Source organism: Colwellia sp. KS18-150, assembly GCF_057551365.1.
On the sequence record NZ_BAAJMC010000027.1, the window covers coordinates 1 to 46,910 of the forward strand.

The following is a 46,910-nucleotide window of genomic DNA, read 5'->3' on the forward strand; positions in this document are numbered from 1 at the left end:
TTGCTAAGAGGCAAAAAATTGTTTGCTAAAATGTTGAGCGGAGCGAAAACAGCAAACTGTTATTTGTCCTTTTAAGCAACTTGTTAGAAGGCTATTACACAATACTTTTTTCTGATAATTTTTTCAAAGCAAAACCTCCTCTTTCAGAAACACTTAAAGATGGATCTTTCGAGAATTTTTTAGCCAGAATTTCAGCTTCAGCTCCCAGTGAGTCTAATTCTCTAATAAGTAATTCAGCGGAAATTCTTCTTACTAATGACGAACGGTCATCTGATGCTTGCCGCAAAATATTTATAAATGGAACTTTCGAAGTTAGCTTTCTTTTACCAATGACAGGCATTACTCTGCCTTTACAAAATCGGACGTCCGTCCATTTCCATTTATAACCTTCAACCCACGTCATTTCACCTTCAAACAAACATCGAAATGCTTTAGCCCGAACAGATGGCTGAACTGCTTTTAAAGCAATGTCTTCTAGTACATTATCAAACGTGCCTTCACGTCCAATTTGGGACAAAATTGTTGGTAATGGACCTGAAGTTCCATTTAATATCTTTCTTTTTAGAGCATCCGCTATCGGTTTAGATGAAATAATTTCTAACAACACCTGCTTATCTTGCTGTTCAATTCGCCCCCACGAATTCCAATTAGATAGAATTAGGCAGAGCCCATCAGCTACATGTTCAGGGTTAGAAAGATTAGCGATGTTTGGTAGGTGTTCTCTTACCGCCATTCGTACTTGGGGTACCCAATCATTTAAACGGCGAAGGACTAAAGCGAAGAAAAATGTGTTTGGCGCAGCATTGGATAGCGTACGAATTGCCTTTTCTCGTTTATGGCCATCCCAGCTACATAAATCAACCCAAGTTAAAAAATATTGGGGTTGGTGCCAGAATTTCCACTTAGGTTGAGCATTTACTTCTAATGATTTATAAAATTCATTACGAATTAACCTTTCCCAGTAATCCAATTTAGTTAAGGGTAAAGAAGATGTAGCGCTTATAAGTGCAGACATATCAGAAACGACTTTGCTTCCGGAGTTCACTGAACGAGCAAAATCACGAACTCCCGATATAACAGCTTCTTCCATAATTTAATTGAGCTCCATTCTAGAATGCCTTCTAACAACTTATTAGAAGGAAATTTTCTCGCTTTAAACAAGGAAAAAATCTCGCTTTCTACATTTTAAAATCTAAAGATACGTTATTTATCTATTATCCACAACACCTTACAAATAGTTCATATGTACTATTATGACGAGAGCGAGAAAAAATCCTCTTTTCTGTCGCAAAAGAGGAAAACCACTGCAACTGTATTAAATTACAGTATATGTTTAGACTTTTTTATAAAGAACCTTCATTGGGCTATAACTTAATGAAATAATAACAAAGCTCCCCCTTACCCTGACCTGCTCTGACCTTTCCTCATTAAATTGTGCATCAACCACCATTCGCTGAAATAAACTCAACAACTACCTCTGCTAATTGCTCGCCCTGATCTTCTTGTAAGAAATGACCACCATTTTTGATAATGGTGTGATTTTGATCTTTTGTGCCGGGAATAAGTTTCTGCATTAATTTATCTCCGCCTTTAGTGATTGGGTCTGAATCACTAAAGGCAGTAAGGAATGGCTTTTGCCACTGCGACAGCACTTGCCATGCCGCACGGTTTTTCTCAGCGGCAGGATCATCAGGCGTAATAGGCACTAATAATGGAAATTGACGAGCACCTTCTTTGTACTTTTCTTCAGGGTAAGGTGCGTTGTAGGCTGAAATAATAGCTTGAGGCAATGTTGTGGTGGTAGCCTTATCAATAATATTGCCCGCTGAAAACTCAGGCACTTGCTGAGAATATTGTTGCCATTGTTTAAAGGCATCGCCGGGATCATGATCACCTGTAGGCAGCATGGTATTGGCTGCAACAATACGTGCATAATTATTTTGGTCTTCTGCTGCCAAGCGTAAACCTATCAAACCGCCCCAGTCTTGACATACCAAGGTAATATTTTTTAATTCGAGTTGACTAATAACCGATTTTATCCAATCCACATGGCGTTGATAAGTATAATCAGTGCGCTTACTTGGTTTATCTGAGCGGCCAAAACCAACAAGGTCGGGTGCAATCACTCTATGTCCAGCCTGTACTAAAATTGGGATCATTTTCCGGTATAAATAGCTCCAACTAGGCTCACCATGCATTAATAAAATGGGGGCTGCGTCTTTAGGGCCTTCATCAAGATAGTGAACACGTAATTCACCACCTTCACTGTCATCAACAACGACATAGTTTGGTGAAAAATCATAGCCGGGTAAGTTAGTAAAGCAACTGTCATCTGTACGTAAAAATTCCATATTATCCTCTGTTAGCATTAATACCACTTTCATTAAATTATTGCCCACTTGTGCGGGTTAAAATTCAATAGTGTTTATTTATTTGGTCCAGGAAAAAAGATATTGGTAGTCTGCTGATATATCTTATATTCAGGGCGCTTCTGTACAGAATAATACTCTGCAGGCACTGCCCCGGTGTAATACACCAAAGTGGTGTACATGATTCTTGAAGCGAACAATAAGCTTGCCCCAAGTAAAAGCCAGATAACCATTGATTCTTGCTGATACAAAGCTAACCATGATGGTATTGAGGCAATCACTAATCCGTTCCATACCATCCATTCAGCAAAGTAGTTCGGATGGCGGCTATATTTCCATAAGCCAATATTGCAAACTTTATTTTTTTCACCCAGTGCTTTCATTTGTTTCAAAAAAGATAACTTTTGCATGTCTGCAACGCTTTCCATTGCAAACGCGCCAAGCCAGATCAATATACCGATTACTTCAAACACAGAAAAGTTGTCATCAGGGTTTGTCGCAATAATCAGTGCCGGTGCAGCCAGAAAGGCAGCATTGGCGAAACCTTGTAAAATAGCCTCAACTTGCATTGCTAAAGCCGTGTTAGTTTTTCCTGCTTTTTGCCAACGACGTTTTTGATATTCATAGCGAGGTAATTCAGTATTTAAATGGCCAAGTTGCAGCAATTTTATTGCTCCAAAACCCATTCGACTACCGGCAAAAATATAAGCCATGCTAACAACAGCGACACGAATGGCATTACCGTCGCTGTATAACCAAGTGATTATGCCAATTAATGCTAATCCCCACGGCCAACCAATATCAACATACGACATTCTGCCGGTACGCCAAGTTGGCAAACAAACAACAAAGGTAAACATTAACAGCTGTAAAAGCCCATTGATTAAGCCAATAGACGCCAAAGTATTACTCAACAGCAATACTAACCAACCGGCGATAAACACTAATAACGGAGTAAAATATTTCATCAATGCGCTCTTATTTAATTATTATTAGGCACTTACATTAGCGGCTGTTGTTCTTTGCTGATTTTTTGCAGCAGTGTTAATGCAAAAATCAACAGACCCTAAGTGATTACCTTGGATGAATAGCAACCGGTGTACCATTTAACGCGGCATTGCCCGTTAAGGTGTCTACTCGGTTGGCATCAGTTAAGTCATTAATGCTGACACCGGGCTGCGTGGCGGCAATCGACATTTTTGTGCCCTTTTGGTTATGACCCCACCCTTGCGGCATGCTCACTACGCCTTGTTGAATGTCATCGGTGATCACCACTTCAATCTCCACTTCCCCATCTTTTGAGCTCACTTTAACTTGCTGACCACCTTTGACATTGAGCTGCTGAGCATCGTCTGGGTGCACTTCTAACGTACATGGGTTTTTACCCTTAATTAACCGATCTGAGTTTTGAGTCCATGTGTTGTGACTTTTCACTAATCGACGACCAATTAAGTCAAAAGGATAATGAGAATCTACCGCTGGTTGAGTCATTACAGCATTTAATCTTGGTAAATCATCTACGTATAACTGTGGTAGTAAGTTTATTTTGCCGTCTGCTGTTTTTATTCGCTCAGCCAAACAAGGCATTAATGGGCCAATATCAATACCATGAGGATTATCTTTAAGCTTTTGCAAACTCATACCTGAATCACCATAAGCGCCGGCTTTCAATTCCATGTCTAACACCATTTCCGGCGTATATTTTTCTATGGGTGCATCTTTCATGTAAGCGGAGATGGCTTGTAATATCTGCCAGTCACTGCGCTGTTCAGGGTCTTTTTCAAATAAAGGTGGTGAATATTTTACGGTATTGCGTACGGCAAATGAGTTGAAGAAAATATCAAAATGTGAATTTTCTACTCCAGTTGTACCGGGTAAAATAATATTTGCGTGCTTAGTGGTTTCATTGAGATAAATATCTACCGACACCATATAATCTAGGGTATCAAAAGCATCAGCTAACTTATGACCACTGGGGGTTGATAACACAGGATTACCCGCCACCGTTATTAAGCTTTTAATTTGCCCTTCACCCGGTGTTAATATTTCTTCTGCTAAGGTGGCGACAGGAAATTCACCGTTAAAAAAGGGGAGCTTTCTAACCCGTGACGTTAATGGCGCCGCGTGGGATTGTTTTGCACTGTGCTTCTTTTTCACTAAATCAAACGCGGGCTGTGGGAACATAGCACCACCTTCGCGATCAAAGTTGCCAGTGATAATATTTAATACATTGGTAAGCCATTGACATAAACCGCCAAAAGTTTGGGTAGAAGCTCCCATACGGCTATAACAAACAGCAGAGTCAGCCGCCATCATATCGCTTGCCAAATTACGGATGTCGCCAGCTTCAATGCCAATAAAAGGCGCTACCGTTTCAGGTGAGTAGTCTTTAGCATATTGCTCTACACCACTTAGCCCTTCAACCATATCCGCTAAATGACGTAAGTTAACTTTGTTATTTGCAAACACACAATGAATTAACGCGAACAATAGCAAAGCATCTTTTTCAGGGCGAATAAACAAATGCTGATCGGCTATTTTTGCAGTGCGGGTACGGCGTGGATCAACCACCACCACTTTTCCCCCTCGCTTTTGAATGGCTTTCATACGTCCAAGAACATTAGGCGCTGTCATCATACTGCCATTTGACACCACTGGATTACCGCCAATAATCAGCATAAAATCGGTTCGATCAATATCAGGCACAGGAATTAACATACCTGAGCCCAACATGAAGTTTGAAGCAACATGATGGGGCATTTGATCAGTAGATGCAGAGCTAAAACGATTAATGGTACCAAGTGACTTCATAAAAGGTTTTAAAAACATAGCATTGCCTAAGCTGTGTGCATTAGGGTTACCCAAATACACAGCTAAAGCATTTTTACCATCGCGCTGCTGAATGGCGGTAAGGTTTTTAGCAATCTCGGTAAATGCCTCTTGCCAAGAAATATCAACCCAACCATTTTCGGTACGCTTGATGGGAGTTTTTAATCTATCTTTATCTTCATAAAAGTCTTGCAAAGCAGTAGCTTTAGGGCAGTTATAACCTTTACTAAAAGGGTCTTGTTTATCTCCCTTAATAGAAAGTATTTGCTTGTCTTGATACTTAATTTCTAAGCCACACATGGCCTCGCAAATATTACAGTTTCGAAAATGTGTTTTTACTTCACCCATGCTACTCACCCGCCTTGCTCAAGAAAATTACTGTTGAAACACCATCAAGTATTTGCTTTATTCAAATAACTCTTCCAGCCACTTTTTCGTTAAACCGATGCTCACCATGGCTTTTAATTTGAATAACGCCATCGTATCGCCGTCTTCTAACACTTCTTCACCACAACGTGGGTCTGAGCGCTGTAGAGCACCCGTCATTTTATGGTCAATCGGAATAGGGTCGCAGCCATGATCAGACTCACAAACAAAGTCCCATTTTTCTCTTGCTGGTGCATGGCAAGCAAAGCAATTACCGTCGAATCGATTCACTACATCCACAAAGCCGCGCTTGGCAATTTTTGAACCCTGTTCGTCTACGGTTAACTCGAAAAACTCCCAATCTCCTGTGGCAGGAAAGGTACCTTTTTCACGCTTAACCATGACTTCTGTTGGCACTAGCTGAACCACTGAGCCTTCAGGGTAAATACCTCCTTCTGGGTTATTGGCAACAGCTAAGGTTTCATCAATATCGCCAAGGACGTTATCCACATAAAAATGACGCACGGGTGTCATGTCTCTGATACATGAAAACGTACTTTCATCAACAATAACTGCGGTACTTTCTGCTTCAGGGGCAGCCGCAATAGTTTGACCTTCTTCTTCACTGACGTTTTGTGCGCTAACAGGCAAAGCCGCTAAACAACACAAGCTTGCTGCCACCAGTGCAGCATTAATTGATTTTAAATAGGTATTCATAAGCTCTCTCAACGAAATGATAATTTCAGGTTAAATTTTAACGATTAACTTGCCTTTATTTTGGCCAGTAAAAAATAGATTCAAACCTGTCATGGCTGATTCAAGCCCTTCTAATACATGTGCTCTGTGCTTGATTTGCCCTTTCATCACATAAGGAGTCAGTTTTTCTAGCAGTTTAGGCACATCACCAAAGTGATCGGGCATAGTAAAACCTTGTACGGTTAAACGCTTTTTAATAATAGGGATCCAATTTGGCGCTAAATCAGGCTCTGCTTTTGGGTAATCAGCAATTAAACCACATACCGCAATACGCCCATGGGCATTCATTCGGGCAAATACATGATGCTGAATTGGACCACCGGTATTTTCAAAATAAACATCGACACCGTTTGGGGTTAGCTCGGCTAATTTCGCTGCTAAATCATCCGTTTTATAATTAATGGCGCCATCAAACCCTAATTCATTAACAATCCAGTCTGCTTTTTCATCGCTTCCGACAACACCAATAACCGTTAAGCCATCCGCTTTGGCTAGTTGACCCACAATAGAGCCAACAGAGCCTGCTGCACCTGATACTACAAGCGTTTCACCTTTTTGAGGTTTCCCTATGCTGTATAGCCCTTGCGTTGCGGTTAATCCGGGCAAGGCAAATACCGATAACACGGCTTCATCAGGTAAAGGAGCTGTTACTTTATTTAAGCCTTCACCATTACTCAAAAAGTATTCTTGCCAACCCATCATGCCCATTACGCGATCACCAACAGCAAAGTCTGGGTGATTACTTTCAACAATTTCACCAATACCAGAGCTACGCATCACAGCACCAAGCTCTACAGGAGGAATATAACTTTCGGTGTCAGGACTCATCCAACCAAACATGGCAGGGTCAAGTGACATATGATTTTGTTTTACTAAGAATTCACCCTCGCCTACGTTAGGCATGGCTTTTTGAAGCACTTCAAATAATTTAGGAGATACAGGACCTCCTTCTGGACGGGCGACTAAATTTATTGCGGTATAGGTACTCATAATTGTTACTCTATTTATGTGAATTTGATTATGCCGAGGCATAAGTGATAGTTACCGATTAATTTTCCAGTAACTGACTGATATTTTTTATTTTTCCGATATCTTGTTGTTGATAAAAAGTTTGAAATTGCTGAGCTAGTTTTTCGCTTTCATAACAAACTCGTTGCCAATACTGTGATCTTTGTTCTGCTTTTAAGATGGTAAAATCACTGCGATCAGGGATTTTTCCATAGGGTAGTGAGTCAATAAACTGTTGCGATGGACAAATAAGCACTGTTTTATCGTAATGCTCGGTACGTACTTTTCTCGCTAGTTTTTTATCAAACCAACCGGCTTTGAGCGTTGAGCTAAAATGTGGATAAAGAGTTAAGCCGCGAGTTTTGATTTCAAAATCAAAATGATAGTCAATGATACCGCCATCTCGATACATACCTTTTGGACAACCGACAATATCTTGTATGCCTTGCATAACCATAGGGATTGCCCCAGAAGCGAGCAATGCTTCTCTGACGTTATCGGCTGAAAACGTGATGTTATTCGTTGGAATATTATCAGGATCACTTAACAAAAATTGACTGTCTTTAGTTTGAAAAACATAACGTTCATACTGTTTTTTTAACAGTGAACGGTCAATATAATTGAGCAGCATACTCTTCACTAAACCGCATGCCTGTATCAGCTTGTTTTCACTACTGACTGAGCCATTACTTTTAGCAACGATAAAATGTGCTTTATATATTGGGTTGTTGATTATGTCGGCAATGTCATTATCAGTGACTAAAGTGTCTAGCAACAACCTTGCTTTTTCAGTCACTTCAGCTGGTTTGACTTGCTCTGAATACACAGTTGCGCAGTATTCTTTTGCTAAACGATTAATGGCTGCAACAGGGTCTTTTTGCGCGAAACATGCGGCGCGAAAAGCGCCAACACTTGAGCCAACCACGTGCAGTGGTTGGTCTCTGTCCTTAAAAAACTCACCGAAGAGGTATTTATCTAGACCATATAAGGTAAACCATTTAGGCCCACCACTGGCGCCTAAAAATGAGCTAAATAAGCTGGGAGTGAATCCTTGCTCTTCAATCGTTTTAAGCGCTGTGTTACCTGCATATATTTCTAACATAACGTTCAACTAGGCTTAGTATTAGCGCAGTTCTTTACGTAGCACTTTACCGACATTAGTTTTCGGTAATTCATCCAAAAACTCGACAACTTTAGGGCGTTTGTAGTTAGTCAGTAGGTCATGACAATGGTCAAACACATCTTGCTCAACTAAGTCAGGGTTTTTACGAACAATAAATACTTTGACCATTTCGCCCGTCGCGTCACTTGGCGCTGCCACAGCTGCAGCTTCAAGTATGCCATCGTGCATCACTAACACTTCTTCAATTTCATTAGGGAATACATTAAAGCCAGAGACGATAATCATGTCTTTTTTACGATCTACAATTCTAAATAAGCCTTTATCATCCATGGTGGCAATATCACCCGTTGCCAACCAACCATCTTTGAGAACTTTCGCCGTTGCTTCTAGTTGGTTGTAATAACCTTTCATCACTTGCGGGCCTTTTACCCACATTTCTCCGGGCTCACCTATTGCGACTTCTGCACCAACATCATCAAGTAAACGAATGTCGGTTGAAGAAGCTGGAACCCCGATAGTGCCATCATAACTAGCTTGGTTATAAGGATTCATGGTAACTAAAGGAGCACATTCAGTAAGGCCATAACCTTCAAGTAAACGGACACCGGTAATTTTTTCCCAAAGCTCTGCCACCGGTCGCTGTACAGACATGCCGCCACCAAAACCTAATTTTAAAGCGCTAAAATCAAGTTTGTCGAAACCTGGAGTATGCAGTAAGGCGTTAAATAAGGTGTTTACACCTGTGATTGCCGTAAAAGGATATTTTGAGATTTCTTTAACAAAACCCACCATATCTCTTGGGTTGGTGATTAATAAATTAGTACCACCGTAAGCGAGAAAACATAAGCAATTAGAGGTAAGCGCATAAACATGATAAAGCGGTAATGCCGTTACCATGATTTCTTTGCCGGGCTCAAATACATGTCGGGTCATTTCATTAGACTGCATCAAATTGGCAATCATATTTCTATGAGTAAGCATCGCGCCTTTAGAAGGCCCCGTTGTTCCGCCGGTATATTGCAAAAAGGCTAAATCTTGTCCGGTGATATCTACCGACTCAAAGGTTTGCTTACTGCCTTTAGCTAGGGCTTGATTAAATTTTACTGCGTTAGGTAAATTGTACGCTGGCACTTGTTTTTTCACGTATCTTAGAACGCTATTAATTAAGGTACCTTTCACTGTACCTAAGCGATCACCAACACCTGTGGTAACGACATGCTTCACTTCAGTTTGCCCGATGACAGACTCTAATACATGAGCAAAGTTTTCAAGAATTAGAATAGCTTTAGCTTTTGAATCTTTTAACTGGTGTTGTAATTCACGTGCAGTATAAAGTGGATTAACATTAACGACGGTAATGCCCGCCAATAGTGCGCCAAAAAGTGCGATAGGATATTGCAAAGTATTAGGGATCATAATGGCGAATTTATCACCTTTAACTAATCCTAAGTCTTGCTGCAAGTAGGCTGCAAAGTCAGTTGCTTGTTGTGCTAGCTCCTGATAAGTAATGCTTTTCCCCATATTAATGAAGGCAGTATTTTCTTTATACATTGACGTATATTTAATAAATAACTCTGCCAATGAATTATATTTATCTGCATCTATTTCAAAATTAACCCCGGGTGGATAACTTTTTTCTAGCCAAATTTTTTCCATCATACTGTCCTCATTTTAACGGCAAAACAGCTAGCCGTTCAGCTAGCTGTTTTTCTTATTATTATTTCTTTCTACTATTTATTTTTACTCTTTTTTATAACACTTCAAACAAGCCTGCAGCGCCTTGGCCACCGCCAATACACATACTAATAACTACATATTTAACGCCACGACGCTTACCTTCCATTAAAGCATGCATTACCATTCGAGCACCACTCATTCCATAAGGGTGACCAATTGAAATGGCGCCGCCATTAACATTGAGCTTATCTTCAGGAATACCGAGTTTGTCCGCGCAATAGAGTACTTGTACGGCAAAGGCTTCATTAATTTCCCATAAGCCAATATCGTCCATGGTCAAACCATGGCGTTCAAGCAATTTAGGAATAGCATAAATGGGACCAATACCCATTTCATCAGGCTCACAACCTGCTACAACTAAGCCTCGATATACTCCTAATGGCGCTAAACCTCTTTCTTTAGCAAGCTCACGATCCATCACCACAACCGCGGCGGCACCGTCAGATAATTGCGAAGCATTACCACCGGTTATACTGCCACCTTCTTTAACGGCGTTTAAGCCAGATAAGCCTTCTATATTTGTCGATGGACGATTACCTTCATCTTTGCTTAAAGTAACAGACTCTTTGCTCACTTCACCTGTGGCTTTGTCCATCACAAGCTTAGTACAAGATACCGGTACAATCTCATCATCAAACTTTCCTGCCTCTTGTGCTGCTGCTGTTCGTTGTTGAGACTTTAATGCGTAAGCATCTTGTGCTTCACGTGAAACCTCATAACGATTGGCGACTATTTCAGCGGTATCTAGCATAGGCATATAAATCGCTGGACGATACGCTTTAACACTTTGATCAACAGCGCGGTGCATATTCATTTTGTCGTTTTGTACCAAACTAATTGAATCGCAACCACCAGCAACAACGACCTTAGCGCCGTCACAGATGATATGTTTGGCGGCACTGGCAATTGACATTAAACCAGAAGAACATTGACGATCAATTGTCATACCTGGCACTGAAACCGGCAGCTCTGCGGCCATGGCTACTTGACGACCAAAGTTCATGCCCTGATTACCCTGTGTTAACGCAGCGCCAAAAATACAATCTTCAATTTCGTTAACATCAATGCCTGCTCTTTCTACTGCGGCTTTTACGGCCACAGCAGCTAAAGTGGGTGCAGATAAGTCATTAAAGGCGCCTCTGTAGGCTTTGCCAATCGGTGTTCGTGCGGCTGATACTATTACGGCTTCTGTCATGATAAATTCCTATACCTTAAAATGGGGATGTTATTACTGTTGTCCTTTCATGAACGCCATCGCCTTCATGATAAATTTTTCACCTTGCTTGTCGCCTGAAGGCAAGGTTCTTTGGTTTTCTAATGCGGTTAGCTCTTGCCAATTTTCACGCACAGCTTCTGGGCTCTGTTCGGCTTGAGGAATAAAACAACCATCAGTTTCAAAAAGGCTAGCACTTGAATAGCCGCCAGCACCGGCACATAGAATAAAACGATTAGGGGCATCGTCATCACATAGAGTTAACATTCCGGCAGTAACTGCTTCGGGTGCGAACGCTTTAACAATTTCTTCTGGCATTAAATCTTCGGTCATTCTAGTACCGGCAGTAGGCGCTAGCGCGTTAATAAAGATATTATTTTTAGCCCCTTCAAGCACTAGAGTATTCATCAAACCTAATACCGCCATTTTTGCAGCACCATAGTTTGATTGACCAAAGTTGCCATACATACCACTTGATGAAGTGGTCATCACGATGCGACCATAGTTTTGCTCTCGCATTATGTCCCAAACGGCTTTGGTACAATTCACTGTGCCCATAACATGCACATCCATCACCAATTTAAAGTCGTCGATAGACATTTTAGCGAATGATTTATCACGTAAAATGCCGGCATTATTGATGAGAATGTCAACACGGCCCCATTTATCCATGGTTTGTTGAACCATGTGTTGAACTTCGTCGAAATTGGCGACATTTGCGCCATGACTGATGGCTTCTCCGCCCATTTCTTCAATTAAACGCACGACTTCTTTTGATGCTTCGCTAGAAGCACCACTACCATCACGGGCACCGCCTAAATCATTGACGACAACTTTTGCGCCACGTCTTGCCAATTCCAACGCATGAGAGCGCCCTAAACCATTACCAGCACCTGTAACTATGGCGACTTTACCTGCAAAACTTATGGTCATTTTTCTATCCTTCAATGCTATGATTATTTACTTGTTTAACTGTGTGCTTCTGCATTCATTAAATTAACGATTAACGCAGTTACTACTTCACCATTTGCACCGATACCCACTCGGCAACTAATGCCGGTGTATCACTGCCTTCAATTTCTATGGTCACTTCGGTGCATAAGCGATATTGCCCCGGTTTCTTTTCTTCAATAGACAGTGTTTTAGCATGCGCTCTGATACGGCTATTGACGGTAACAGGTTGTAAGAATCTAATTTTGTCGAAACCGGCATTAAGTCCCATATAAAAGCCATCAATGATGACGCTAAATTCTTCAGCGAAGTGAGACAGCATTGACAGCGATAAAAAACCATGAGCAATAGTGCTACCAAAAGGTGTCTCTTTTGCTCTTTCTTCATCGACATGGATAAATTGATGATCGAGTGTACAGTCAGCAAATTGATTAATTTGTTCTTGAGCAATTTGATGCCATTGAGTCGGCTCAGCTTGAAAACCAACATAATCAGCAATACTCTTTTTATTAATTTTAGTAGGCATACTTCCCTCGTTTGCTTGGACTTAATTACGCGATAATCTATGCTAATCCGACCTCAAAAATTAAACAAATGAATAGTTTTGATACCTTACTATTTACAAAACGAATAGTACAAGGAAGTAATTCAGCTGACATAACCAACAAAAAAGCACCAACCATAAAATGGCTGATGCTTGAATTTTAGCTTGCTAAAATGCTAACTTATACTTTCACATACCCTCAACAGAAATAAGGGATGTAGCTAGGTTTGTAACTAAAACCAGTCCGCTTGCATGGTGTAACTGGTATCATCTGCTGAGGTTAATAAAGCTGACCAATGGTCAATTTTTGGCAATTCAAAGCGATAAAAATATTGCAGCGCTTGTAACTTACCTTGATAAAAGTTTACATCTTCTTGATGTGGTGCTTTAGCTAAGGCACGTGTTGCGACAATACCTTGTTTTAACCACAACCAAGACATAATGACATGGCCAAATAGCTCTAGATATTTCACTGAATTCGCTAACGCTAAATCAATATTCTTAGTCGACATTGCTGTTAAAACATTATCAGTAGTCAATTTTAATATCTCAATGGCATTACTTAACTGCTCAACGTATTCAGCGAGATCTTTATGCTGTTTAGCCTCAGCAATGGTTTTAATAATTTCTTTTAGCGTCGCACTGTAGCCTTGCATGTTATTCATCGGTACTTTACGGGTCAGCAAATCTAACGATTGAATACCTGTTGTCCCTTCGTGAATAGGATTTAAACGATTATCACGATAAAACATCTCAACAGGGTGTTCGTTAATATAACCATGCCCCCCTAACACTTGAATAGCGAAATCATTGGCTTTGGGGCCATACTCTGACGGCCAGCTTTTGATAATAGGGGTTAAAAAGTCCAACAAGGTATGTGCGTGTTGACGCTCCTCTGCCGTCGGTAAAGTTTTTTCATCGTCACTTAATTGAGAGCCATATAAGACTAACGATAGTGCACCTTCGGCATAAGCTTTTTGTGCCAACAACATACGGCGAACATCGGCATGCTCAATAATATTCACCATAGGTGAGAGTGGATCTTTACACGAAGGCAAGCGTCCCTGAGGACGATTTTTCGCATAATCTAATGAGTATTGATAACCCGCTACGGCGATAACCGCCCCTCCAGTCCCCACCATAATCCGCGCTTCGTTCATCATATGGAACATGTATTTTAGCCCTTGATTTTCTTCACCAACCAAGTAACCAATAGAGCCATTTTTTTCACCAAAACTTAACGCTGTTGATGTTTGTGCTCGACCGCCCATTTTATGAAACAGACCAGCAAGTGCAACTTCGTTGTCTTCACCAATAACGCCATCGTCATCCACTAAAAATTTAGGCACGACAAACAATGAAATGCCTTTAGTGCCTTTTGGTGCGCCTTGTACTCGCGCCAAAACCAAGTGAACAATATTTTCACTTAAATCGTGATCCCCTCCAGAGATAAATATTTTATTTCCAGTAAGTCGATAATTACCTTCAGCATCTTTAATCGCTTTTGTGGATAAATCCCCTAATCCTGAGCCGCTGCCGGGCTCTGTCATTGCCATGGTGCCCATAAAGCGACCTTCGCGCATAGGTTTTACCCATTTTTCAATTAACTCATCACTGCCATGAGCTTGCAATAAGTTAGCATTGGCATTGGTGAGCATGTTGTAACCAAGGCCAACACCGCCTGCGACGGTAAGATAGGAGTTTGCAGCGCTTGCCACTATGGGTGGTAACTGCATACCTGATAAGTCGTAATCTGCAACAGCCGAGCTAATACCTGACTCTATCACGGCATTAATAGCCGGTTTTAGCTCAGGTATAAGATGAACTTGTTTGCCATCAAAGGTTGGTTGATGGGTATCTAATTTCTGACGTATTGGTAGAAAGTGCTTTTCTGCAATAGCTTTAGCGGTATTAATCACTTCATTAAAGGTGTGGCGATCGTGATCTTGATATCGCTCTCTTTGAATAAGAGCTTCACTATCAAAAAGTTCATACAACATAAACTCAAGATCGCGTTCATTCATTAATGGTGCCGACATACTACTTCCTATTTTCTAATTTTTCTGGGTATTAAATTTGGTGTTTTACAATAAACTCACGGTTACGCAGCTGAAACTCCGCCATCGATAGCGATACATTGTCCGGTGAGATAGGTGTTTTGAGGTGATAACATCATTAACATCATCGCCACGATTTCTTTTGGCTCAGCAAGGCGTTTCATCGGTACGGCTTTACTCATTTTGGCTTGCATCGTGTCATCAGCTACATCAGTGACCATTTGTGTTAGCGTAAAGAAAGGACAGATAGCATTGATACGGATATTATGACGACCATATTCAACCGCGCCGGTTTTAGTTAGGCCAATCACTGCATGCTTTGCCATTGAGTAGGCCCCTACTTGCGAAGCGCCACCAAGGCCAGCCATAGAGCTAACATTTAATATTGTGCCACCTGCCTGCTTTAACATTTGCTCGATTTGATGACTCATACCAAATTGCACCCCTTTAACATTAACGGCAAATTGATTGTCCATTAAAGATTCATCAATTTGATGTAAGGGAATGAAACCATGAGCAACTCCGGCATTATTGACGCCAATGTCAACACGATCGAAGTGTTTTACTGCAATATCAACCATGGACTTACAATCTTCATTCTTGGCGACATCGCATTTCAGTGCATATACTTCGCCACCTTTTGCGGCAATATCGTCAGCCACTTGGTGAACCGCTGATTCATTAATATCACTGATCACTAATTTAGCCCCACGCTGGGCTAACTCTTGTGCTAATAGTTTGCCAAAGCCTTGCGCTGCACCAGTAATAACGGCAACTTTGCCAGTAAAATCTAACATTGAATCCATGGGATGTTCCTCTACATTATTGTTATTTTATGCTCACAGGTAAGCTAAGCTTAACTACTCTTCATCAATCATTTTCAATGCCATTTTCGCTAATGGCTCGACATAGGCACCGACTTTCTTGGCATTGTTATTTGATGCATTACCTTCATGAGCTCGTTTAGCCACGCCTTGTGCTATAGCAGCAAGTCGATAGAAACTAAAAGCTAAGTAAAATGTCCAATTAGCTATTCCGTTTATTCCCATGTGTTGGCAATAACTGGCGACATATTCGGCTTCGGTGGGTATGCCTAAACTAGCGCGGTCAATATCTTTTAAACCATCAACACTTTCCATGTCTGAAGGCATACGTAATTGCATACATTGATAAGCTAAATCGGCAAAGGGGTGACCTAAAGTGGACAGCTCCCAATCAAGTAGGGCTATGATTTCAGGTTTGTTTTTAGCAAACATCATGTTATCTAATCTAAAATCACCATGCACTAAACACACACGGCCATCATCATCAGGTAAATGCTCTGCCAGCCAATGGGATAATTCATCCATCGCTGAAATTTTTTGTAACTCAGTTGCTTGATATTGGCTGGTCCAGCGAGCAAGTTGCCTTTCGAAATAGCTGCCTGCTTTACCATAATCACTTAATCCCACAGCGTTGACATCAACACTATGTAGTGCAACAAGGGTTTTGTTCATGGCATCATACATTTGACTGCGATATTCATTGCTTTCAACATCGCCAAGCGAGGCACTCCAGTACACGGCGCCATCACAAAACTCCATCAAATAGAACATTGAGCCGATGATATTTATATCTTCACAAAGGTGATAAACCTTGGCGACTGGCACATCACTATTTTCTAGTGCTTTAAGTACTTTATATTCGCGATCAACTGCATGGGCTGACTTTAATAATTTTCCCGGCGGCTGTTTTCGTAATACATAAGTGCCCGATTGTGCGGTTACCTTAAACGTTGGATTAGATTGACCACCGGGAAATTTAACTAGCGTCATCGGCCCTTGAAAACTAACGACATTAGCTTCAAGGTAGCGGGTTAATGCCTCGATATTAATCGGTAATGTTGATGACATTGCTCATTCTCATTTAATTACTGTTAAGTTTAATGTACCGCTTAATGCAGCAAATACATAACCCTTGTTAACTCGCGATACGTTTAGCGTAATCACGACCTAATTGCATCATATGTACTTGATCGGGACCATCAGCTAACCTCAGTGTCCTTTGCCCTGCATAGGCATGAGCCAAAAATGTATCTTGGCTTACTCCTAGGGCACCGTGGCATTGTATTGCGCGATCAATCACATCAAGTGACATACTTGGCGCAACAATTTTAATCATGGCAATCAAATCTTTTGCTGCTTTGTTACCTTCAGCATCCATTTTTTGGGCTGCTTTTAGTGTCATTAATCGTGCTTGTTCAATCTGGCACACAGATTTAGCGATATCTTCACGAATAGATTGTTGTTTGATCATAGGACGACCAAAAACAATGCGTTCATTTACACGTTTACACATTAAATCTAACGCGCGTTGTGCAACTCCTATTGAACGCATACAGTGATGAATACGCCCAGGTCCTAAACGACCTTGAGCAATTTCAAAACCTTTGCCTTCTCCAACAATAATATTCTCAACAGGCACGCGGACATTTTCAAAAGTGACTTCTGCATGGCCTTCTGGTGCATCTTCATAGCCAAATACTTTCATTGGTCTTACTTTAGTGACTCCAGGAGTATTCATTGGTACTAACACTTGTGACTGCTGAATATAACGGTTTTCATTGTCAGGGTCGGTTTTACCCATCACGATCATGATTTCACATTGTTTACGACAGGCACCACTGATGTAGAATTTTCGACCATTAATGACATATTCATCACCATCACGCTCAATACGTAATTCAATATTAGTGGCGTCACTTGAGGCTACTTCTGGCTCGGTCATGGCAAATGCAGAACGAATTTTTCCTTCTAATAAAGGCTCTAACCATTTTTTCTTTTGTGCTTCATTACCATATTTGGCTAAAACTTCCATATTACCTGTATCAGGCGCAGCGCAATTGAAAACTTCTGGCGCCCACATCACTTTACCCATAATTTCGGCTAAAGGTGCATACTCAAGATTCGTCAAACCAGCACTATATTTTCCGTAAGCAACCGGTAAAAATAAATTCCATAAACCTTGCGCTTTTGCTTTCGCTTTTAGCTCTTCCATCAACGGCGGTGTTGACCAAGGCTCTAATGCTACCTGCTCATGCATCGCATCTTCATTAGGGTAAACATGCTCTTCCATAAATGAAGTTACACGATTTATCAGCTCTTTAACCTTGTCACTGTATTCAAAATTCATGGGGTATCCTTTAATAACGTTATGCGTTTCAATTGCCTACTGGGTAAAGTGTTAACAAAGCGATTTAGCTTAACTTCATTAATGCTTCTTTATTAAATGGTGAAATCTCATCTTCTTTGTTATCGCGAATCTTATTTACCCATTGCGAGTCAACTAATAGCGCGCGACCAATAGCGACTAAATCAAATTCATCATTATTTAAACGCGCTAATAAACCATCAATGCTTGTTGGATTTGAGGTGCCAGATAAGTCTTTTTGTCCTTCGCCAGTAAAGTCACTGTCTAAGCCAACACTACCCACTGTAATCACAGGTTTATTGGTGATTTTCTTAGTCCAACCGGCAAGGTTAAGATCTGAGCCTTCAAATTCAGGGCTCCAAAAGCGGCGAGTACTGGCATGGAAAATATCAACGCCAGCGTCAGTTAATAAGCTTAAAAATGTTGTTAATTCTTCTGGGGTTTTGCAAAGCTGAGCGGTGTAGTCTTGCTGCTTCCATTGAGAAAATCTAAAAATAATCGGGAAATCTTCACCTACCGCTGCACGGATTGCTTTGACAATTTCAACGGCAAAGCGACTGCGGTTTTCTAGAGAGCCGCCGTAGCCATCAGTACGTTGGTTAGTGCCTTCCCAGAAAAACTGATCAACTAGGTAACCGTGAGCGCCATGTACTTCAATAGCATCAAAGCCGATGTTTTTTGAATCGAGTGCTGCTTGAGCAAAAGAGGCGACCACTTCATCAATATCAGCCTGCGTCATGGCAACGCCATTTTCAGCGCCCGGCTTATACAAACCTGATGGACTATGTGCAGGAACCGATTCATCGGGCCCTATGCCTTCTTTTCTTACTGAGCCAACATGCCAAAGTTGTGGTGCAATTTTACCGCCTGCAGCATGCACTTCATCAACCACATTTTTCCAACCCGCTAAGGCTTCTTCACCAAAAATAGCCGGTACACGTTCGTAGCCATTAGCCGCTTTATGATTGATAAACGTACCTTCGGTAATAATTAAACCAACGTTACCTTCTGCTCGTTTACGGTAATACTGTGCCACGTCTTGAGTGGGAATGTAGTTTGGCGAAAAAGTACGTGTCATTGGGGCCATAACCGTACGGTTTTTTAATGTTAGACCGCCGGTTGAAAATGACTGAAACAATTTTTCAGCTGGGTTACTACTCATGTGATTTCCTCGTTATCTATTTTATTTATGTATTGCGTGATGACTTATTTGGTTTTATCCAATTAAGAAGCCACCATCGACATTAATTGCAGTACCTGTGGTGTAACTTGAAGCGTCTGACGCTAAGTATAAAACGGTACCTGCCATTTCATCAGGCTGAGCAACACGTTTCATTGGAACATGATGCATAAGTTGCTCTAAAATTTTAGGGTTATTTACCAAGGTTGAAGCAAATTTTGTATCAGTACCGCCAGGTAAAAGTGCGTTGGCGCGGATATTAAATGGCGCACATTCTTTAGCAAAAGCCTTAGTCATTGAAATAACCGCGGCCTTGGTAATTGAATAAATACCTTGAAAATCACCGGGAATAACGCCATTGATTGACGCAACGTTAATAATTGAACCACCGCCACTATTTTTCATTAATTTAGCCCCTTGGCTAGACATGAAAAAGTAACCGCGGATATTGACATCAACTGTCTTTTGAAACGCCGATAAGTCGGTATCCATAATATGGCCAAAATAAGGATTGGCTGCCGCGTTATTGACTAGAATATCGAGCTTACCGTGTTGCTCTTCAATGGCTGCAAAGGTAGCTTCAATTTGCTCCATTTCACCAATATGACAAGCAATAGCTTGTGCACTACCACCTGCGGCAACAATACTGTCAACGACAGCCTGACAGCCATCTATTTTTCTACTAGAAACAATCACATGAGCACCATAGTCAGCTAAAAGCTTAGCGATACTTTCGCCGATACCTCGACTAGCGCCCGTTACTAATGCCACTCTGCCACTTAAATCAAATAAATTACTGTTATTCATGCTAAGTTCCTATCTAAAATCGTTTGTGTTTGGCAATAAACCAAACGGATTATCTAAAGGTTACCCAATCGCTACCTTTACGTGTTAAATGATTGTAATTATTAAAGTAATCTACACTAATGTTATCTTGAGAAAACAGTAATTTACTGACACTGGTATTGCGTAGTTGTTGATTTACTTTTAATGTTTGTTCATCACTCAGTTGCAGCACATGTTGTAAAATAACTGAAATGGTTCCCCCTGAGGTAAACACTAAAATATCTGGTGATACTTTCGAATTCGCGTTTTTATCATGTCGTTCTTTTAATAGCTCATCCAGAATGATATCTTGCAAAGCACGTATACAACGTAATTTAAACTGCGACCAACTTTCTTGGTATTCTTCATCAAATTCACCTGATACCCAGCGATTTAATGCTAAAGAAAATTCTTTTTGAAAAGTTTTATTCGGCTCATCTAGTTGATTAATTTCAGCACTCATTTGTGCAAAGTTAGACCAATCTGCATTATATTTTTGTAAGATATCAACATGATTAAATTCATTCATACCAGAATGAATGACCACCGGGGTATTATTGTTTTTCAACCCTTCGGTAAAATGCTCTAAGGTTTGCCCATGCCTTAATAAATCCCCGGCATAAGCTTTACTAGGTGACAGTTCACACTGCCAGTGTTCACCAAGTACTTTGGACTGCTTACTACCTAGCTCAGATAGTTGATCATAATCAGCCTTACCAAACGATGCTTGCCCATGTCTAATTAAATATATAGCGGCCATATAAGTTCTCTGAGCCCTTTGCTCTTTGTGCGATACGCTTAATTGTTAATTACCTGATCTAATTTATGTTGACTATGCTAAGTTTAATAACTAAATTAAACAAATGAATAGTTCTAATACCCAACTATTCTTAAATTAAATAGTGTATTGATTGATCGAGGGATATATGAAAGTAGATTTAAACTTATTTATTGTTTTTGATGCCATTTATTGTGAAGGGAATATCACCAAGGCAGCCTTAACATTGCATTTATCCCAACCTGCCGTTAGTCATGCATTAGCTAAATTACGTAAGCATTTTGATGACCAACTCTTTATTCGCCAAGGCAACGAAATGAGGCCTACAGCGGTGGCTAAAAATGTTATTGGTGATGTTAGAGAAGCCTTGCATCAATTACGCGTATGTTTGCTGCAATCACAACAATTTGAGCCGATGACCTCTCGAAAAGAGTTTACTTTATCGGTTGTGGGCTCATTAGAGCCAACCTATTTGCCGCTGTTTATGGACAGCCTTATTAAAGAATCTCCTCACATAAGTTTAAAAAGTAACCGTCGGGTAAGGCGTAGCGAATTAGAAAATAAATTAGCCAGTGGTGATATCGATATGGCGTTAGATACGCTAGTACCTGTTAGTGATAACATCGCTCATACCCAGTTAGATAAAGATCAACATGTTGTTCTGGCAAGAAAAAACCATCCGGCTATTACTGAAAAAAAATTAGATTTAGATACCTACCTCAGTTTAAGTCACATCTTAGTATCTACACGCTCTAGCGGCCCCGGACTTGAAGATTTCGAACTATCTCGTATCGGGTTACATCGTAAAATAGCATTAAGGTGCCAACACGCGTTATCGGCTGGTAAAATCATCGCTAACAATGACATGTTACTTACTTTGCCCAAAATTGCGGCAACTATGTATGCGCAAATGCTAGATCTTGAAATCCATCAAATTCCCGTAGAATTGCCCGCTCTTGATGTTCATTTATATTGGCATGTCAATGTTGATAAAGACCCTGCTCATAAGTGGCTCAGAAATAAAATAATCATGGCGGCATCTAAAGCTTCTTCAGCTATTGATTAGTGTTTTCAGATTATTTTAAAGCTGATTTGCTCTTTGTTAGCGCTCATTTATATAAAGTTAATATACCTCAATCACTGCGCCTCGATTAAAACACGCTTAATTTGAACAAATTTTGCCCCACAAAGATCAACGTTCTCTAGTTATTTCTACTATATTTATTGAAACAACCTAATTCGATGAACATGGAAGAACATGAAATTACTGATATTACTACTCATTATTATGAGTTGTACTCAAGCCCATGCAGTAGTTAAAAATACTGCAGGGGGCTTTATAGATATCAATCTCTACCCCTATTTATCTGATGTGGATAGTGACAACACCATCACTTTCAATGTTGCAGCAAAATTAGCAAACCGATTTTCTTACTTTTCTCTCACTAATTTTGGTAACGAGGGGGATGAAAGTGCACTAACCGAAATAAATACTTTCTATACCGAACAAAATATACGTTGGCAGGTAAGCGAGGACTCACCCATTGATCTGACTCTACAAATGAATTTTCGCTCAGGAGATGATAACGACAGACATAGAGTAGGCTTTCGATGGCGCATCAATGATACAGAATTTTTTAACAGTGCATTTAAAGCTATCAATTTAAGCTGGTCTATTAACTTCCATGTTAAGCAGTTTGATAATGCTCCTGAAGATATCTGGCAAATGGAGCATGTTTTTAGGATGACATTTCCTTATATGCTAGATAACCGCCTCTATTTAGCTGGATTTATTGACCATACCTTTAATGAAAGCTTACCCGATAGCTATCCAAGTAGCCCTATGGTTGGTGAAGTACAGCTAGGTTACCGACTTATTGAAAATTTCTTTCTTATTACTGAATTTCGTGTAAATGAATACCGACGCTCAGATGTAAATAATATCGCCATGGGCGTAGAGTACTTAATCAAGTGGTAACTTACCTTATGAAAAAAAATACCTATCTAAAACAGCTTATTTTATCGCTTTCTATTTTAATTTGCTTTCAAGTCTCATCACAGCAATACAACATTGGTTTAGCCGTTTGGTCCGGCTACCCAAAATGTGTACAAGGCTTTAAAGATGCTTTAGCAAAAAATGGACTCAATGCCGGAGAAAAAGTTAACTTTATTGAGGGTGATATTGGCACAGATAAAAGCTTACAAAGAAAAGTTGCTGAAGGATTTAAAGCACAAAATGTCGACCTAGTATTTACCCTTACCACTCCAGGCACCACCATTGTAAAGGAAGTCATGCCTGTGACAACGCCCTTAGTATTTTCTATTGTCACATATCCTGCAGATTCTGGACTCATTGAGTCATTTGAGTATTCAGGCAATAATTTGGTTGGTACCAGTAATTATGTATCATTAAGCCATGCCATTAAATTACTCCTTAGCGTGCTCCCTGAAACGAAACAAGTCGCCATTTTCCATAGAAAAGGTGAGCCAAACTCTAAAATACAGTCTGCCAATTTATATCGCTTGTTCAAACGAAAAGGTATCAAAGCAATAGATGTTGAAGCGACAGATATTGATGACTTAAAAGCCAAAGCATTAGCGCTAGTCGATACTGTTGAGGTATTTGTTACCACGACAGACACCTTGATTCAAAGCGGTGGTGAAGAAGCATTAATTGAGCTTTCTTTAGCCCATAAAATTCCAATTTTAAGTGCCAATAAAAAAGGTATTGAACAAGGAGCAACTTTTGGCGTTGTAGCTGATTTTTATCAATTAGGCTATATGTCAGGAGAGATGGCAGCTCAAATTCTCATAGATAAAGTAACCCCAGAAAGTATTGAGTCTCAACTACAAAAACCTCCCACTTATTTATTTAATCAAGCAAGTATTAGGCAACTAGATATTGATGTTCCTGAGCATATAAATTTTAAAATTCAATGGACAAAATAAGTAGCGTTTATAAATGAAATTAATTCCTAAAGTCATCAGTATTTGCGTTTTAGTTGCCTTAATTATTGTTGGCATATTAGGTTACTTTGTTTATTCATCACTGAAAAATGATCGCTTACAAACCATCGCAAAAGGTATGAACAGTGATGTTGCTTTTATGGTGTCGCATATAGAGGAACAACAGCAAAAAATAGCTGATATTAGCCAGATAATTGCTCGGAATCGACAAGTAAAAAAAGCGTTAAGTATTTTTGAAAATCGCGGTATTAGTCAAGAGCTCAATGATTTAATCGAAGTTTATCCCTTTATTAATTACATTCTCGTTGCTGAATTGGATGGCACTATTTTTTCGACTAGCACTCGCGACGGCCATAAAAACAGAGTCAACGGTGAAGAGTTATTGCTTGAAAACATTAAACTTCACCCTCTTTATTTACAACCTAGCCATGAAAAATTGGGACTAAGTTCAATCGGACATGACCCATACCTCTCTCGTATAGACATCAAAGATGATGTTGCTCAATGGAGCAGTGTTAACATCACAAAGCGAGGAAGCATTATTGGTGAGTTAATCATTAGTATTGATTGGCGTAACATAATAATCGACCAATTAACGCAAGATGTTAACGAGCTAGCAGAGTCTAAAAGCTCACTGATCGGTGCCATCATTAAAAACAGTGCCAATGAAATTATTGTCACACAATTTCAGAAAAATTCGCAAGCCACTCAAAGCTACAATGAAACCAACATCTCTTACAAAAATGCTAATGTGCTTTCATCTCAAAAAGTATTCAACCTAGGTCAAGATAAGTTAACGTCTTTATTGCTCTTCGATCGCCATATTGAAATGCAAATCATTAAAGACCTCGGTGTGAATATTTTAATGGTCAGTCTTATAAGCGTTTTAGTAATGAGCCTACTGTTATATATGCTGCTAGGTAAAGCGCTCTTATCACGAATTAATCAACTACACCGATTTACCACAGGTATAAGTCAAGGCAAGTTAGACTTTCAAGTAGCCGATTTAGGCAAAGACGAAATAGGAGATTTAGGTAAGAACTTTAATACCATGGTACAGAATTTAAGCCAAAGTATGACCTCCATTGAAAAGTTAAATAAAGAGTCTTCATTAAAGAAAGTAGCAATACATGAGCTTGAAGAAAAATCCAATCAATTAGCCTTGGTGATTGATAGTGCCTCTGCAGGTATATGGGATTGGGATATAAATTCTGGTGAAGTAGTATTCGATGAGCGATTAGCAGAAATAATTGGCTATACCGCAGCAGAGTTAAACAATCAAACCATTAAAGATTGGATGGAATTCGCTCACCCTGATGACGTGAATTTATCGACAAAACTAATAGCACAACATTGGAATAAAGAAACCGATAGATATCATTGTGAAGCAAGAATGAAGCATAAAGCTGGTCATTGGGTTTGGGTATTTAATTCAGGAAAAGTAGTTGAATGGCATGAGAATGATAAGCCAAAACGCATGATAGGTACTCACATTGATATCACAGAAAGAAAAACTAATGAAAAAATGTTAATCGAAGCCAGAGAAGCAGCAGAGCAAGCTGCAATCGCTAAAAGCGAGTTTCTAGCAAGTATGAGTCATGAAATTCGTACCCCAATGAATGGAGTGCTGGGTATGTTAGGTTTGGTTGTGGATACCAAGTTAAATGAAGAGCAACAGCATAGAATTAACATTGCCATGAGTAGTGCAAAGTCATTACTTAATTTAATCAATGACATACTTGATTACTCTAAAGCAGATGCAGGAAAAATTGAAATAGAAAATATAGATTTTAACCTTCGTCATTTATTAGGCGAACTTGCCGAATCTTTAGGCTTACAAGCACAAGTAAAAAATCTTGAACTCATTTTAGATGTCACCAAAATAGATGAGTCTATGGTGAGGGGAGATCCAAGCAGATTGCGACAAATCATCTCCAATATCATTAGTAATGCCACTAAGTTTACCGAAAGTGGCGAGATTGTTATTCAAGCAGGTCTCATTGAAAATGAGGATTCATCATGGCGCCTCGATTGTAAAATCACAGATACTGGCTTAGGTATCCCTGAAGATAAGATTTCCACCATTTTTGATTCTTTTAGCCAAGTTGATTCATCCACCACGCGCAAATTTGGTGGCACAGGTTTAGGCTTAGCGATAGTAAAACAACTTTGTAATTTAATGGGTGGCGAAATAAGCCTTACTAGCACTGTTGGCCAAGGTAGTTGCTTTCATTTTTATATCACTTTACAAAAAAGTAAGAAATCAAAACGAGTATTGCCTGAAGTCGATATCAGCAATTTAAAAATACTGATAGTCGATGATAATATCACCAACCGAAAAGTGATGCGTGGCCAACTAGAACACTGGGGAGCTAGAGTCTTTGAGGCTGATAGCTCCCAAAAGGCTTTACGACTTTGCAAACGAGAATATCATGATAATAATAAACCACCGTTTGATATTGCTTTTCTCAATAAAAAATTACCCTATCTGGACGGTACAGCGCTAGGTAAAAGATTAAAATTAGACGAGCAATATCAACATATTAAATTAATTATGATGACCTCAATGGGACACTTGGGCGATGCCCGTCTTTACGCAGATTTAGGTTTTGATGGTTATTTTCCAAAACCAGCCACCACTGAAGATCTTTTTGGCGCTTTATCAGTTGTGGCCAAAGGTGGCGATATTCTCGAAGCCGCAGAGCCCCTTGTCACCAGTCACTATTTGAAAACATTAAGACCTGCAACAGGCAAATCAATCAAGGGGGCAGATCTAACAGATATTTCAAATGCGCATATATTACTGGTTGAAGATAACCGTATTAACCAAATGGTTGCAAAAGGCATCTTAAATAAATTAGGTTTACACGCTATTGATATTGCCGATAATGGTATTAAGTGTTTAAACAAGCTTAATCAACAAGACAATGATAAAAAATTCGACCTCGTACTTATGGACTGCCAAATGCCTGAAATGGACGGCTATGAAGCGAGTAAAAAAATACGTAATGGTGAAGCAGGCGAATTGAATAAATCTATTCCCATTATCGCCTTAACCGCGAACGCTATGATAGATGATAGACAAAAATGTTTAAACGCTGGCATGAGCGATTACTTATCAAAACCCTTAGATGCTGAACAGTTAGTAATAAAGTTACTGCATTATATAAGTCGCGCTTAGTGGCTAATAGTAAAGTATCTATATTGGATTAACATAAGACTGAGATATGCGATAAACTAAAATCCCAACATTTAATAAAATAATAAATAGAATGCGTTATATGAAATTATCTAAAATATTTATAACATTACTACTGACTATAATTGTTATATCAAGCAAAAGTTTTGCAATGTATAACAATAAGATAGCGACAATAAGTAATAAAAGTGCTGGTATACCGTCTATTTTACAAAGCAAAAACAAATCTTTGCTTATACTCCATGAGCGCGCTTTTTTATATGGAACACATAAAAGTCGTGAAGAGCTTCTTTCATTTGCACGAAACCACTTACCTAAACATGACATTATATTTAGTGATGAACTTAATGTTCGGCACAAATACATTGATGTCAGTAACATAACAGCCTTGAAAAATAGGCATTATTCGATTATTTCAATAATTAATGTTCATCAAGACTTTTATGGTAGGAATCAAGGGAGCGTCGCTTACACTAATACATTTTCAGCCGATGGCACACAAATCATATCCCATAAAACTTCAGCCCATAAAAGTAAAAAATCGACGACTGAAGGTGAAAATAAAGTCTCGTTTCAAAGCGCAATAAAAAATCTTAGCGAACTTGAACAAAACAACTCATTACAGTTACAGCAGTCGACTATAGAGAAATCAATTTATCATTTTAGCGGCCAAAATAAACTCTTTGATAAACTCATTTTTGTCATGTTTGGTTATGAGCCTGATGGCTTTAAATCAAATGCTAATTATAGCCATGAAGAGATAATTCAGCATATTCCTGATGATTTTGATTTTTGGAGTTTAATACTAAAATCCGTTGATGGCAGTACAAGGTTCCCATGGAAAGCTAACGAGGAACTCACTAAAAGTATTGTCAACTTTCTTCCGATAACAAAAGTTAGACATAATGATATTGGGCGAGCAATATTGATCGCTGGCCTAAAATTTGAAAACCCTGAGATTGTTTATACTATGCTCGATAAAGTTGACCCTATCTTTACAGCCGATCCTAGAACAGTCACAAAAATTTTTCAACTGGCTGATATGAATAGTATTCCAAGTATTATCGACCCGTTATTAAAATATAAAATAGATCTAAAAATCACCTCTAAGAAAGAAGGGTTTGCTTTAATGCATTACTCTGCTTTGAAAGCAGCCAAAACTGGTGATTTTTACTTTGTAGATAAGTTACTCTCTATTAATGCCGATATGAATGTATTCAATAGGCAGGGCAATACCCCACTCACAAATTCACTCGCTCATTACCCTCAGTCCGGTATGAACAAAGTGCAATATGTTAAAGAATTACTCAAAAGAGGAGCTGATTTAAATACCGCATCAACTGCTTTACCTGCAAATTTACCACTCAATTTAGCCATAAATTCAGGCGACTCTGAACTAGTAAAATTAATGCTAAATAGTGGTGCTGATATCAATAATAACTACCCCGACATCCAGCCAGCTTTATCGGTAGCATTTACTAAAGAAAATCCAGAGCTAATTATTGATTTGCTTAACCAAGGAGCAGACCCTCATGGTGGTAAAGGGGCAAAAATTCCGCCAATAATTGCGGCCTATAACGCTAATTATACTGAAGTCACATCTAAATTAATTGAAAAAGGAGCCGATTTTGATGCCAAAGATGAGGCCGGAAAAACACTCTTACACTATGCCGCTGCAAGCGGTGATAAAGGTGTTATTGATGCACTAATTGCTTCTGGTGCAGATATATTAGCCAAAGATAGAGATAAGAACTCAGCTCTGTATTACGCATATCCTCATCCTAGTTTAGAGTTTGATGATAATCGTCGAGCTATTATTGCTACTTTAGAGGCTGCTGGATTAGATCCTGATAAAAAGAATTTATTTGGTTATACGCCAGCAGATAATTATAAACTTGGCCGAGAAAGCTGGGGAAGAGAACAGCAAATCAGAAAAATGGAAGAGCTAACTCAACGGCAAGAGCTAAACTATAAAAGACAACAGTTAGCCGCTCAAGAATTAGCTCGTGCTCAAGCTGAAAGTCAAAGAAGAATAGCTCAAGAGCGACAAATGCGTGCACAAGCGGCAGAAAAAGAGACTGGTTTTAATTGGGGTAAAGCGTTAGCGATGGGAGCGGGTTTCGCCATAGGGGGCATTGCCGAAATGGATACACAAACGCAAGCTGACATTATTGGCGGCATCATAATCGATAGTATGCCTGGCGTAGAAGGAATATCTAATACACAAAGCGCAGTCAATGGCATGCAACAAAGATACGCAGCAAATTCAACTGCTAACCCTTATACTTCCAGCAATAACAATGCTGCCAACCATAATTTAAACTCTACTCCAGCAAAACAAAACTATTTAGCGCAAAGAGGAGCTTCCGGTTGCTCGTCTGATCCCAATGTGCAGTTAAACTCGATTTGTAGAACCGCCGACGTTTATTACAATCGATATTTACAGGTTAGGCAAGAGCAAGGTGATTTGGCAGCAAGACAGATGTACGAGATACATGTGGTTACAGCCAAACAAGCATTGCGTTTTAAAGAAAGTAGCAAGGTGCTAACTGGTATCGATTTATCACCTTCTTCTAATAATGCTCGTGCTCCAATTGCAAAACAAATTCGCAATCAGAGTTCAGGACTTGATTGTAATGGGCAGCCGATAGGTGCTGCTAAAAAATCATCAGGAGGCGGCTCAGGATCCTGTAGGGAGTAATTATCCAGTTCAATCACAAATCAACTTACTGAGTTGAAAAATATTAGGCTTCGAATTTTATCGAAGCCTAACTTAAATAATAATGTTCAATGCACAATCTATTGCTACTAACCGGCTTAATTAAAAGTCAAAAGAATTAAAGTTTAACTCAACGGCTTTTTCTTTCGAGTGAGGTACGATAGCAACCTCATTTAAAGTGCGAGTTAAATTAATCATCCCTTTTCGATAACTATAACCATCACCATAACTCAACTTCCTCAATGATGCTTTTGCATGCTTGACGAGCTTGCTATGTACATCACTGTCGATAATTTCTTTTAATAAGGCTGCATAACGCTCATTTTTACTAGCCCCTAATGCCTTACATCCCCAAGCTAGCGCATCAGAGTCATAATCAGTTGCCGTAGGATATTTACTAAATAAAATTTCGGCTAATACATCAAGCAATTCAGTATCATTTTCCTGATATTTATAAAATTTTTGTACTGTACGCCTAAACTGTTCAATATCTGAATTTAACAAATGAAATGTATCTTGTTGTTTCATTGTTAAGCCTGACTTCATTACTACGCTATTCCTTCTAGATTCTGCAGTAATAGCGGCTAAATTAACAGTACCCTTTTGATAAGTATCAATAACAAACGATGCATTTTTTCTTAATAGTTTTTTTCGTTTAGATTTTTGTTTATCTAATGCTTTATCAGCATACTTTGAAAGTTTTGCATTACCTGTCATAGCGAGCACTTCTTCCAATAAGGGAATGTATCGCCCGGTTTTTTCCTTCGCTAATGCATTACAAATCCACGCGTAAGTGTCAGATTCAGCTGCAGGCATATATCTATATTTAGTCCAAAGCGTTTCAGCCAAAGCATCCAAAACCAATATATCTGGTTCATCTTTTTTATAGTACTCTTGTGAAACAGACTTTAGATCATAGAGTCGACCTGAAGCTATTTTATCAATAGCAATTTGACTCGAATTCGCGAATGCATTTACAGCATATAGACACAAAGATAAGATTAATACGCAAAAGATCAACTTCATTTATAACTCCATGATATGACTTGAGAGATATTTTTAATAAGAATTATTTCTATATTAATCTAAATATATATTCTCTCAGTCACATATTTACAAATATAACAATCCAAAAATTGTATTAGAGTCTAGCCAAGAAAGCATCTTTATTTTTTAGGGTTTTCTAAATCAATTCCTTTCGAATTTTTAATAGGTTTCCCTTGCCACCATACTGCTAACGAAGATCCTGTGATATTCATTAAAGGGCCAAAAATAGCTGGAGCTAATCCCATACTGGCAACACGTCCCATTTCAAGAGCTATTCCTGAAGCTAACCCTGAGTTTTGCATGCCCACTTCAAAAGCGATTGTGCGCGCAGAGGATTCATCCATTTTTAATAACTTTGCACTAGTGTAACCCAATACAAAACCAAGTATGTTATGTATCAAAACTAAAACAATCAAAAATAGACCAATATTCAACAAGTTGTCACGCCCCGCAGCAGTAATAACAGTAATTATCACAGCAATGCCTACCATAGAAATTTTAGGCATAGTTTTATCTACTAATGAAAATCGACCATGAAAAAAATGATTGAAAGCTAAACCGGCAATAATGGGTAAAATAACAATCTTACTAATACTAAAAAACATCGCTGTAGAGTCAATAGGAATAAACTCACCAGCAAATATCGACATGTAAAAAGGAGTAATGAAAGGGGCTAATAGTGTAGATATTGCCGTTAGGGATAAGGAAAGTGCTAAGTTCGCCCCTGAGATATAAGCCATGACATTTGATGCCAAACCACTGGGAGAGCAGCCCACTAAAATAATACCAGCGGCAATTTCTGGCGGTAATCCAGACATACTCGCTAGGGTAAAACCAATAATCGGCATAATCGTAAATTGCAGTACTAGACCAATCATTACGCCTTTTGGCATTTTAGCAACGTTGGCAAAGTCTTTAACACACATAGAGGTACCCATACCAAACATGATTAACATTAGTAAGGGTACAATAAGTGCTTTGTATTTGAATTCACCAAAACCAAGAAATAGCTCAGGGTAGTATAGTGAGGCGCTAACAGCAGCAAAAATAACAAAAGTAAAAGCGAAACCACTATAGTTTTTGGTCATTTTTAAAAACAGCACAAGTAATATAAAAAATGAAATAACAATAGGACCTGACATTGCCCATTGTTGAAAAACCATTAAAGAGGCGCTAATCCCCCCTAATAAAAGCGTTAAAATACCGATCAATGTCCTGATTGAGATCATAAACATACCTAACGTTAATAACTTAATACCTAGGATATAACACCAGCTTAATGATTTACATTATCTTACCTTAATAGATTCCATCGGTTTACATAGGTTTATTTGAGCTTGCTGTGGCTAAGTGCATAAAAGTAACTTGAGTATAATCACCGTTTACTTTGTCAGTGGCCCAGCCTCCTGTACCTGGGCATGCTGGATATCTAAAGCTTGGGTGATCTTTCGTGCTACATTGATTGTAAGCTCCTGCTTTGAAGTGATGTCCTTCGCCTGTATAGCCTTTAGGATGATCGAGTTCATCAACATTACCAAAAGCATCAATAATCTAAATACTCAAGACAATAAACTAATACCACTAATATTTTAAACTTTAAGTTAATGCAATCCTAAATTGAGAAATTTCACTCACCATGGGATTGCCCTTCGCTAACAGAGACAATTGACTGAAGATTTGTCGAGACATTTTTCACATTGGTAATGCTATTCGTTAATGACTCCCCTTTTTCCTCAGCAAGTTGCACACCATTCAGTACCTCTTCAGTGATGTTTATCATTTGCTCAATAACGTTAGTTATTTGACCTTGCACCGCTTGAATAGATTGCTTAATTTCTTATGTTGCCTCAACCGTTCATTTAGCCAACTGCCTAACTTCATCCGCCGCAAACACTATATTAGATGATAGAAAAAACAAATTTAGTTAAAGAATAAAATGGTTTATCTGGTGTTAATATATAACTATTAAATCGTTTTTCTGCTGGAGCATTGGGTAATTGTCCTGTTTCAATACAAATACCTTGATAGGCTCTAGCAGGGATACCGTGCTTACCAATAACCGTATTATTAAGGTAATTAGCACTATAAAGCTGTGCTCCCTGCTCAGTACTATATACGCGTAGAGAGCGTCCTGATTCCTGATGATACAAATGAGCAACTTCTGCTAATTCACCTCGTTTTTCTTGTGCTATAAAATAGTGATCGTAACCACGAGCTATACTTATCTGCTGATTGGATGAGAAGATATCTCTTCCGATAGGTTTTGCTTGTCTAAAATCAAGGGCAGTGTCTTTTACTGATAATAGTTGGCCAGTAGGAATTGAGTCTAAACCCAACTCTACAAAGGTTTCAGCATTGATAGTTAACTGGTGATCTAATATATCACTGCTGCCATTACCTGATAAATTAAAGTAGCTATGCTGAGTAGGATTGAAAATAGTATTTTTGTTAGTTTTTGCTCGATACTCAACGAAAAGTTCACCGTTAACAGTGACAATATAGCTTACCTTAACTTGTAACAACCCCGGATAACCTTCATGGCCATCAGGGCTAATTAATGTCAAATGCAAAACAACACTATCAGCTCGATTCTCAGTTGTTGCATTCCAAACTTGCTTATCAAAACCTGCTAGACCACCATGTAACTGATGCGGAGGTCGGTTAACACTCAACTGAATGCTTTTATCACCAATATTGGCAAGACCATCTTTTATTCTATTGGCATAACGACCGATTAATGCACCGAAAAAACGGTTCTTGCGCTGATAATCCGATAAATTATCATATCCCAGAACAATATCTTGCCAATGGCCCATGCGATTAGGTACTTCTATGTGAGTAATAATACCACCATAGTTAATCGCTTTAACTCGAATATTTGGGGTCGATAATACATACTGAGTTATACGCTCCCCAGTACTTAATACGCCATAATCTGAGACAGCAATCGTCGACTTTTCTAGCTGAGTTGAATATGAATACGCATTAAAAATAGCGCTATTTAACGCGAATAAAATAAAAAGAATATACTTTGTCATCATGTTTCTATTTATAATTGGCAGTGCTCAGTTAAGGCTAAATTTCACTTAAAAGAAAACTAGTTAAGTAAAACACTCATTGTCATAGGCTAAACCCCACTGTTTTCTTAGAATATCCATAATATGCATAATTTCTAGTGTTTTATTGTGTGGGACAATATTACTTTCAATTTGTTTTGTACGAATACATTCCATTACGTGTTCTATTTCAAAAGTGAAATTTTCATCTTCACTAAATGGGTAATTAAATACTTGAGATTCTTGATCGGGGAAAAAAATATGCAACTCTTGTGCAGCTAAAAACTCAGGTATTTTGATATAGCCTTTTGTGCCACTGATAATAGCTTCGGTCGGCGCGTGATGGCTAAATGAAGAAGATAACATGGCTCTTTTGCCGCTGCTTTTGTTACTCCCAGTAATGCCATCATATTCAAAAAGATAAAATGAGCGATCATCCACTCCTGTATCTCCTATAACTGCTGAACTTTTAATACACGACGGTTGCTCATCAAAAACTATTGAGGCAAGAGTTATTGGATAAATACCAAGATCAAGTAATGCACCGCCAGCTAATGATTTTTTCTTTAATCTGTGCTCTGCGTTAAAATCACCATGGATACTGAAATCAGCTTTTAGCGTTAATACTTCTCCTATAATATTATCCTTAAGTAAGTCTTGAAGCTTCAAAATAGCAGGTAGAAAACGTGTCCACAAAGCTTCCATTAAGAAGAGTTTTTTCGATTTCGCGAGGCTAATGAGTTCTTGGCATTGTTGAACATTAATAGCCAGAGGTTTTTCACATAACACGTGCTTACCATGTTCAAGACAGAGTTTGGCGTGCTCAAAATGAAAGCTGTGTGGTGTAGCTATATAAATAGCGGTTATCTGAGGATCAATAACTAACGAATGATAATCTGTATAAGTTTTCTCAACATGATGTAACCTTGAAAAAGCATCTGCTCTTTCTTGTGATGTTGAAGCAACAGCCAATAACTTCCCAGACGCTAAAGTATTTAACCCTTTAGCAAAAACATTGGCAATTTGACCGCAACCAATAATCCCCCAGTTAATCTGTTCATCTTGCATCACTACTTTACCTATACTTTTTTGTTAGCTTAAATTACTGGTTTCCATGGATTAACTCCATGTTTTTTCTTTAAGAAAGCGGCATCAACTTCTTGGTACCATTGATGCAACTTCTCTTGTAATTCATACACTTTGTCAGGATTTTCTTTAGATAAATCCTTATTTTCAGAAATATTATTTTGAAGGTTATAAAGGTGAATTTGACCATCTTCAAAACGTTCGATAAGTTTCCAATCACCAACGCGGATAGCTGCTCCCGGAAAACCGCCTTGATTAGAGTAATGAGGATAATGAAAATATAGTGCTCTGTCTTTTTCAATATCATCACCATTTATGACCGATTGCAGCGATACTCCATCCATATGTTGCTTAGGGACAAGTGGAAAACCAGCTAAATGGAGTAAGGTTGGATAAAAATCAGTGGAGACTACCGGAATATCAATTTTTCTGCCATTAAATGATGAATTTGGCATTTTTATTATAAAGGGGACTCTTATACCTCCTTCGTACAACCAACCTTTTCCTCCCCTTAAAGGTAAGTTGGATGTTGGCGAACCTTCTGATGTTGATAAACCACCGTTATCTGAAGTAAACACTACAATAGTATTATCATCTATGCCGGCCATTTTTAATTTTGAGAGGATGCGGCCTACATTCCAATCCATTTTGTTTATCATAGCCGCGTATGTTGCGTGGTTTTGTTTGACTCTAACATATCTATTTTTATCTGTAGGCCATATTTGTTCTTCGATAGAGAACTCTTTTATTACCTCTGCTTTTTGAACCAGCCCCTTATATTTTTCGATGACCTTCTTTGGAGCCTGCAGAGGCGTATGGACCGTATAAAAAGACATGTACATGAAAAAAGGCTGCTTTTGCTTAGAATATCCATCAATAAGATCAATTGCTTCATCAGTTAATCTATCTGTTAAATATTCACCGTCAGGTCCGTCAGAAAGCCTAGGGTTTTTATAAGGCGAAAAATATCCGTTTGGTGGTTGCCCATATTTCCCTCCTCCTATATTGATATCAAACCCATGATTTTCAGGCCAATATTTTTGCTCCTCTCCCAAATGCCACTTTCCTAAGAAGGCAGTGTTGTAGCCATTCTCTGAAAAGGTTTCAGCCATTGTTTTCTCGCTTAGGGGCATTTTTTCTAACAAATCTGCAGGGTTAAATTTTTCTGAACGATGAGGCCAACCGCTGGCATGAAACCAATCTGTTGCGTTAACTCTAGAAGGATGACGGCCCGTTAATATTGCATATCTAGATGGACTGCATACTGGACTTGCAGCATAACCATTAGTGAATTGAACACTCTCTTTAGCCAATTTATCTATATTTGGCGTTTGGTAAAAGGTACTTTTGTTATAAGAAGAAATATCTGAATAACCTAAATCATCAACTAATATAAAAACCACATTGGGCTTTCGAACATTCTCTTTTGATGGACTAACGTCAGATACTCCAGCTTGTCGTAGGTTTTTGGCATCTGCCACCACCATCACAAGCAAGGAGATTAACAACGCAAATATTTGTCTGCTTGATAAACCGTTAATACACATAACCAACCTTTTTTTTAAAAGTACTTTTGTATAAACGAATGAATCAAATGAATACCCTAACTAATACAATTCAAACATTGCATTAAATCAATTTTCGAGGATTATTTAGAGTAAATACAAGCTTTGCAAAACCTGTATTTACTCTAGAGAAGTTATTTACCTGATTTAATAGTTGCAATTTTTTCTTGTAGTAACTGCACAATTTCAGGGTGCTGAGAGGCGATATTATTCTGTTCATATTTATCTTTAGCTAGATCGAATAATTGTGGTTCATTTGATAAGCCATTTTCAATTGCAGTTTTATTCGCTAACCAGTCTGGAGTTGTTCCTTTAAATGGCGCAACATATTTCCAATCACCGCTGCGAAGAGACAAGGTAAATGATTCTTCTAACATATCTTTACGTCCCGCTTTGCTCGCATCTAATAATGCCGGTAACATATTTTCACTATCAATGGCTTCGCCTTCAGCAAGAGTAGTTCCGGTTAATACTGCCAGTGATTTATAAAGATCAATATGGCTTATTAAGGCATCACTATCTCCTGACTTCTTCATTCCATTTGGATAAGTCACTATCATAGGCACACGTGTGCCTGCTTCATAGGCACTGTATTTACCACCACGAAAACCGCCCGAAGGGTTATGTTCACCACGTAACTCTTCCGCTTGGTCGGCATATCCATCATCCATTACTGGGCCGTTGTCACTGGAGTAGATTATCAGTGTATTGTTATATAATCCCTGCCTTTTGAGTTCATCAACAATGCGCCCTGTCATCCAATCCATCTGTAAAATAGCATCACCTCTTGGCCCCATGCCTGATTTACCCGCGAAGAGTTTATTGGGCACTCGTGGCACGTGAATATCATGAAATGGAAAGAAAAGCATGAAAGGTTGCTCTTTTGCACTGTCAATAAAATCAATTGCCTTGTCGGTAAAAACAAACGGAAAATCTTCATCTTTCCATTCGGCAGATTTTCCACCTGCCATCCAACCGATTCGGCTGATGCCATTCACTATGGTTGCGCTGTGTTGCAAATCCGCGTGTTGTTTTAATAGCTCAGGACTTTCTGTGCCAACAGCGCGCTCGCCAATACGTTTTTCATAACTCACTGTAATCGGATCGTTGAGATCTAAATTAACCACTTTATGATTTTCTAAATAAACCGTTGGTACCCTATCGCCTGTTGCAGGCATTAAAAAACTATAATCAAAGCCCAATTCTATTGGCCCTGGCTTCACATCTTTATTCCAGTCAACAAAACCATCACCTAAACCTAAGTGCCATTTACCAACCACCGCTGTTTTATAACCCGCGCTCTTTAACATCTTTGGCAAAGTAGGCTTTGTATGGTCTATGATCAGTGGCGCGTCCCCTGGTAAAATGGCGGCATTATTTCGAAAAGCAAATTGCCCTGTTAGTAATGAATACCGAGAAGGTGTGCAAGTGGCCGCCGAGCTATGAGCGTCGGTAAATCTAATTCCTTCATTAGCCAAAGCATCTACATTAGGGGTTTGTGCTTGTGTCATACCATAGCTACTCAAATCACCATAACCTAGATCATCCACATAAAAGATTACGATATTCGGTTTTCTAAGCTGTGGCTGTGTGTTCAGTGTCTTTTGCTGCTCAATTGCTTGGGACATAACTTGTGTACTGTCATTTGATACTTTAGAACAAGCTGAAATCAGCAAGCATGCAAATAAGCAAGTTAGCAACAGTGTATATTTTTTAATTTTCATATTAACCTTCAATTTTATTTTCCAGTAATTGTTCAATTCTACTAATAACGAATGCTTTCATTTTTATGTTTTTTATTACCACCACATAACATAAAAAACGATTAATAAAGCAGTACAGACTATTGCCGCAATGTTGTAAGTTTTGTCAGTTTCAAAGCAAACATCATCTAAGTTGACACTTTTATCTTCACTTCTTTCTGTGGTTTTTAATGAAACAAATACCGTTAAACAAACGCACATTAAAAAGACAATACCAATACGGTCCATAAAAGGTAATTCAGGTAGAAATACTGCAAATGAGATTGAGAAAACGGCAGAGCCAATAGCTGCAGCTAATGCACCCTGTGACGTCGTTCTACGCCAGAACATCCCCATCAAAAATATTGTCGTGATACCCGGCGAGAATAAACCTGTAAACTCTTGAATATATTGAAATGCTTGCTCAAACTTCCCTAATAATGGCTGAGCCATAAACAAAGCAATAACCAAAGAGGATAATGTAGCAATACGACCAACAGTCACATAATGGTGCTGAGTTTTATTCGGTTTAACTTTGCTATATAAATCCATAGTGAAAATAGTTGAAATACTATTCGTCATTGATGCTAAAGACGAAACTATAGCCGCAACAAACGCTGCAAAAATGAGCCCTTTAATACCTATTGGCATTAAAGTCATCATAGAAGGATATGCTTGATCGGGTTTGTCTAAACTTGGGTAAATTAATGCAGCTGCTATGCCAGGTAAAATGACAATGATTGGCATAAGAATCTTTAAATAAGCAGCAAAAGCTATCCCCTTCTGCGCCTCGTTAAGGCTTTTAGCCGCTAAAGCACGCTGAATGATGTATTGATTAAACCCCCAATAACCTATATTCATCACCCATAAACCACCAATAAGTACAGAAATTCCCGGTAAGTTTTTATAATTTGGGTTATCTGACGATAAAATCATTTCAAAATGGCCAGGTAACTCTTGAGTTAGCACACCTAAACCTACTAAAACCCCTTTGCCATTTGACACTGTATCAAGAGCTAAATAACTGAGTAACAATCCGCCAAAAACGAGCAGTACTACTTGAAGAATATCCGTATAAGCAACTGCTTTTAAACCGCCATATAGTGAATAAGCAATGGAAAATACCGCGAGAAAAATCATACCGACAAGCCAGTCTACTCCTGTGACGGTTTCTATTGCTAAACCACCTAACCAAAGTACTGAGGTTAAGTTTACAAATATAAATACCGCCAACCAAAATAAGGCAAGGGTTGTTTTAACTCGGCTATCAAAACGTTGCTCTAGATATTGTGGCATGGTATAGATTTGATTTTTTAAAAATATCGGAATCAAATACTTGCCAACAATAAACAGGGTGATAGCCGACATCCATTCATAAGAAGCAATGGCTAAGCCAATGGCGTAACCAGATCCCGATGCACCAATAATTTGCTCTGCAGATATATTAGCAGCTATTAATGATGCCCCAATAGCCCACCAAGGCAGTGCTTTACCCGCAAGAAAATAGTCTTCAGTATTGCGCTCATGATGTTTATCTTCTCTAGAAATCCACAGTGCAATGCCTATAAGACCAATAACATAGGCGACAAACACCCCGATATCGACAGTATGTAAATTCATTTATTCTTCCTTATCTATTCTTGTAAATTTTTTATTCTTTTTGCTAGCATTGATGCAAAAGCAAACGATTTACGATTTCATAATTTCCATCACCAGTTTTACACCATGATATGTATTACTACATTTGAAGTAAGGACGTGAATACATCCTCAATAACCTATTTTTAGACACAACTATCCCTAGCCGAATCAAATACTGGCTTATTCACAAATAAATTAATCGACTAGGAAAGGATAAGTCATACATCACTAGTGATGCTTGAAGATGATGACACTTAGTCAGTAGCGTGCTGAGTATCTAGCTAATGTATTGCGAAATACGTTAGCTAGAGTTTTTTTGGACACTCAAAATTATTCTTGAGTTATCCACATGTTCAGCGTGTATATTAAAATTTTTACTCAAGGTGGCTAACAACAAATCTATATCGCCAGTTTGAAATCTGCCGATAATTTTTACGTTTTTAATTTCTTCGCCACTAAGCTCTAATTTCCATGGAGAATAACGGTTAATTTCATTAATAGCTTCATGTAAAGACTCCCCCTTAAAAACAATTTTCCCATCCATCCAAGAAAGTTTTGTTGCTATCTCTTTTTTAACTTGTTCAATGATGATCTTCGACGCTTCAAATTTTTCATTTAGATTTAGGTTTATTTTTTCGCCTGCAGTTACTGCTAACGTTGACTCTTCATCATCAATAATGAGCTGACTTAATGTATTAATAAGCTTATCACCGCTGGCTTGTGCACTTTCTAATAGCTCTGAAACGACCACAGTCCCCTCTGTAACAAGGAGTTCAATAGCAACATTATTATAATGTTGAACATTAAATGCCGTGCCAATCGCTTCAATGGTTTTATCACCCGCATGCACTAAAAATTTTCGGTGTTTATTATGGGCGACATCAATATGTACTTCGCCTTTTTTAAGCACTAAGGTACGCTGAGAAGCTGTATACTCAACTCTAACTTCACTGTTAGTATTTAGGGTGATAATTGAATTATCTGGTAATTTTATTGTTGAATGCTCACCTACTTCAGTACGATAGGTGGTCAAAATTTCACGATAGCCAGGGTTCGCGTTTTGCAGTACATAATCATTATAGGTAGGTAAAACATAATAAATACTTGTGAGTAAACAAAATAAAATCGATGCGGCAATTTTATAGAGGCCAGTATTCCGATACCATTGATTACGTTTTTTATACGGGAACACTTCTGATAGTTGGCTTAAAACATCAAGGTTTTCCCAAAGAGCCGCCATTTCTAAGAATTTTTCTCTATGTTCTACTGACTGGCCAAGCCACTCTTTTAAATGTATTTCACGCTCAGGAGTTAAACCACGATCAAGTTCAGATAGCCAACGCAGAGCCTGCTCTAAGATCGGATCTTCTTCAGGTAAGCAGGTGACATTATTTTGCATATCTTCCCCCTACCTTAATTTGTTGCTTCGACTCATTCTGTGGTTTTACTTTATCCATATGCCTTTTTAACCGTTTCATTCCATTAACAACATGATTGTCAACGGTTTTAATACTAATATTCAGTTCTTCAGAAATTTCAACTTGAGTGAAGCCATACACTTTTTTTAGTACAAAAACTTTTTGACATTGCTTAGGCATACTTCTGATCACTTCACAAAAATTACCAAAACTTTCATGAGTTACCGCTGACTCGTAAGTAATATCCCTTTCTTCTATTTTATAGTCATGCTCATGCTCAACGCCATCTGCTAATTTAACTTCTGATTTTTTGTTATAATCTAAAGCTAAATTTTTTGCCATTGTATATAACAATGAACTGTGATGTTTTTTGCTATTATCATTCTCTGATTGTTTTTGTTCTAACTGACACAATTTCAGATAAGCTTCTTGAACTATATCTTCCACCTCTGCAGGTGGTGCCATTTTAGAAATGTAACTCATCACTTTGGGTCTGATAGCCAAAAAAGACTGAACTAAACTAAACTTTTGTTTATGCATTTAATCATTACTTTTAATCCTGATATTATATAAACGAATCACAATTAATTTTACCCTACTTTTTTTTCGCTATATTTAGATTAAAGCTTTACCTCGATGTTAATAATCTAGATAGATATTCATCGTGGGTCAATAATTGTTGAACATTATGTCGTAACGCCCCTTCACTTTCAGTTAATATTTTTTTGATTAACTCAAATTTTGACGCATCAACAGTAGGGTCGTAGCTATTAGGTTTAACCCTCATACCTTCAAGTACCGCATACCAGCTGTCTGAGGCAAATAAATCCAAATCGTTGCGCATTAATCGCCCTTGGCTTTTAAAAAGGGCTAACTTATTTTCCAATGATTCAGGAATAGCATTATTCTGCCACATAGCCCAAAAATCAGAATCATTGCGTTTACTGACACAGTAATGCAAAACAATAAAGTCTCTAATACTGTCATATTCAGCATCCATTAATCGGTTATATTCATTTTGCGTCACTGTAGCTAAATTTTGATCTGGCAACATTTGTACGAAATTTAAAATACCTTTCATGATGAGGTGAATACCCGTTGACTCTAATGGCTCTAAAAAACCTGAAGATAAGCCAACAGCTAAACAGTTTTTACTCCAAAACTTTTTACTTTTGCCGGTCGTAAAACGCAAAATTTTAGGGGCATTTATTGGCTTTTCAGTAACCTGGCTAGTTAATAAGTCTAGCGCTTGCTGATCAGTACAAAAATTTTGGCTAAAAACAAAACCGTTACCGGTACGATTTTGCAAAGGTATTCGCCAGCGCCAGCCATTTTCATGTGCTGTTGATTCAGTATAAGGTGCGAGTACTGACATTTTATCGGTTTGCATAACCGCTGCGCTATTCACTGGTAAGTATTGCTGCCAATCTTCAAAGCCTACTTTCAACGTTTTTTTCATCAGTAAGCTAGTTTGGCCACTGCAATCGATAAAAAAGTCACCGCTAATAAGCTGTTCTGTATTCAAGTGTAAGGTTTTTATTCTACCGTCTACATGCTGTTCAACACCCTTAACATGCGCTTTAATTAACTTAACACCCCTATTCTGTGCATATTCGGCTAAAAACTTGGCGGCTAAACCGGCATCAAAATGTAATGCATAAGCCGAGCTTGATAAGTTATTTGGCTTTTTCGGATCCGGAATATAGAAACGATTTTCCTTTGCCATGGCAATCGCTGGTGAAAAATCTGTTAATTCAAATTGACCACCATGAATATGATCTTTTAACCAGTGTTGATAAAATTCTTTACCATCAATTTTGCTGCCTATTTTACCGAATGGATGCCAGTAGGTTTGACCTTTTTCAACCCAGTCAACAAACTTAATGGCTAATTTAAAGGTTGCATTAGTTTTAGCGATAAAATCTTGTTTAGAAATATTTAAAAAGTCTAATAAGTCGACAAAAGAAGGGATAGTGGCTTCGCCAACACCCACAGTAGGAATATCAGGGGATTCAACCAAGGTAATTGAAACGTCGGTATTTTGTAATACATGACTTAACACTGCAGCTGAGATCCAACCTGCGGTACCACCACCCACAATAACGTAAGATTTTAGCGGTTGATGATTTTCAGACATAATGTTATTTCTCTATTACGTTAAATCCATAACTATACCGGTTACTATTCAAGATATAGCGTTTGGAATAAGAACCGGTATATAAAAATAGAGGCGCTAAGACCTCTATTTTCATTTACTTAAGACTAAAACTTAGCCCTTACGCCAATTTGGTAGCGAACACCAGCATACTCAACTTTACTAACACGCTGAGGAAGATCAACATACTCCACGCGACCTTCATCAGTTAAGTTAATACCCTCTAATGAAACCGTAAAAGTATCATTAATGTCGTATGAAATACTGGCATCTAACTGCCCATAAGCAGCGGTATGAACCGGTAAAGCAGCGGCGATACTTTCATCGGCACCATCTCTCGCATGCAAGAAATCATCACGCCAGTTATAAGCGAGTCTTGCTTGTAAGCCATCTTGATCATAAAAGGCAATAAAGTTATAAGAATTTTTAGCAAATCCTTCTAAAGCATTACCTGGGTCGGTAATACCCGGTTGGTTAAATGGCTCAGCACCATCATCTTCACTGTCTGCGTAGGTATAATTTGCTTGCACACCAAAGCCACTTAAAAAGCCCGGTAAGTAATCAAAGTAATGCAAAGCGCTTAACTCAACGCCATTGACCGTACCACCAGTACGATTTTGTTTGTTCGTAGTGGTTTCAGGTAAAACACCATCGGTCACACGGTCTAACACATCTTGGTCAATAACAGCATCACCACTATAAGGTGCCAAGTTACTTTGTGTGGAAATAAAATCCGTTATATCTTTATAAAAATAAGCAATTGAATAGGCATTACCATTGTCTTGATAATATTCTAGTGATAAATCAAATTGATTAACTTTATATGGTTCTAAAAATGGGTTACCTGATTGAGTGGTAATCTGTCCGGTATTATCAACCACAATACTTTGGTTTACACCCGTGTCACTAATGGCTGGGCGTGAGATGGTTTGTGCAATCGCAGAGCGGAGGAATAAGCCATCATTCAAGTCAAAATTGATATTAAAGCTAGGTAAAAAATATTGACTGTCTGTTTTTTGACTAAGCGGTAAAGCTTCTGAGTAGGTAGTATCTAACCGTAACTCAGAATCATTAGAGCTTGGATTTATTTTTATTGTTAATAGTTCCTGACTAAAACCATGTGCAGTATTTTCAATATCAATATAACGTAAACCGAAGTTCCCTGACCAAGCAACATCACCAATTTCACCTTGCAAATTTACCCGTGCATAAGCTGATAATGTTGTTTCATCATTTTTATATGAAGGAGCTGCATCAAAAGATTCTTCATTCCACTTTTGACCCGCCGCTAATAATGGCGAGCCTAAAGTATCATCAATTCGCCACCCCGTTACAGGATCATTGTACCAACTTTTTTCCCCTATGCTTTGTACAGCATCGATATAAGCATTCAAATCTTTTATCACTAGCCAGCTTCGAGGAAATTCACCTGATTCACCACTTAAATAACCTGGGTTATCGCTTAAACCAAAAATTTCCTCAGGATTATCAAAAGTCACATTTGGCGCACCGCCACAAGGTGTACAGTAACCACCGTTGTTATTTAGGCTATAGGCATAGTTACTGGTTGTACGATCTAAATAAGCCACACCAAATTGTACTGACTCAACTAACTCTAAATCTAACTCATAAGTTGTATCAAGCTTTAACTCTGTCACTTCATCGTCTATTTCATTGGTACTAGCACCATTCCAGTGACCTCGAATACCATCGATATCATTAACATCAATAGTTGAAGTGGTATTTAAAACATCCCCTTGACCATAATCTAAAGTAATTTCACGGTTTTGAGGATCATCAGGTAAGGTAAAGTGAGGAATAAATTGTCTTTTAATATGAGTCGCTTCAGCGGTTGAATGAGAAGCGTCAAATTCAATAGTTAAATTATCTTTAATGTATAGTGTATTAAAGCCAAAAGACCATGACGTAGAATCTTCACCTAAAACACGGTTTAAACTATCGATATTATTATCTGTAATATTGGCACTAATTAAAGTTTCATTATCATCTATTACCGCACTATTATATTGTGTTGCTTGTGTCGGAATTTGTATACCAAGGCTAGTTGCTTGGCGATCTAAATCTGTATATAAAACATCAAATGTAGTCACAACTTCATCTGTAGGTGCCCATTGCATGACTAAGTTAGCACCCGTTCTTTTACGATTTTCATCATGGCTTTCAAAAGCTGCTCGACCTGGACGTCTAAATCCTTCTGCGTCAGAAATAACATTACCGTCTAAATCTTTAACATCATCAGTTAAACCTTCAGGAAGCGTATATAACTCATGCCAACGGTTGGTACGATATTTATCAATACGGCTATTGGTTTCTTTGGTTGAGACAGCAAATAAAACCCCGAAACTATCATCAGCAAAGGTATTACTCACCACGCCTGAAAACTCAGGATCTATTTCTTCAGATAAATCATTATAATTCGCTTTAACTGAACCAAGTGCATGAAAACCTGGGCTATTAAAAGGTTTAGCGGTATTAATATTGATATAAGCACCAATACTGCCTGTTGTTAAATCTGAGGTTGGTGTTTTCTTGACATCAATACCTGAAATCAACTCTGAAGCCAGCACTTGAAAATCAAAATCTCTCCCTCCGTCCGTTGTTGCTAACGTGCGGTCATTAATTTTTATGACATTGAATTTTGGTCCAAAACCACGAACAGTAACTTTTGAGCCTTCACCATTTTGACGTGAAATGGTAACACCTGTTATTCTTTGCAGTGACTCTGCAGCATTTTGGTCTGGAAACTTACCTATATCTTCAGCAACAATACTATCTTGAATACCGCTAGCATCTTGCTTTAATGCCATTGCTTTAGTTAAGGCGCTTCGAACACCGGTTACCTGAATGACTTCAATGTTATCTTTATTATTTTCTTCTGCAGCAGCATTTGTACTTAACAGCGTTGTAGAGGCTAGGGCAGCAATAACGGCTGTCGATATTTGATTTTTTTTCATCATGTCATCTGTCTCTTTATTGTGATCATCTATTATAATAATTAGCTGACCTTCCTCATCGACATCTGCTTTTAAACCAGTATTTTTCAGCATTATTTCTAATGCTTCATTTACCGTATAAACCCCTTTTATCTGATGAATACGTTTATGTAAAAGGACATCAAAAGGTAAAATAAAGGTAAGGTTCGCTTGCTCAGCAAATTCAATGAGTGATAGCGCAGCTTTCTTTTGTTTCACATCAAAGTTATATTTTTTATCTTCAATTAACTCTTGAGAAATAGCCATGGTGGAAATTGACGTTAACAAGACAAATGAAGCACTACAAAAAATAGACTTATTTATGTCACCCTTCATTTTTAATAAGGGCTTTTTTATAAACGATTGATACAAATGAATACCTTAAAATTATTTTTATT

General features: G+C 38.5%; 35 protein-coding genes and 1 pseudogene. 5 read left to right on the plus strand and 31 right to left on the minus strand.

The window, feature by feature from the left end; genetic code table 11:
* Positions 1 to 94 precede the first annotated feature (94 nt).
* The 18 genes from AC27IF_RS18640 to AC27IF_RS18725 all read right to left on the minus strand — a co-directional run bounded on the left by AC27IF_RS18640 (position 95) and on the right by AC27IF_RS18725 (position 20,907).
* Entirely contained in the window at positions 95 to 1,015 is a 921-nt protein-coding gene (locus tag AC27IF_RS18640; RefSeq protein ID WP_487055858.1) for a hypothetical protein, read from the minus strand.
* A 424-nt stretch (positions 1,016 to 1,439) separates the two neighbouring features.
* Positions 1,440 to 2,351 carry a haloalkane dehalogenase gene (locus AC27IF_RS18645; RefSeq protein WP_487055891.1) on the minus strand — a complete coding sequence of 304 codons (912 nt, stop codon included), beginning with the start codon at positions 2,349 to 2,351 and terminating at the stop codon, positions 1,440 to 1,442.
* Between the two features lie 74 nt (positions 2,352 to 2,425).
* Positions 2,426 to 3,337 (minus strand): DUF1295 domain-containing protein, encoded by a 912-nt coding sequence (locus tag AC27IF_RS18650; protein ID WP_487055859.1) that lies wholly within the window; start codon positions 3,335 to 3,337, stop codon positions 2,426 to 2,428.
* A gap of 106 nt (positions 3,338 to 3,443) precedes the next feature.
* Positions 3,444 to 5,546 (minus strand): molybdopterin-dependent oxidoreductase, encoded by a 2,103-nt coding sequence (locus AC27IF_RS18655; protein WP_487055860.1) that lies wholly within the window; start codon positions 5,544 to 5,546, stop codon positions 3,444 to 3,446.
* Positions 5,547 to 5,603: 57 nt separating this feature from the next.
* On the minus strand, positions 5,604 to 6,281 hold the full coding sequence (locus AC27IF_RS18660) for a cytochrome P460 family protein (protein WP_487055861.1): 678 nt from the start codon (positions 6,279 to 6,281) through the stop codon (positions 5,604 to 5,606).
* 30 nt (positions 6,282 to 6,311) lie between these two features.
* Positions 6,312 to 7,310, minus strand: coding sequence for an NADP-dependent oxidoreductase (locus tag AC27IF_RS18665; RefSeq protein ID WP_487055862.1), 999 nt, complete (start codon positions 7,308 to 7,310; stop codon positions 6,312 to 6,314).
* Positions 7,311 to 7,368: 58 nt separating this feature from the next.
* Positions 7,369 to 8,430 carry a patatin-like phospholipase family protein gene (locus AC27IF_RS18670; protein WP_487055863.1) on the minus strand — a complete coding sequence of 354 codons (1,062 nt, stop codon included), beginning with the start codon at positions 8,428 to 8,430 and terminating at the stop codon, positions 7,369 to 7,371.
* A 21-nt stretch (positions 8,431 to 8,451) separates the two neighbouring features.
* Positions 8,452 to 10,107 carry an AMP-binding protein gene (locus AC27IF_RS18675; RefSeq protein WP_487055892.1) on the minus strand — a complete coding sequence of 552 codons (1,656 nt, stop codon included), beginning with the start codon at positions 10,105 to 10,107 and terminating at the stop codon, positions 8,452 to 8,454.
* A 94-nt stretch (positions 10,108 to 10,201) separates the two neighbouring features.
* Positions 10,202 to 11,383, minus strand: coding sequence for an acetyl-CoA C-acyltransferase (locus tag AC27IF_RS18680; protein ID WP_487055864.1), 1,182 nt, complete (start codon positions 11,381 to 11,383; stop codon positions 10,202 to 10,204).
* 33 nt (positions 11,384 to 11,416) lie between these two features.
* Positions 11,417 to 12,334, minus strand: a complete 918-nt coding sequence (locus AC27IF_RS18685) for an SDR family NAD(P)-dependent oxidoreductase (protein ID WP_487055865.1) — start codon at positions 12,332 to 12,334, stop codon at positions 11,417 to 11,419.
* A gap of 82 nt (positions 12,335 to 12,416) precedes the next feature.
* The gene (locus tag AC27IF_RS18690) at positions 12,417 to 12,878 is read right to left on the minus strand and encodes a MaoC family dehydratase (RefSeq protein ID WP_487055866.1); all 462 of its coding nucleotides are present in this window, start codon (positions 12,876 to 12,878) and stop codon (positions 12,417 to 12,419) included.
* Between the two features lie 251 nt (positions 12,879 to 13,129).
* The gene (locus tag AC27IF_RS18695; protein WP_487055867.1) at positions 13,130 to 14,935 is read right to left on the minus strand and encodes an acyl-CoA dehydrogenase; all 1,806 of its coding nucleotides are present in this window, start codon (positions 14,933 to 14,935) and stop codon (positions 13,130 to 13,132) included.
* Positions 14,936 to 14,997: 62 nt separating this feature from the next.
* A complete protein-coding gene (locus tag AC27IF_RS18700; RefSeq protein WP_487055868.1) occupies positions 14,998 to 15,759 on the minus strand; it encodes an SDR family NAD(P)-dependent oxidoreductase in 762 nt (253 codons plus the stop codon).
* A gap of 54 nt (positions 15,760 to 15,813) precedes the next feature.
* Positions 15,814 to 16,845, minus strand: coding sequence for a phosphotransferase family protein (locus AC27IF_RS18705; RefSeq protein WP_487055869.1), 1,032 nt, complete (start codon positions 16,843 to 16,845; stop codon positions 15,814 to 15,816).
* A 67-nt stretch (positions 16,846 to 16,912) separates the two neighbouring features.
* Positions 16,913 to 18,124, minus strand: a complete 1,212-nt coding sequence (locus AC27IF_RS18710) for an acyl-CoA dehydrogenase family protein (protein ID WP_487055870.1) — start codon at positions 18,122 to 18,124, stop codon at positions 16,913 to 16,915.
* 64 nt (positions 18,125 to 18,188) lie between these two features.
* Complete coding sequence (locus tag AC27IF_RS18715) at positions 18,189 to 19,304, minus strand: NADH:flavin oxidoreductase (protein WP_487055871.1); 1,116 nt, start codon at positions 19,302 to 19,304, stop codon at positions 18,189 to 18,191.
* A 54-nt stretch (positions 19,305 to 19,358) separates the two neighbouring features.
* Positions 19,359 to 20,129 carry an SDR family oxidoreductase gene (locus tag AC27IF_RS18720; RefSeq protein WP_487055872.1) on the minus strand — a complete coding sequence of 257 codons (771 nt, stop codon included), beginning with the start codon at positions 20,127 to 20,129 and terminating at the stop codon, positions 19,359 to 19,361.
* A gap of 49 nt (positions 20,130 to 20,178) precedes the next feature.
* Positions 20,179 to 20,907: a histidine phosphatase family protein gene (locus tag AC27IF_RS18725; protein WP_487055873.1), complete on the minus strand. Its 729-nt coding sequence runs from the start codon at positions 20,905 to 20,907 to the stop codon at positions 20,179 to 20,181.
* A 166-nt stretch (positions 20,908 to 21,073) separates the two neighbouring features.
* Between AC27IF_RS18725 and AC27IF_RS18730 the strand changes: the two genes are divergently transcribed.
* The 5 genes from AC27IF_RS18730 (at position 21,074) to AC27IF_RS18750 (ending at position 29,792) form a co-directional block, all read left to right on the plus strand.
* Positions 21,074 to 21,991 (plus strand): LysR family transcriptional regulator, encoded by a 918-nt coding sequence (locus AC27IF_RS18730; RefSeq protein ID WP_487055874.1) that lies wholly within the window; start codon positions 21,074 to 21,076, stop codon positions 21,989 to 21,991.
* Between the two features lie 192 nt (positions 21,992 to 22,183).
* A complete protein-coding gene (locus AC27IF_RS18735) occupies positions 22,184 to 22,903 on the plus strand; it encodes a hypothetical protein (RefSeq protein WP_487055875.1) in 720 nt (239 codons plus the stop codon).
* Between the two features lie 8 nt (positions 22,904 to 22,911).
* The gene (locus tag AC27IF_RS18740) at positions 22,912 to 23,874 is read left to right on the plus strand and encodes an ABC transporter substrate-binding protein (RefSeq protein WP_487055876.1); all 963 of its coding nucleotides are present in this window, start codon (positions 22,912 to 22,914) and stop codon (positions 23,872 to 23,874) included.
* A gap of 13 nt (positions 23,875 to 23,887) precedes the next feature.
* Positions 23,888 to 27,073, plus strand: coding sequence for a response regulator (locus tag AC27IF_RS18745; protein WP_487055877.1), 3,186 nt, complete (start codon positions 23,888 to 23,890; stop codon positions 27,071 to 27,073).
* 169 nt (positions 27,074 to 27,242) lie between these two features.
* On the plus strand, positions 27,243 to 29,792 hold the full coding sequence (locus AC27IF_RS18750; RefSeq protein WP_487055878.1) for an ankyrin repeat domain-containing protein: 2,550 nt from the start codon (positions 27,243 to 27,245) through the stop codon (positions 29,790 to 29,792).
* 120 nt (positions 29,793 to 29,912) lie between these two features.
* Here AC27IF_RS18750 and AC27IF_RS18755 read toward each other — a convergent pair whose 3' ends face one another.
* The 13 genes and pseudogenes from AC27IF_RS18755 to AC27IF_RS18815 form a co-directional block, all read right to left on the minus strand.
* Positions 29,913 to 30,836 carry a hypothetical protein gene (locus AC27IF_RS18755; RefSeq protein ID WP_487055879.1) on the minus strand — a complete coding sequence of 308 codons (924 nt, stop codon included), beginning with the start codon at positions 30,834 to 30,836 and terminating at the stop codon, positions 29,913 to 29,915.
* Between the two features lie 140 nt (positions 30,837 to 30,976).
* The gene (locus tag AC27IF_RS18760) at positions 30,977 to 32,086 is read right to left on the minus strand and encodes a bile acid:sodium symporter family protein (protein WP_487055880.1); all 1,110 of its coding nucleotides are present in this window, start codon (positions 32,084 to 32,086) and stop codon (positions 30,977 to 30,979) included.
* 88 nt (positions 32,087 to 32,174) lie between these two features.
* Positions 32,175 to 32,405, minus strand: a pseudogene (locus AC27IF_RS18765) (polysaccharide lyase family 7 protein); the annotation flags it as partial.
* Between the two features lie 79 nt (positions 32,406 to 32,484).
* The gene (locus AC27IF_RS18770; protein ID WP_487055881.1) at positions 32,485 to 32,670 is read right to left on the minus strand and encodes a hypothetical protein; all 186 of its coding nucleotides are present in this window, start codon (positions 32,668 to 32,670) and stop codon (positions 32,485 to 32,487) included.
* Between the two features lie 85 nt (positions 32,671 to 32,755).
* Positions 32,756 to 33,898 (minus strand): aldose epimerase family protein, encoded by a 1,143-nt coding sequence (locus AC27IF_RS18775; protein ID WP_487055882.1) that lies wholly within the window; start codon positions 33,896 to 33,898, stop codon positions 32,756 to 32,758.
* A gap of 60 nt (positions 33,899 to 33,958) precedes the next feature.
* Positions 33,959 to 34,981 (minus strand): Gfo/Idh/MocA family protein, encoded by a 1,023-nt coding sequence (locus tag AC27IF_RS18780; protein ID WP_487055883.1) that lies wholly within the window; start codon positions 34,979 to 34,981, stop codon positions 33,959 to 33,961.
* A 29-nt stretch (positions 34,982 to 35,010) separates the two neighbouring features.
* The gene (locus tag AC27IF_RS18785) at positions 35,011 to 36,546 is read right to left on the minus strand and encodes a sulfatase (RefSeq protein WP_487055884.1); all 1,536 of its coding nucleotides are present in this window, start codon (positions 36,544 to 36,546) and stop codon (positions 35,011 to 35,013) included.
* 152 nt (positions 36,547 to 36,698) lie between these two features.
* Positions 36,699 to 38,192 (minus strand): sulfatase family protein, encoded by a 1,494-nt coding sequence (locus AC27IF_RS18790; protein ID WP_487055885.1) that lies wholly within the window; start codon positions 38,190 to 38,192, stop codon positions 36,699 to 36,701.
* Between the two features lie 171 nt (positions 38,193 to 38,363).
* Positions 38,364 to 39,926, minus strand: coding sequence for a sodium/sugar symporter (locus AC27IF_RS18795; protein WP_487055886.1), 1,563 nt, complete (start codon positions 39,924 to 39,926; stop codon positions 38,364 to 38,366).
* 321 nt (positions 39,927 to 40,247) lie between these two features.
* Positions 40,248 to 41,345: a FecR family protein gene (locus tag AC27IF_RS18800; RefSeq protein ID WP_487055887.1), complete on the minus strand. Its 1,098-nt coding sequence runs from the start codon at positions 41,343 to 41,345 to the stop codon at positions 40,248 to 40,250.
* Positions 41,335 to 41,904 (minus strand): RNA polymerase sigma factor, encoded by a 570-nt coding sequence (locus AC27IF_RS18805; RefSeq protein ID WP_487055888.1) that lies wholly within the window; start codon positions 41,902 to 41,904, stop codon positions 41,335 to 41,337. Before AC27IF_RS18805 ends, AC27IF_RS18800 begins: the two co-directional genes overlap by 11 nt.
* 88 nt (positions 41,905 to 41,992) lie before the next feature.
* Complete coding sequence (locus tag AC27IF_RS18810; RefSeq protein WP_487055889.1) at positions 41,993 to 43,501, minus strand: tryptophan halogenase family protein; 1,509 nt, start codon at positions 43,499 to 43,501, stop codon at positions 41,993 to 41,995.
* A gap of 125 nt (positions 43,502 to 43,626) precedes the next feature.
* Positions 43,627 to 46,884, minus strand: a complete 3,258-nt coding sequence (locus AC27IF_RS18815) for a TonB-dependent receptor (protein WP_487055890.1) — start codon at positions 46,882 to 46,884, stop codon at positions 43,627 to 43,629.
* Between the last annotated feature and the right edge of the window lie 26 nt (positions 46,885 to 46,910).

Coding starts and splice junctions, on each gene's coding strand:
- AC27IF_RS18640 (WP_487055858.1), bottom strand. CDS start 1,015: ATGTCTGCACTTATAAGCGCTACATCTTCTTTACCCTTAACTAAATTG.
- AC27IF_RS18645 (WP_487055891.1), bottom strand. CDS start 2,351: ATGGAATTTTTACGTACAGATGACAGTTGCTTTACTAACTTACCCGGC.
- AC27IF_RS18650 (WP_487055859.1), bottom strand. CDS start 3,337: ATGAAATATTTTACTCCGTTATTAGTGTTTATCGCCGGTTGGTTAGTA.
- AC27IF_RS18655 (WP_487055860.1), bottom strand. CDS start 5,546: ATGGGTGAAGTAAAAACACATTTTCGAAACTGTAATATTTGCGAGGCC.
- AC27IF_RS18660 (WP_487055861.1), bottom strand. CDS start 6,281: ATGAATACCTATTTAAAATCAATTAATGCTGCACTGGTGGCAGCAAGC.
- AC27IF_RS18665 (WP_487055862.1), bottom strand. CDS start 7,310: ATGAGTACCTATACCGCAATAAATTTAGTCGCCCGTCCAGAAGGAGGT.
- AC27IF_RS18670 (WP_487055863.1), bottom strand. CDS start 8,430: ATGTTAGAAATATATGCAGGTAACACAGCGCTTAAAACGATTGAAGAG.
- AC27IF_RS18675 (WP_487055892.1), bottom strand. CDS start 10,107: ATGGAAAAAATTTGGCTAGAAAAAAGTTATCCACCCGGGGTTAATTTT.
- AC27IF_RS18680 (WP_487055864.1), bottom strand. CDS start 11,383: ATGACAGAAGCCGTAATAGTATCAGCCGCACGAACACCGATTGGCAAA.
- AC27IF_RS18685 (WP_487055865.1), bottom strand. CDS start 12,334: ATGACCATAAGTTTTGCAGGTAAAGTCGCCATAGTTACAGGTGCTGGT.
- AC27IF_RS18690 (WP_487055866.1), bottom strand. CDS start 12,878: ATGCCTACTAAAATTAATAAAAAGAGTATTGCTGATTATGTTGGTTTT.
- AC27IF_RS18695 (WP_487055867.1), bottom strand. CDS start 14,935: ATGTCGGCACCATTAATGAATGAACGCGATCTTGAGTTTATGTTGTAT.
- AC27IF_RS18700 (WP_487055868.1), bottom strand. CDS start 15,759: ATGGATTCAATGTTAGATTTTACTGGCAAAGTTGCCGTTATTACTGGT.
- AC27IF_RS18705 (WP_487055869.1), bottom strand. CDS start 16,845: ATGTCATCAACATTACCGATTAATATCGAGGCATTAACCCGCTACCTT.
- AC27IF_RS18710 (WP_487055870.1), bottom strand. CDS start 18,124: ATGAATTTTGAATACAGTGACAAGGTTAAAGAGCTGATAAATCGTGTA.
- AC27IF_RS18715 (WP_487055871.1), bottom strand. CDS start 19,304: ATGAGTAGTAACCCAGCTGAAAAATTGTTTCAGTCATTTTCAACCGGC.
- AC27IF_RS18720 (WP_487055872.1), bottom strand. CDS start 20,129: ATGAATAACAGTAATTTATTTGATTTAAGTGGCAGAGTGGCATTAGTA.
- AC27IF_RS18725 (WP_487055873.1), bottom strand. CDS start 20,907: ATGGCCGCTATATATTTAATTAGACATGGGCAAGCATCGTTTGGTAAG.
- AC27IF_RS18730 (WP_487055874.1), top strand. CDS start 21,074: ATGAAAGTAGATTTAAACTTATTTATTGTTTTTGATGCCATTTATTGT.
- AC27IF_RS18735 (WP_487055875.1), top strand. CDS start 22,184: ATGAAATTACTGATATTACTACTCATTATTATGAGTTGTACTCAAGCC.
- AC27IF_RS18740 (WP_487055876.1), top strand. CDS start 22,912: ATGAAAAAAAATACCTATCTAAAACAGCTTATTTTATCGCTTTCTATT.
- AC27IF_RS18745 (WP_487055877.1), top strand. CDS start 23,888: ATGAAATTAATTCCTAAAGTCATCAGTATTTGCGTTTTAGTTGCCTTA.
- AC27IF_RS18750 (WP_487055878.1), top strand. CDS start 27,243: ATGTATAACAATAAGATAGCGACAATAAGTAATAAAAGTGCTGGTATA.
- AC27IF_RS18755 (WP_487055879.1), bottom strand. CDS start 30,836: ATGAAGTTGATCTTTTGCGTATTAATCTTATCTTTGTGTCTATATGCT.
- AC27IF_RS18760 (WP_487055880.1), bottom strand. CDS start 32,086: ATGATCTCAATCAGGACATTGATCGGTATTTTAACGCTTTTATTAGGG.
- AC27IF_RS18775 (WP_487055882.1), bottom strand. CDS start 33,898: ATGATGACAAAGTATATTCTTTTTATTTTATTCGCGTTAAATAGCGCT.
- AC27IF_RS18780 (WP_487055883.1), bottom strand. CDS start 34,981: ATGCAAGATGAACAGATTAACTGGGGGATTATTGGTTGCGGTCAAATT.
- AC27IF_RS18785 (WP_487055884.1), bottom strand. CDS start 36,546: ATGTGTATTAACGGTTTATCAAGCAGACAAATATTTGCGTTGTTAATC.
- AC27IF_RS18790 (WP_487055885.1), bottom strand. CDS start 38,192: ATGTCCCAAGCAATTGAGCAGCAAAAGACACTGAACACACAGCCACAG.
- AC27IF_RS18795 (WP_487055886.1), bottom strand. CDS start 39,926: ATGAATTTACATACTGTCGATATCGGGGTGTTTGTCGCCTATGTTATT.
- AC27IF_RS18800 (WP_487055887.1), bottom strand. CDS start 41,345: ATGCAAAATAATGTCACCTGCTTACCTGAAGAAGATCCGATCTTAGAG.
- AC27IF_RS18805 (WP_487055888.1), bottom strand. CDS start 41,904: ATGCATAAACAAAAGTTTAGTTTAGTTCAGTCTTTTTTGGCTATCAGA.
- AC27IF_RS18810 (WP_487055889.1), bottom strand. CDS start 43,501: ATGTCTGAAAATCATCAACCGCTAAAATCTTACGTTATTGTGGGTGGT.